This window comes from Roseivivax sp. THAF197b (genome assembly GCF_009363255.1).
GTDB lineage: Bacteria > Pseudomonadota > Alphaproteobacteria > Rhodobacterales > Rhodobacteraceae > Roseivivax.
This window is the reverse complement of sequence record NZ_CP045318.1, coordinates 713317-767029: the sequence shown is the minus strand read 5'-3', so window position 1 is coordinate 767029 and position 53713 is coordinate 713317. Positions and strand designations below refer to the sequence as shown.

Genomic DNA, 53713 nt, shown 5'->3' with positions numbered 1-53713 from the left:
GATCACCAATGTCGCCGTCAAGACCGTCGAAGGCACGAATGACGACATTTCCGCGCCCGGCCAGTGCATTGCCGCGCTCGATCTTCTGACCGGCCTGCCCGACAGCATGAAGGCCAGCCACCTCGAGCCCGGCGCCGGCCATTACGGCATCTTCGCGGGCCGCTCCTGGCGCAACAACATTCGCCCGCTGGTGCTGGATTTCATCGACGCCAATTCCGGCGCCCGCCAGAAAGCCTCCGCCAAGGCCGCCGCGAAGAAGGCACCGCCGCGCGATACGACCGCCGCGGCCTGATCCGCGCGTAAGGTACATCGATTTAGATGACGCCCGGGCCAACGCCCGGGCGTTTTTTCATCGGGCCTTCGCGTAGACCATGTCGATCATGGCCTGCGTGCCGCGGGAGAATTCCAGCGGACAGGGATAGGCCGCCCCCTCCAGCACCGACCGATTGAACGCCTCGTTCTGCAAAACGTAGTGATTGGCCGCCGGGAATCGCTCCTGCCGCCGCACCCCACCGCCCAGTTCCAGCTCGATCACCGCCTCGCCGAAGACCTGCGCATTGAACGGCGTTTGCAGCGTCATCACGCCGGTCTCGCCATGGAAGGTCACGCGCTGATAGGGCGCCATCCGGGTCGAGACGTAGCCCGAATAGTGAAAAGTCGGGAATCGCGCCGTGACATGCGCGCGGGTATCGACCTCGTGCGCCCAGTCGATATCCGAGGACAAGATGACCTCCGGCTCCTCGCCCGTCACGAATCGCGCCCCGCCGAAGATATAGACACCGATATCGGGCAGCGCGCCGCCGCCCATCTCCGACTGGTTGCGGATGTTGTGCGTATCATCGTTGAAGAAGGAAAATTGTGCGGTGACCTCCTGCAATGGCCCGATGGCGCCCTCCTTCAGAAGCGCCTTTGCCCGCTGCCATTGCGGGTGGTGCACGATCATGTAGGCCTCCGCGGCCAGAAGCCCGGTCGTGTCGCGCTTGGCGATCACGGCATCGAAATCCTCCGCGCGCAGCGCGAGCGGTTTTTCACAGAACACGTGCTTGCCTGCATCGAGCGCCTTAAACGTCCAATCCACATGCAACGCGTTCGGTAGCGGAATATAGACCGCGTCGATCTCGGGATCGGCCAGAAGGGCGTCATAGCTGTCATGTACGCGCAGGCCCGGCGCAAACGCGGCGAAGGGCGCCGCCTTTTCTGCCGATGAGGTCGCCAGAGCCGCCAGCTCGCCGCCGCGCGCGGCATGAAGCGCGGGCCCCATATGTTCGCGCGCGAATTTCGCGGCCCCCAGAATACCCCATCGGACATGACGGCTCATAGCGATCTCCTTCACAATTCGCGGCCAACCTGCGGGGAGTTGCCCGGCTTGGCAATCGCGAACAGCCCTTTGACATAGGACAATGCCACCGGCGCGCAGCCCTCATAGCGTGTTCCTGATCTCGATCCTGCGCGCTTGCGCGCAGCCTTCCCAAAGACAAGGAGACCCAAAATGTTCAATCATATCATGGCCCCCGTCGATCTGGCGCATACCGATCAATTGAAGCGCGCCCTTGAGGTGACCGCCGATCAGGCCAAGCATCACGGCGCCAAGGTCACCTTTGTCTCGGCCACGTCGACCCAACCCAGCGCCCTTGCCCACAGCCCCGAGGAGTTCCGCGGAAAGCTGGCCAATTTTGCGGAAAGCCAAGGGCGTCAGAATGATTACGAGGCCGCGTCGCATGCACTTGTGTTGCACGATCAGGCCGTCGATCTGGATCATGCGCTGCTCAAGGCCGTGGACGAACTCGGGGCCGATCTGGTGATCATGGCGTCGCACAAGCCCAGCATCGCGAATTATTTCTGGTCGTCCAACGGGGGCGCGATCGCAGGGCATTCGGGCGCATCGGTGATGATCGTCCGCGAGCCCTGAGATGCGTAGCCGCGACACGAAAAAGCCGCCGGGACGTCCGGCGGCTTTCCACTTCTGTAGGCGAAGGCCGCGTCAGGCGTTGGACAGTAGCCCTTGCTCCTTCGCCAATTCCGTCATCCGTTTCTGCAGCTTCTCGAAAGCGCGGACCTCGATCTGCCGGATCCGTTCGCGGCTGACATCGTATTCGCCGCTCAGATCCTCCAAGGTCATCGGCTTTTCTGCCAGACGACGCTTCACGAGGATGTCCTTTTCCCGGTCGTTCAGCACATCCATTGCTTCGGTCAGAAGTGCGCGGCGCGTATCCAGCTCGTCCTTGGCCTCGTAGTCGCTGGCCTGGTCGGCGTCCTCGTCCTCCAGCCAGTCCTGCCACTGCATCGCGCCGTCGTCTTCCTGACCGACCTGAGCATTGAGGGACGCATCCCCCCCCGACATGCGCCGGTTCATCGAGATGACCTCGTCCTCGGTCACGCCGAGATCGGTCGCGATCCGCTGCACGTGCTCGGGCCGCAGATCGCCGTCTTCAAGCGCGCCGATCCGGCTTTTCGCCTTGCGCAGGTTGAAGAACAGCTTTTTCTGGGCCGACGTGGTGCCAAGCTTCACAAGGCTCCAGGACCGCAGGATGTATTCCTGGATGGCGGCGCGGATCCACCACATCGCGTAGGTGGCAAGGCGGAAGCCCTTTTCCGGATCGAAGCGCTTCACGGCCTGCATCAGGCCCACATTCGCCTCGGAGATGACCTCGGCCTGCGGCAGGCCGTAGCCGCGATAGCCCATGGCGATCTTGGCGGCGAGACGCAGATGCGACGTGACCATCTTGTGCGCGGCCTCGGTATCCTCATCCTCGACCCAGCGCTTGGCCAGCATGTATTCCTCTTCCGGCTCCAGGAGCGGGAATTTCCGGATTTCCTGCAGGTACCGGCTCAGCCCCGCTTCGGGTGATGGCGCCGGAAGGTTTCCATAATTACTCATTCCCATCCCTCCAATGTTTACCGACTTAACATCCCATATGGGAGGCAGTCTTGGGGGTTTCAAGCGTATAGACGTCCAAGTCTTGTCATCACCTTAACGCATCCGCTTCGGCTACGGGTCCCTGTTTCACCCGTCTCAAGCGCATGTGCTTCGTGTTTCAGCGCACAGACAGAGCCTTGAGCAGCGCATCCATGTCCCCGGGCAAGGGCGCCTCGAAGGACAGGTGTTCGCCACTGACCGGGTGATCGAAGCCCAGCGTCGCGGCATGGAGCGCCTGACGCGGAAAAGTCTTCACGGCGGCCAGTGCGGCCTCCGACACGGCTTTCGGACTGATCTTGCGGCGTCCGCCATAGACCGGATCGCCCACAAGGCCGAATCCTGCATGCGCCATATGCACGCGAATCTGGTGCGTGCGCCCGGTTTCGAGCCTGCATTCCAACAATCCGAGCGACGGCGGGCTGCCGAAGTGTTCCAAAAGATGCGCGCGGGTGATCGCGTGCCGCCCCTGCCCGTCGAAATAGACCGCCTGACGCTGACGGTCGGTCTTGTGGCGCGCAAGACCGGTGGTGATCTTCATCACGGCACCCGGCTCGAACGAGACGCCGCGCACGCCGCGCAGACGCGGATCGCCCGTATCGGGCACGCCGTAACACAGCGCGAGGTAGCGCCGCTCGACACTATGGGCCTCGAATTGCCGGGCCAGGCCGTGATGCGCCCGGTCGGACTTGGCCACGACCAGAAGCCCGCTCGTATCCTTGTCGATCCGGTGCACGATGCCCGGCCGCTTTTCGCCGCCGATGCCCGACAGATCGTCCCCGAAATGATGCAGGAGCGCGTTGACGAGCGTGCCCCCCGGCGTGCCGGGTGCGGGGTGCACAACCATGCCTGCGGGTTTGTGCACGACGATCAGGTCCGGATCCTCGAACAGGATGTCGAGCGGGATGGCCTCGGGCCGGATATCGACCTCTGCGGCTTCGGCCACGTCGATCTCGACCTCGGCGCCCTCGGCGATCTTGGCCTTGGGATCGGATGCGACGCTTCCGTTGATGCGCACAGCGCCCTCGCCCAGAAGGGCGGCGAGCCGGGTCCGCGACAATGCGGCGCTCTCTGGCACATCGCGCGCCAAGGCCTTATCAAGCCGCGAAGGCGGGTTCGGCCCGATCGCAAAACGATAGGTGGTGACGCGCATGGATGGCCCCTCTCAACCCGATCCGGTGCCGGGCGGCGATATCCGGTTTCTCAAGATATTGGTCACGACACTGACCGCGACGATGATCGCGGGCCTTCTAGTCATCATTGCGCTCTTTGTCATCCGCTTCCGCGAACCGGCCCCCATGGCCCTGCCCGACGCGCTGGACTTGCCCGCAGGCGCCACGGCACTGTCCGTCACGGCGATGACCGACCGGATCATCGTGGTCACCGATCAGGATACGGTTCTCGTCTTCGCGCCGGACGGGACCTTGCGCCAAAGCGCGATTCTGACGCCCGCGGAGTGACGCTTGGGACAAATCGAACAGGTTGCGCGCCGCGACCTTGCGAAAGGCTGTTTAAAGGCAGTCCCGGCAGGCCTCAGACAGCCGGAAACCCCGCGAGCAGCCACAGACCGATCAGGATGAACAGCGCAAGAAACATCGTCTGCGCCACAAGGAACACCGCCGCCGATGTGCCCACGTTCAGGATGTCCTTGGGCAAGGTCTTCATGCCCACCGATCCGATCGCCATCAGCAACAGCCAGCGCGACGCCTCGGACGCAACCGTGATCACGAAGCCAGGCAGCAGCCCGAACGATCCCAGCGTCGCAAGCGCAATGAAGCCCAGCACGAACCCGGGCACCAGCGGCGGCCGCGTCCCGCCTGTCTCCTCCGCGCCGATGACGGACCGGATCACGAGCGTCGCCACGAGTACGACCGGCGCCAGCATGAGAACCCGCAGGAGTTTCACCAGGGTGGCGACGTCCCCCGTTTCCTGACTGACCGAGAAGCCCGCACCCACGACCTGCGCCACATCATGCACCGTCGCCCCGATGAAGATGCCCGTGGTCTTGGTGTCGAGACCGAGGCTTTCGGCGAGGATCGGGTAGAGGATCATCGCCACGGTCGACAGCAGCGTGACCCCGACCACCGTGAAGATCAGCCGTTCCTCCGACCGCTCGTCGCGGGGCAGGATGGCCGCGATGGCCATGGCCGCCGATGCGCCGCAGATCGCAACAGCGCCTGCAGACAGAAAGGCAAAGCGGTGACGAAAGCCGAAAAGCGGCGCGGTCAGCATCCCGAAGGAAATGGTCACGACGGTCCCGGCCATCACCAACAGGATGATCTCCCAGCCGAGGACGTTCAGCATCTCGGCGCTGATGCGCACGCCCAGAAGCACCACGCCCAGCCGCAGAACCTCGCGGGAGCCGAAATCGATGCCCGGGCGGCTTTTGGCTTCGGAGCCCAGGAAATTCAGCGCCACACCGAACAGGAGGGCCAGAAGCATCGCGGGTGCGCCGTAATGCTCGGCCACGAACTGGCTGGCGAGCGCGATGATAGCCGCGACCAAGAGGCCTGGGAAGACCACGCGCGCCTTGGCGCGCAGTCCGGCTTCCCCGCCGATCTCCGCCGTGATGTCGTCAGGTTCCGTCATACCGCGCTACCATCCACCGAACCCGCACGGATAGGAGCGGCGGCACCGGGAAGCGATATGATCTCAGCAAGGTCTGTCATCTGCGTGACTGCGGGAGACACAGAAGTCGCCCGCCTCCGATCTTATGCGCGGCGACAGCGCTTCATCATCGAGCGTTCCCGCGGATCCAGCACCTGCGCCGCAATATTCCGGCCATTCACGCTCTGACAAATCATCTCAATGCGGGAAACGCCAGCCTATCGATGGTCAACGCTCCGAATGACACGCCGCTTGCGACGCACATGACATGGCGCGACTCGCCCCGCGTTGCGCTTGTCTCGCAGGACCGACCGGCTGCGCCCATCGTCCAGGATGCCGCGACCGTCTTGGAATATCGGGAAAATGGTACCGCCTCCCCGGCTCGAACGGGGGACCTCTAGATCCACAATCTAGCGCTCTAACCTACTGAGCTAAGGCGGCACTGGCGCGGGAAATATCGCCCCATCCCCGGCATTGCAAGCCCCGATTGGCCGCTCAAAGAGGCCTTTCCCAATGCTGCTCCACAAGCGGCTGGCCGAAACTCACGACATCCTTCGACCCCAGCAACGACCAGCCCGAGCGCGCATAAAGCGCACATGCCGCCCGGTGGCTTTCATGGGTCCAGAGCGTCATCCTGCGATAGCCGCAATCGCGCGCGTAATCGGTGCAGGCCTCCAGAAGCTGCCGCCCGATACCTCGGCCACGCGCCTCGGGCACCAGCAGGAACAAGCGCAGTTTCGCGGTCTCGGCATCGTGGCGCACGCAGAAGATCGATCCCAGCCGCCTGCCCTCGCCATCCACGGCAATGAAGCCGCGTTCGAAGTCCGCGTCGTGTTCGGCCACGAAATCCGTGAGGATCTGCCGCACCAGCGCGCCGAAGCTGTCATCGAACCCTTCCGCCTGCGCGTAGAGCGTGCCGTGACAGTCGCATACCCATTCGAGATCGGCGCTCGTGAAAGCGCGCAACGTGATAACCATGCCCCAAGGATGGCGCGCCACCGCCTTGATTTTCAATCCCTCTCCTCGTAACTCCCGGCGGATCACCGGGGCATCCGAGGCGCCGACGCAAGGACGAGGACCGCAGCATGGGTATCAACGACGAACGCGACATCGAGGCCAATCTTCAGATCGGCCCCACCGATCAGGGGATGGTGCGCCTGTTCGTGACCGCCGACGGGTTGGAAATTCCGATGGATTTCTCGCCCGACGAGGCCGAGGACATCGCAGAGGAAATCCGCGCCGCCGTGCAGGCCGCGCAGAAACTCAGTTCCAAGACAAAGCGCTGAGCCCCGCATCGGGATCGCGCGCCGCCTGCAGCCTCAAGGCAGCGTGGCGCGCGTATTTGCGGATCAGGACGTTGCGCCGTGCCCCTGCAAGCTTGTGCTCGGGCGCCATGCGCACGATTTCCGCATCATAGGCATCCGCGATGATGAGGCCGGTCTCCTCGGGTAGGAGGTCCGTCGGGAAATCCTGATCGACCGCCCAGAAATAGCGGTCGCACCAGTCGAGATATCCCTGCCACTTGCCGTCCGACATGAAATCGGCGCGCGAGGATTTGCATTCGACGACCCAGATTTCGCCCTTCGCGCCCAGCGCCATGACATCGACCCGGCGCCCCCGCTCCGGCACGAATTCCTCGATGCAGGAAAAGCCATGCGCATGGGTCAGATGGCGCGACACGCCGCGCGCCAGAAGCTGGCCGGGCATCAGGTTGGGCAAATCGACGAGACTCATGCCCGCAATTTACGAACAATTCGTGAACATGCCAAGGGTCACTTTTTCGGCAAGCCCTTCCGGTGGGCGCGCGCACCCTATACCTTCGCGCCGTTGCCCCAGCGCGAAGGACCTCCCCAATGGCCAACGAGACCCAGCAAGAGACGGCCCGGCCCGTCACCTCGGATCAGCGGGGGATCACCCATGCGCGCGAGTTGCAGGGCCATGTGCACTGGCTTGAAAGCTTCTCGGGCAGTGCGCTCGGTGTGCTGGCCGTGGCGTCCGGCATCTACACCTATCTCGGCGTGTCCTCGCTTCTCGACGACAATGGCGCGATGTCCGTCTTTGCCGCGATCGCCTATTCGGTCGCCGTGTCCGTCGGCATCTTCGTCTTCTGGTCGTATCTTCTGCGGCTGTTCCCGGTCATGCGCTCGGCACGCTCCCGCGCGGGTCTTCTGGGCGCAATGGGGCTCGGCTCGCTCGCCATCGTGGCGATGTCGTCGTGGCTGAATGCCGCGGCGCTCGCCGGTTCCGCCGCGGTGGAGCAGCACCTCGCCAAGACCGTGCAGGATTACCAGTCGAGCCTGGAGCGCGCGCATGAGATCGCGCTCTCGGCGCAATCGCTCGAACGCGACGTGGCCCGCGTGCGCCAAAGCTTCGAGGATTTGTCGGAGCAGGAGGCGCAGGGCACGCTGTCGGGCCTTGCGGGCCGCGGCGCCGTGTTCCGCGTTCTCCGCCAGAAAGCTGCCGAGTTGCAGGCTCTGGAGACCCAGATCGCCGAGCAGACCCCGCGCGTCGAGCAGGCCTTCGCCGAGGGCAACGGCATCCTGAGCCGGATGCGCGCCCTGACGGTGGAGCCGGGCCCCGTCGAGGCGCGCTCGGTCGAATTCTCGGAGGCCGCGGTGAACCTGCAGGGCCTCATCACGCAGCTCCGGCAATTGTCCGTGGCCACGCTGGTAGAGCGCGCCGCACAGGATCTCGCCGCCTCCGTCGTGCTGCCAGAACTCGACGGCCGGACCGAGCAAAGCCGTGGCGATCAGGCGGCCACGATCACATCCGTCCTCGAAGTGCTTGCCAGCCGGGCCGAAACGCTGGAACGCGCGGCACAAAGCGTCATCGCTCTCACGCCTGCCTCCGAGGTCACGTATACGCCCATCTCCTCCGCCGATGCGGTCATCCTCTATGCGCGCAATTTCGTGCCCTCCTGGGCGGGCGCCATCGCCATCGACCTTCTGCCCGCGGTGCTGGTCCTGATCCTCGCCGTCACGCAGGGCGCGATCCGCGACGGGCGCGAAGGCGCGGATTTGGCCGATACGATGACACTGGCGGAGCTGCGCGCGGCAATGGCCGCCTTCCGCGCGGTCGAGGCGGATGCGGATGCTGCAACCTCCCATGAGGCCGCAGCCCTGCCGCAGGAGGCCGAGGACAACCGCCCCGTCTCCCCCATCCGGCGGGGGGCCTCGTGAGCGGCATCAACATCTCCCGCGCGCTCAAGGGCGTGCTGGCCTTCCAGCTTGTGATCGGCGGTGCGCTCGTCGCGGGCGACATGGCCGACGGGGGCTTTCGGCTGCCGAGCTTCGGCCCCGGCGCGCCTGCCCTGACGGAACCCGTGCGCCCAGGCGATCAGCGGCGCACCTTCGATCCGGACCGCGTCACGCCCGACCTCAACCCGGTGCGCGATCCGGGCGCCCTGCCCGAGCGGCTTACCCTGACCGAGGTCGAAGGCGCGGAATGGCGACTCGAAGGAGGCATTGCCCCGGGCGATGCCGAACGCATCGCCGAACGGCTTTCCGAGGTGCAACCGGCGCCGGAGACGCTCGTGCTGCAATCGCCCGGAGGTTCGGTGGCCGATGCGCTTCGCCTTGGGCGGCATCTGCGCAACCAGGGCATCGGGACGAAGATGCTGTCGGGCGAATATTGCTACTCCGCCTGCCCCTATCTTTTTGCAGGTGGCACGACGCGGCAGCTCGAAGAGGGCGCGTCGCTGGGCGTGCACCAGCATTATTTCGGCAAATCCACGATCCTGCCCGCCTTTGTCGCGGTCGAGGATATCCAGCGCGGGCAAGGCGAGGTCATGACCTATCTCGACGAGATGGGCATCGACCCGCTGGTCATGCAACACGCCCTCGGCACGCCGCCCGATGAGATCTACGTGCTGCTTCCTGAAGAAATCCGGCGCTACGGCTTCGAGACGGAGTAAGCGCGGATGCTACGGGCCATAGATCATATCGTGCTGACCACCCGCGATGCGGAGGCCTGCATCGCCTTCTACACGACGCTGGGCTGCAGGCTTGAGCAGTTCGGCGACGGCCGCCGCGCGCTGCATTTCGGGAGCCAGAAGATCAATATCCATATTGCAGGTCAGGAAATCGTGCCCCATGCCGCGACGCCCGCGCCCGGTGCGCTCGACCTCTGCTTTCTTGCCGACAGCCCGCTCAACGACGTCATGGCGCGCTTGAAGCAAGCCGGGCTCACCTGGTTCGAAGGGCCTGTTCCGCGCACGGGCGCCACGGGACCGATCCGGTCGATCTATCTGCGCGACCCCGATGGCAACCTCATCGAGATCTCCGAACCTGCGACATAACGGAATTTCCGCGCGCGCCCCTTGTCGCGGAGCCGTCAGCGGCTTAGCTCGGGGTCAGGCGGGTACTGCCCTTCTCGTGAACGGTTGCATTCCGGTGGCCTTAAGCAATTCCGAGGGAGCTGGCTCTGTTCAGGCCCTGGTCTGATTACCTGGCGCCCACCTGTATATACAGGTCCTCGGGAATGAGATAACCCCACGGTTGTGGTGGTCCCGCCGCCTAGAAAAAGCCCCGTGCGCAGCGATGCGGACGGGGCTTTTTGATGTCTGGTCGGATCGCTGGCTCAGAGGTGACGGCGGCGCGAGGACGCCTCCACCGGCACATGCACCGGGATACGCTGACCGCCCTGCGGATCATCGTCATCGTCGTCGCGATCCTTGTCCTCATGCATCAGGAACAGCGCGATTCCGGTCTGGGCGCCGCCGAAAATGGTCCCGAGGAAGAACCACAACAGACCTGCGGCCAAGACGCCTTCGACGTTCCGCGTCATCAGATGGCCAAGGCCCATGACGTTCTGCCAGATCAGCGCTGCGACGAAGACCGCCGAGATCGCAAAACCGATAAGAGCGTGGCGAATGAAGAATTTGACGAGGCTGGGCATGACGCCCTCCTTCCAAAACGCGGTGGGTTTCATGAGGAAGATAGCGCGAAGCCGCCGCCCGGCAAAGCCGTCTTGGCCGGGATCCGCCTAGAACGCGTCTGGCTTGGCCTCGCGGGCGATGTGATCGAGCACGGCATTGACGAATTTCGGCTCTTTGCCCTCGGGGTAGAAATCGCGCGCGATCTCCACGTATTCGACGATCACGATCTTGGGCGGCACGTCCGAGGCCACCAGTTCGGAGCCCGCGGCGCGAAAGAGTGCTCTCAGCGTGGGATCGATCCGCGTGATCGGCCATTTCGCCACAAGCGCGCGGTCGGTCATCTGGTCGATCCGCGCCTGCCAGTTCACCGCATCGTCGAGGATCTTGCGAAAGAGATCGACATCGCCGTCGATCATCTCCTCGCCCTCTTCAATCTCGGCGCCGAAGCGGAAATTCAGGAATTCCTGACGGACCCGGTCCGCGGAATGCTCCGAGTGTTCCATCTGGAACAGGGCCTGCACGGCATAGAGCCGGGCGGCCGAGCGGGCCATCTTGCGGGCCTGCCGCGCGTCGCGTTTCGGGTCTGAGCTTTGTTCGGGTGCGGTCATGCTTTGGGCGTGCCCTTGGTGTCGCCTGCAACTTGGTATTCGTCGCGCTGGGGCACGAAGCCCACGCCCTTGCGCGAAGCGCCCCACTTACGAGCGAGGCCCAGAAGATGCAAGGCCGCCGCGGCAGCCCCCCCGCCCTTGTTCTGCCCCTCGGCGTCGGCCCGCGCATCCGCCTGCGCCTTGTTCTCGACGGTCAGGATGCCGTTGCCGATGCACAGCCCCTGCAGGCCCAGAAGCGTGATCCCGCGCGAGCTGTCGTTGCACACGGTCTCGTAATGCGTGGTCTCGCCCCGGATGACACAACCGAGCGCCACATAGGCGTCGAAGTTGGACATGCGTTCGGCCATGCCGATCGCGGTCGGCACTTCCAGCGCGCCCGGCACCTCGATCAGGTCGTGCTCCGCCCCCCAGGCTTCGATCTCGGCGCGCGCGCCTGCGATCAACTGGTCGGCCACGTCCCGGTAATAGGGCGCCACGACGATCAGCACCTTGGTGGGCTTGTCGACCTGTCCGCGCGGGATGGTGTAATGCGTCTCGTTCATGGCCATCAGCCCAGCTCCGATATCTTGCGGGTGCCGACGATCTCGAGCCCGTAGGCATCAAGGCCCACGACCTTGGGCGTCGGCGAATTGGTCAGAAGGATCAGTTTCGACAGACCGAGCGAGGACAGGATCTGTGCGCCAAGCCCGTATTGCCGCAACGTGGAGGGGCTCACATCCTGCGTATTGCCCATCTTCATCGAGGTGTCGCGCAACAGGATCACCGCGCCGCGCCCCTCTTCGGCGACGATGCGCATCGCATCGCGAAATTCGTCCGCGCGCTTCGCGGGGCCCGTGCCCACCACGTCGAGCATCGGATCGAGCGCGTGCATCCGCACGAGAACCGGCGCGTCCGTGGTGATGTCGCCTTTGACCAGCGCGATGTGCTCATCGCCATGGGTGCTGTCCGAGAAGACCCGCATCTGCCACTCACCGCCGAATTCCGAGGTGACGCTCTGCTCCTTCTCCATCCGCACGAGGTTATCGTTACGCCGCCGGTAGGCGATCAGGTCGGAGATGGTGCCGATCTTGATGTTGTGGCGCTGGCCGAAAGCCACGAGCTCGGGCAGACGCGACATGGTGCCGTCTTCATTCATGATCTCGCAGATCACGCCCGATGGGTTCAGCCCCGCCAGCCGCGAGATATCGACCGCGGCCTCGGTATGGCCTGCCCGCACCAATACGCCGCCATCCTTCGCGCGTAGCGGAAAGACGTGACCCGGCGTCGCGATATCCTGCGGCCCCTTGGCGCTGTCGATGGCCACTGCCACTGTGCGCGCACGGTCGGCGGCCGAGATGCCCGTGGTCACGCCTTCGCGCGCCTCGATCGAGATGGTGAAGGCCGTCTCGTGGCGCGAGGAATTGTTCGACGACATCAGCTCAAGGCCCAGCTCCTCGATCCGGTCGCGCGTCAGCGACAGGCAGATCAGGCCGCGCCCATGGGTCGCCATGAAGTTGATCGCATCGGGCGTCGCCATCTGCGCCGGGATCACAAGATCGCCTTCATTCTCGCGATCTTCGTGATCGACAAGGATGAACATCCGGCCATTGCGCGCCTCCTCGATGATCTCCTCCACGGACGAGATCGCGTCGCGCCAGTTTTCTTCGACGGGGCCTGGGGCTTCGTAATCGGTCATCGGGTCTCCTGATCTGGCGCGCCATAGGGCGTGACGGGCGCATCGCGCAGATAGAGCAGATATGCCGCGAAGGCCAGTGCATCCGCACCGCGCGGGCCACATGCATGCCGCGCCGTAGTGCCGCGCTGGGACGGGGTCTCCGCTGTGGATTTCGGACTTATCCACAGCCCCCATCTTGGGCGCTGCCGCAAGCCATCCACAACTTATTGTCGGTCACCCGAAAATATCGCTTTACAGGGGGGCGTCGGCGCAGGCACCATATCTCGTAGGAGTTGGCGAGAACCTTCGCCCTTCTAGAGCAGGCACCAAGCGCTAGGGGGCGCTGCCAGCCCCCTCCGCTACAACACATGAGGTGGCCCATGGCAGTGTCCGAGACGTTTATGTCCGAAGAACTTCATCCGATCGACATCGTCGAACATCTGGCCGAGCATCACGACTGGGATTTCGACCGGATCGGTGAAGACCAGATTGCCATGGCCGTCGAGGGACAATGGCGCACCTATTCCGTCACGTTGGCCTGGTCCGGCTACGACGAGACGTTGCGCCTGATCTGCACGTTCGAGATGGAGCCGCCGGAGGATCGGGTGCCTGCGCTTTACGAAGGGCTCAATCGCGCCAACGATCAATGCTGGGCCGGCAGCTTCTCCTATTGGGGCGATCAGAAGCTGATGGTCTACAAGTACGGTCTGGTGCTGTCGGGCGGCCAGGTGGCCGTGCCCGAGCAGATCGACACGATGATCGGCGCCGCAGTCATGGCGTCCGAACGGCTCTATCCGGCCTTTCAGCTGATGGTCTGGGGCAACCAAACACCCGCCGAGGCGATGCAGATCGCCATCTCCGAGGCGTACGGCACGGCCTGACCGGGCGTCTCTCCCCGCCCGGTTCGACCGCCAGCGCGGCCGCGACGTTCACCGCGGCCGCGTTTCTTGCGGGATGCGGCCCGGGCACGCTCAGGAGCCGCCCGCAAGCTCCGGCCAATTGGCATCGGCGCGCGTGATATTGCCCGGCACGTCGCGTTCCCACCTTTTCTGGATGCGCTGCGAATAGTTGAGATAGAGCTTGCCATCCTCGATGCGCCACGCCTCGGGCACGGTCGCCGCCGTGTACCCTTCGGCAACCGCCCAGGCACAATACCCGCCATATTGCGGCGCATAGGCTTCGGGATCGGCGGCGAAGGCGTCACGGTTCTCAACGCCGGCAAAGCGCCAGGTCGCCCCGCGCCAGTCATGGGTGATATCCGCTGCGCCCGCCACCGGGCGGCCTTCGGTGAAATAGGCCACCGGATCGGTGCCATCGATGGCGATGCCGCCTTCCGTATAGACGCTCTGAGCGTCCTGCGCCCAACCCGTGCTTGCCAGCGTGCCGGCAAGGGCCGCGAGGGGCAGCGCGGCCCCGATGGTCAGAATGTGCCTGCGGTTCATCTGCATGTCGTCTCCTCCGTTGAATGATGCGGGAAACATGGCGACGCGATAGCGCGCCCACCAGAGACCTGCCGCAAACCTGACCGTCTTGTGAGACGCTGTCACAATCGGCCGTTCGGCGTCCCGCGCCGCTCGCCGAGGAACCGCTTGCACCCCTCGGACCGGCCCGCCATCGTGCGGAGCGTTGAACCAGAGACGGACCCAAGGAGCAGAGCCATGAAAGACACCCAAATCGCGCAACGCGGCCTTGTCCTTCTGGGCTGCGGCAAGATGGGCTCCGCGATGCTGGAGGGCTGGCTCAATCGCGGCCTGCCGCCCGGCAGCGTCACCGTGCAGGACCCCGCGCCGTCGGACTGGCTGCAGGGCACGGGCGTTCACCTGAACACCGACCTGCCCGACAGCCCCGCCATCGTCCTGGTCGCGGTAAAGCCGCAGATGATGAACGACGCGCTTCCGGGCCTTCAGGCGCTCGGCAACGGCACGACCATGTTCCTGTCGGTGGCCGCGGGCGTGCCCATCGCGAAATACGAGGCGCTGATGGGCGCAGAGACCCCGATCATCCGCGCCATGCCCAACACGCCCGCCGCCGTCGGAAAGGGCATCACCGCGATCATCGGCAATGCCAGAACGACCGAGGATCACTATGCCCAGGCGGACTTGCTGCTCTCGGCCGTGGGCGAGGTCGTGACACTCGAGGACGAGGCGCAGATGGATGCGGTCACCGGCGTGTCGGGCTCCGGCCCGGCCTATGTCTTTCACATGATCGAATGCCTGGCGGCCGCCGGCGAGGCCGAGGGTCTGGCCCCCGATCTCGCCTTGTCATTGGCCCGCGCGACCGTGGCAGGCGCCGGTGCCTTGGCGCAGGAAACCGGCACCGATCCCGGCACATTGCGCAAGAATGTCACGTCTCCCAATGGCACCACGCAGGCCGGGCTCGACGTCCTGATGGACGCGGAGGCAGGCCTGCCGCCCCTGATGCGCGCGACCGTCAAGGCCGCCGCCGCCCGCTCGCGCGAGTTGGGGCAATGAGCGACCCCATCACCTTCGACGACTTCCTGCGCGTCGACATCCGCGCAGGCACCATCACCCGCGCGGAGCCCTTCCCGGAGGCGCGCAAACCCGCGCTCAAGCTCTGGATCGATTTCGGCCCCGAGATCGGCGAGAAGAAGACCTCCGCCCAGATCACCGATCACTATACCCCCGATGCGCTGACGGGTCGGCAGGTCATGGCGGTCGTCAATTTCCCGCCCCGCCAGATCGGGCCGTTCATGTCGGAAGTGCTGACGCTGGGCTGTTCCGACCCGGCGGGGGGCATCGTCCTGCTCAGCCCCGATCATCCGGTGCCCAACGGCGCAAGGATGCATTAACGCGGCGTCCCGCTTGCGGGGCTGACCCCAAGTCAATAAGTCCAGCGCCACGCAAATGGAGGCCAGCATGTACCAACCTGCGATCACCGGCACCGGGGTTTTCACCCCCGACGAGGTCGTCACCAATGACGATCTGGTCGCCGCCTTCAACGCCCATGCAGACCGCTTCAATGCCGCCCATGCCGAAGCGATCGCGACGGGCGAGATCGCGGCCAAGCCGCATTCCTCCTCGGAATTCATCTTCAATGCGTCCGGCATCGAACAGCGCTATGTGATCGACCGCGAAGGCGTGCTCGATCCCGACCGGATGTTCCCACGTCTGCGCGAACGCAGCGATGACGAGCTGTCCCTGATGGCCGAGATCGGCCTCGATGCGGCGCGCACGGCGCTTGAACAGGCCCAATGCGACGGTGCCGATGTGGATCTCGTGATCTGCGCGGCCTCGAATCACGAACGCGCCTATCCCGCCATCGCCATCGAGATCCAGCAGGCGCTCGGCGCGGGCGGTTTTGCCTTCGACATGAACGTCGCCTGCTCCTCGGCCACCTTCGGCATCCAGGCCGCCGCCGACATGATCCGCTCGGGCTCGGTGCGCCGCGCTCTGGTGATCTCGCCCGAGGTCACCTCGGGTCACCTCGAATGGCGCGATCGCGACTGCCACTTCATTTTCGGCGACGTGGCCACCGCTGTTCTGCTGGAGCGCGCCGAAGACGCCAAGGGCGCGCATTTCATCGTGCACTCCACCCGCTGCGCCACCGAGTTCTCGAACAATATCCGCAACAACAACGGCTTCCTGCGCCGCACCCGCGACGCGATGGAGGATCGCCGCGACATGCAGTTCATGCAGAACGGCCGGAAGGTCTTCAAGGAAGTGCTGCCCATGGTCTCCGCGCATATCGCGGAGCACATGCAGGATGCGGGCTGGCAATCAGACGAGCTGAAGCGGGTCTGGCTGCACCAGGCCAACAAGACCATGAACGATTTCATCGGCAAGAAGGTGATGGGCCGCACGCCCGCACCCGACGAGCAGCCGAATATCCTGCAGGACTACGCCAATACCTCCTCCGCAGGCTCGATCATCGCCTTTGCCAAGCATTCCGGCGATCTCGCCCCCGGCGCGCGCGGCGTGATCTGCTCTTTCGGGGCGGGCTATTCGGTGGGCTCGGTCCTCGTCGAACGGGCGTAACGCCCCGACCCCAACACCCGCGTGCCCCACGCCCGCGGGGCCGCGCCGCGCCCTGTCACGTTCGGACCAAAAATACCTCCGGGGAGCGCGAGGGGCAGAGCCCCTCGCCGGATCGGCGGCCTGTGGCCGTCGATCCGCCAACACCGGGCAACGCTAGCCCTGAACGCTCACTCCGCGCCGACCGCGTCCCGCCAATGCCTGCGGCAGAGGCTCACATAGGTCTCGTTGCCACCGATCTGAACCTGGGCGCCTTCGCGCAGAACCCGCCCATCCGCATCCTGGCGCACCACCATGGTGGCCTTTCGTCCGCAATGACAGATCGTACGCACCTCGCGCAGATCATCCGCCAGCGCGAGCAGCGTCGCAGAGCCGGGGAAAAGTCGGCCCTGGAAATCCACCCGCAGCCCGTAGCACATCACCGGCAGGCCAAGATCGTCCGCCGCGCGGGCCAGTTGCCAGACCTGCGCCTCGGTCAGGAATTGCGCCTCGTCCACGAAGACGCAAGCCAGCGCACCCGCGGCCACCCGCGCCTCCAGCCGCGCGAACAGATCGTCTTCCGGCGCGAAGGTCTCGGCGTCGCGGCCAAGCCCGATCCGGCTGCCGATCCGTCCCCCGCCCGCGCGGCCATCCACATGCGCCGTCAGCAGCAGGACCGACATGCCCCGCTCCTCGTAGTTATGCGCCGCCTGCAGCAGAAGCGTCGACTTGCCCGCGTTCATCGTCGAATACATGAAATACAACTTGGCCATGCCTTCTCCTGCCGCCGGGCTGCGGCGTTGACAAGAGGGCCGGATAGCGAAAAGGCGCCCCCTATGCGGAGGCGCCATTTAGATGCTCAAATGAAATCTGTTAAAAGCGGCGCGTGCGGGACATCGAAACGTGCGGCCAAGCTTTTCGAGGCAGCGAACCCAGAGGTCCAAAGGCCGTTCCGCTCCGGTGCGCGCTTCCCGACTTGCGCCCGGTCACCGATGGAAACACCAAAGAGTTAACACAGAAACCGATTCGCTCCGAATCGAAATAAACGAAGCGAATCAGACGCGCTGACCCCAGAGGTCGTATTCCCCCGCCTCGTCGACGCGGACCCGCACGATATCGCCGGGGCTGAGGTCCTCATGACCTGCATCGATGAAGAGATTGCCATCGATCTCGGGCGCATCGGCGCTCGTGCGGCAGGTGGCGGCGTCCTCTTCCACCAGATCGACGATCACATCCATCTCGCGGCCGACTTTGGCGGCGAGCTTCGCCTCCGAGATGGCCTGCGCGCGCTCCATGAACCGCGCCCAGCGCTCTTCCTTGACCTCGGGGGCCACGTGATCCGGAAGCGCGTTCGAGCGCGCGCCCGCGACATTCTCGTATTGAAAACAGCCCACGCGGTCGAGCTGCGCCTCATCGAGCCAGTCGAGCAGATATTCGAACTCCGCCTCCGTCTCGCCGGGGTAGCCCACGATGAAGGTGGAGCGCAGGGTGATGCCGGGGCAGGCCGCGCGCCAGGCGTGGATTTCATCCAGCGTCCGGGCCGAGGCTGCGGGCCGCGCCATGCGTTTCAGAACGTCCGGATGGGCATGCTGGAACGGGATGTCGAGATAAGGCAGCACGCCGCCCTCGGCCATCATCGGGATCATCTCGCGCACATGGGGGTACGGGTAGACGTAATGCATCCGCACCCAGGCCCCGAGGCTTCCCAGATCGCGCGCCAGATCGAGGATCGGGGCCTTCGTCTCGCGATCTTTCCAATCGGTGCCATAGGCCGACGTATCCTGACTGATGACCAGCAGCTCGCGTACGCCCGCCTCGACGAGCTTTTCCGCCTCGCGCATGACAGCCTTGTGCGGACGCGACACCAGCCGCCCGCGCATGTCGGGAATGATGCAGAACTTGCACTTGTGGTTACAGCCCTCGGCGATCTTGAGATAGCTGTAATGCCGGGGCGTGAGCGACACGCCTGTCGCGGGCAACAGGTCCACGAAGGGATCGGGCGCGGGCGGCACAACGCCATGGACGGCATCCAGAACCTGCTCGTATTGATGCGGACCGGTGACCGCACGCACGGTCGGATGCGCGCCGGTGATGACCTCGGGCTCGGCACCCAGGCAGCCCGTCACGATGACCTGACCGTTTTCGCGCAACGCCTCGCCGATGGCCTCGAGGCTTTCCATCTTCGCCGAATCGAGAAACCCGCAAGTGTTCACGATGACCGCATCGGCGCCCTGGTAGTCGGGCGAGATACCATAGCCCTCCGCACGTAGCCGCGTCAGGATCCGTTCGCTGTCCACCAGCGCCTTGGGACAGCCGAGCGAGACCATGCCGATGGTCGGCTGGCCGGGTCGGGACGAGCCCTGCACGCTGGCGCGGGCAAGGTCGGGACGCAGATCGGGAGGGTTCTGGCTCATGCCCGCGCTATAACGGAGCTGTGCTTCGGGGGGAAGTGGACAGAGCGCGCGGGCGCTCAGCCGATCATCTGGGCGCCAAGCACCAGGATCGCGGCCCCCGCCATGAGTTCGAGCGCCGGTGCGATCACCCGGGCCGCGCGGGTATCGCCGACGGAGATCAGGGTGCTTTCCCGTGCGGTCACGCTGAGAATGGCCACGAGGATCGTCAGGCCCGCCGTGCCGGCAGACATGGCCAGGGTGCCCATGATCCCGGCGGCGAGATTGCCCATGTACCATGTCAGGACCAGCAGCAGGATCGCCCCGGAACAGGGCCGCAGCGCGATGCTGAAGATCAGCGCGAGCGCCTCGCGCGGGCTGCTTGCGGTCTGCACCTCCTCGATGGTCGGGCCGTGCTTGTGACCGCAGCACGCGTCATGTGTGTGGTTATGACCGGGCCGGTGCCCGAGCCCGTGCGCGTAGGCATGCGCAAGCCCGTGCTTGCCGTCAGCATGATCGCCAGAGCGTTGATCCGCCGAAACGCGCCAGCTGCGCCAGGCCCGCCGCGCGCCGCGCAGGATGAGCCAGAGGCCAACCAGCCCGATCGCAGCCCCGCTCACAGGGAGCATCATGTCGGTGGCCGTGTCGACCATTTGCGTGCGGCTCCAGTCCAGTACCAGAAGGCCCGCGAGCACCAGCACGATCGCGCTGATCGCCTGCCCCAGTGCCGAGAGGCTGGCAATGACCGACAGGCGCAGGATCGGCACCTTCCGCGCCACGCCGTAGCTGCCGACGACGATCTTGCCGTGTCCCGGCCCAAGCGCATGGAAGAAGCCGTATCCGAAACAGAGTGCGATGAACGCCGCGAAGGCCCCTGTCCCCCCGGCCTGTTGCGCGCGCAGATTGCCCGCGAGCGCGTTCTGGAAATCGCGCTGCATCTCCGCGCCCCAACGCGCCAGCGCCGCGTCCTGACCGGTCGCAAAGGCCCAGATCAGCCCCGCGCCCAGCGCAATCGGGATGATCAGGAGGACGCGTTGCATGACAGGATGAACGTATCCGCAAACATGACCCCGATATCCGGCAGGTCGATTTCCTCGAACGGGTCTTCGCCCGCATCGATGGCGGCAAGCTTGTCGCCGTATTCCGCCTGAGCCTCCGCGTGATCCGCAGGCTCACGCGCGAAGGAGCAGCCAGGCATGCCCGATACTTGCGGGGCGGCTGGCACGTCATAGGCCACGAAATAGCTCGGATCGTAGGATTGCGCCGTCACGCGATGCGCAGAGACGTCGATCGGCGTGATCAAGGGGCGCGTATGCGAAGTTACGATGCGCCCGTCCTCGAACCGGGCGGCGTGATCCACGGGGCGCGCCAAATCGACGGCCGCGCCATCCGCAGCGATCACGAAATCGCCCGGAAAGCCCGCCTCCCAGTCGACATCCTGACCCGCATAATCCGCGAGCCGTTCCGGCTCGGGCACTCCGTCGCGATCCCGGTCGAGGCCGTTTTCCTCGATCAGCAGGAGCGAATAGAACGCGTCATAGGCCCATGCGATCCGCACCGCCCGGGCCTGACCCTCCGCGTCGAGGATCAGCTCGAAATCGGTATCGATGAAGATATGCGGATGCGCCGGAAGAGGCGCAGGTGCTGTGGCGAACATGGTCGCGACAAGGGCTGGAAGCAGGATGCGCGCGGTCATGGTCTCAATATGGCATGGGTCAGTCCGCGTTCAACGCAGACCCGCCCGGGCGATGGCGGATCCGCGGGAAACCGCTTCAGCGACGGCGGTCGCGCCGCGACGACATCGGCTGGAACGCCACGCCGACATGCGCTTCGCAATAGGGCTTGCCCTGCTGGACCGGCAGGCCGCAGAACCAGAAATCGTCAGTGGCAGGATCACCCACGGGCCATTTGCAGGTCCGCTCGGTCAATTCCATCAGGGTGATCTTCTTGGCCTTCTTCTCGACCGCGTTGACCTTGGCCAACGCCTCGGGGCTGATTTCGTTGGCCGAAGGCTGCGGCGGCAGAGGCTGGCCCGCCGGGATGATCTTCGGACGCGCGGGCACCGCTGCGGGTGTTGCGGATTTCGTCTCGAGCACAGGCTCTTCGGGTTCGGCTTGCGGCTCGGGCGCAGGCGCGGGCTTGGGCGCTTTCGGCTCCGCCTTGGGCTTCGGCGCTTCGGCCTTGGGCGCGGCCGCTTCGGCGGGCTCGGCGCCTGCGCGGTTAGACAGGCCGAGGCGGTGCACCTTGCCGATCACGGCATTGCGCGTGACGCCGCCCAGTTCCTTGGCGATCTGGCTCGCGGATTGGCCGTCGGCCCACATTTTCTTCAGAGTTTCGACGCGTTCGTCGGTCCAGGACATGGCCACCTCAATGAATAAAGCGGCTCTGGGACAGAGCCGCCTGACATCTCGTCTTCGTCCCCTATTCTAAGTATCAACGCCCGACTTAACAACCCGGAGAGCTTATGTCTGACGCGATATCGCCCGCCCACGGAACCCGCCGCTTCGGTCGCGTGAACTGGATGGGGCTCTACACCCTTGCCGAACGCGAGGTGCTGCGCTTCCTCAATGTCTGGACGCAGACGCTGATGGCCCCGCTCGTCACGGCGGGTTTGTTCATGCTGATTTTCTCCATCGCGATCGGACCGCGCCGGGGCGACGTGATGGGCGTGCCCTTCACCACCTTCATCGCGCCGGGCATCCTGATGATGACGGTGATCCAGAACGCCTTCGCCAATACCTCGTCCTCCATCGTGGTCGCCAAGGTGCAGGGCAATATCGTCGACACGCTGATGCCCCCCCTGTCGGGCGCCGAGATGGTGCTGGGCTATCTCGCGGGCGGCATCGCGCGCGGGCTGATCGTGGCTGTGGTGATCGCGCTGGCCCTGGGGCTGATCCTCGGGATCTGGCCTGCCCATCCGCTGACCGCCTTCGTCTTCATCTTCGTCGGTGCGGCCTTTCTGTCCGGCATCGGCATCGTCGCTGCGATCTTCGCGGAGAAGTTCGACCAGATGGCCGCGGTGACGAATTTCGTGGTCACCCCGCTGGCCTTCCTGTCAGGCACCTTCTACTCGGTCGAGGCGTTGCCGACGGGCCTGCGGGAGATCACCCATTTCAACCCGATCTTCTACCTCATCGACGGGGCGCGCTACGGCATGATCGGGGTGTCCGATGCCAACCCCGCGCTGGGGCTGGTCATCGGGATAGTGGCGACGGTCGCGATCAACCTCGTTGCCTGGCGGATGTTCCGGGTGGGATATCGCCTTAAGGCGTGAACGGGGCACCCCAATTGCCGGTCCTTGCGCGGAATAGCGACTGGAGGCCGCCCGCGCATCGCCGGGCCGCCCCCCGGCACGGCGATTGGGTTACGCTCGGCGCGTCGCCCACATGTCGCGCGGTGCGGGATGATAAAGCGCGCATTTCAGTTGTCGGAATCGCCGTACCGCGGCCCGACACTGCACGGGCTCAGGACAGGTGGGGCACGAGAGATCCCACCGCACGCTCACTCTTTGGCGGGGAAAACCTGCTGCGCGATGCCTGCGCCCAGAAGATAGACCGAGCTCGCCACAAGGCCCCAAATCGCCCAGCTATCGGGATAGAAGTCAAACCAGGCCGCCCAGCCCGCGCAGCCTGTCCAGAACAGCGCCACAGGCAGCGTCACCTTGCGCCAGCGCGCCGTGCGCACGGGATGGACGAATTTCAGCGGCAGGAACATCGCCACCGCAAGCACCGCCACCAGCACCACGATCACCCAGAAGGCGGGCTTCACCGCGAAAAGCACGATGATCAGCATGTTCCAGCAGCCCGGAAACCCCTCGAAGGAATAATCGTCCGTCTTCATGCGCGTATCGGCGAAATACATCGCCGAGGCATAGGTGATGACGATGATCGCGAACCACCCCGTCCAGCCCGGCAGCAAGCCCGATTGGAACAGCGCGAAGGCCGGGATGAACACATAAGTCAGGTAATCGATGATCAGATCCAGCAGCACGCCATCGAAGCGCGCCGCGTTGACCGAGACCTGGTAGCGGCGCGCAAGCGGCCCGTCGATCCCGTCGACCGCGAAGGCCACGACGAGCCAGAGGAACATGATCGACCATTCCTCCTGCGCCGCAGCCAAGAGCGCGGACATGGCGAATACTGCTCCGGTGGCGGTCAGCAGATGGACGAACAGGGCTTGGGTGGCGAGTTTCATCCCCCCGTGATGCCGGATGCGCCCGCGCGCTGCAATGGCTCAGGCGATGAGTTGCTGCCCGTCATGGCCGTGGATCGCGGCTGTGACAATTTCGCCTTCGCGCTGCGGGGTCTTGAACCGCACCTCGGTGAACTGCTCCGTCCGGCCCATATCGGGCGCTTCCATCAGCACGTTGTGAACGCGCCCGGACTGGGCATCGAGATGGCGTGACACCGCCCGCTGCCCGGCCTCACGCAGACGGCGGGCCCGGTCCTTGATCGCGCGGCCATCGACCTGCGGCATGCGCGCGGCGGGCGTGCCGGGGCGTGGGGAATAGGGGAAGACATGCAGCCAGGTCAGGCCGCATTCCTCGACCAGACGCAGGGAATTGTCGAAATGCGCCTCGGTCTCGGTGGGGAAGCCCGCGATGATATCCGCTCCGAAGGTCATCTCCGGGCGCAGCTTCCGCGCCTCTTCCGAAAAGCGGATCGCGTCATCGCGCAGATGCCGCCGCTTCATGCGCTTCAGTATCAGGTCGTCGCCATGCTGCAGCGACAAGTGCAGATGCGGCATGAGACGCGCCTCGGTCGCGATGGCCTGCATCAGGTTCTCGTCCACCTCGATCGAATCGATGGAGGAGATCCGCAGGCGCGGCAGGTCCGGCACCAGCTTCAGGATGCGCATCACCAGATCGCCGAGCTTGGGCCCGGCGGGCAGATCCGCGCCCCAGGAGGTCAGATCGACGCCCGTGAGCACGACCTCGTTGAAGCCCTCCTGCACCAGCCGCTTGATCTGATCCACGACCACGCCCGCGGGCACGGAGCGCGAATTGCCCCGCCCGTACGGGATGATGCAGAAGGTGCAGCGGTGATCGCAGCCGTTCTGGACCTGCACGTAAGCGCGACTGCGCGTGCCGAACCCGTCGATCAGATGCGTCGCGGTCTCGGTCACCGACATTATGTCGTTGACGCGCACGCGCTCCGTCTCGCCCACGAAATCGGCGGCCATGTCCTGCCAGACGGCGGGGGTCATCTTCTCGGAATTGCCGATGACCTGATCGACCTCGTCCATGGCGGCGAAGGTCTCGGGCTCGGTCTGTGCCGCACAGCCCGTCACGATGATCCGCGCATCCGGGTTCTCGCGGCGCAGGCGGCGGATTTCCTGCCGCGCCTTGCGCACCGCCTCGGAGGTCACCGCGCAGGTATTGACCACATGCGCGCCGGACAAGCCCGCCTCCTCGGCCATGCGCTTCATCGCCTCGGTCTCGTAGGCGTTGAGGCGGCAGCCCATCGTGGTGAAGCTTGGAGGGGCGGCGCTCATGTGTTCCGCCCCAGCCATGCCGGTGTCAGCACACCATCGAAGACATACGCGGTGCCACCGGTCATCCAGACCCCATCATCGCGCCAGTCGATCCGGAGCGTGCCGCCATCGAGATCGATGGTCACATTGCGCCCGGTCAGGCCGCGCCGCGCGGCGGCCACGGCTGTCGCGCAGGACGAGGAGCCCGACGCGAGCGTGACGCCCACGCCCCGCTCCCAGACCCGCATGCGGATGCGGTCCGGCCCCGTGACCTCAGCGATCTGCACATTGGTGCGCTCGGGGTAAAGCGGATGATGCTCGTAGCGCGGGCCGAATGTCTCGAGCGGAACGGCCTCGGCATCCTCCACGAAGAAGGTGCAATGGGGATTGCCCATGCCCGTCGCCGTGGGCGCGCCCTCGATGGGCAGTTCGAGCGTATCCATCGCCTCGGCCAGCGGCACGCCGGCCCAATCCGTCTGCGGCGGGCCCATATTCACCGACACGTCACCGCCCGCGACGCGCTCCGCCGCGAGGCTTCCGCGATCGGTCGTGAGGGTCAGCGATGTGGTCTCGGCCTCCCGCATCAGGAAATCGGCGATGCAGCGTGTGGCATTGCCGCAGGCCGCCGAGGTCGAGCCATCGGTGTTGTAGAATGTCAGATGCGCGTCGCCCGGGCCCCGCGCCTCGATCAGGGCCAGCTGATCGAAGCCGACACCCCGGTGCCGGTCGCCCAGCGCCCGCGCCATCGCCGGCGTGACCTCGATCGCGCGCGCACGCCCGTCCAGCACGACAAAATCATTGCCGAGCCCGTGCATCTTCATGAAAGCCAGTCCGTCGCGCGCCTGTGTCATGGCGGCGCATATACGCCCCCACCCGCCCGCTTTCCAGAGCCTGCGACGCAACCCTACGGATTTTCGGATTTTTCGGGTTGACCCTGTCAGGCGCTCTTTCTAAGTACGCCGCCAGTGGGCCGTTAGCTCAGTTGGTAGAGCAACTGACTTTTAATCAGTGGGTCGCAGGTTCGAATCCTGCACGGCTCACCACTGACACCGACATTTTTAAGCTGTTGCCGGGGGTCCGATAGGGACATCGGGCGCATGTCAGAGTACTGCAGGAAGCCAAAGCGATTGCACCGCCTGCCATAGTCTCAAGATCAGGCCAGTTCACTCACGACCACAGGCGCGCATCCCCGAAATAGCGCCATTTCCGATTGACATGGCCACCGCTGCACGGCGCTTCTAATCGCTGTACTGTCCGGGCCGGAAATCAGGTATGAGGATCGGATGCCGTCGAGGGAAAAGCAGAAGAATCGCGCTGAACTGATTTGCGCCGCACTCCGTTCCGCGATTCTGGAGCGTGCGCTTCTGCCTGGAATGAAGCTGCCGGAGGATTCGCTGGGCGAACGCTTCGGGGCGAGCCGCACCATCATCCGGCAGGCGCTCGAACGGCTGTCCGTCGAGGGGCTCGTGGAACTCAGGCACAATCGCGGCGCCGCGGTCGCACAACCGAGCCTCGAGGAGGCACGCGATCTCTTCGAACTGCGCGCCCAGGTCGAAGATCTTGTCATCGCAAGACTGGGCGCCGGGCTGACAAAAGCGCAGGAACGCGCGCTTCTGGACCATATCGAGAGCGAGGAGGCGGCCAGCGACGGCCCGCCCGCAATCTCGATCCGGCTCGCCACGGAGTTTCACATCCTTCTGGCCGAACTGACCGAAAGCCCGGTGCTGATCCGCTACGTGAGCGAGATCGGCTATCGCTGCGGGTTCACGCTATCGCAGTTTTCACGGCCGCATTCGACCCATTGCGGCATCCAGGAGCATCGCGACATCGTCGCCGCATTGAAATCGGGCGACGCGGCCACCGCGCAACGCGTCGCGCGGCAGCATCTCGATCAGGTTGCCGCGCGGGCGCAGTTCAACGGGGCCGATTTCAACGGGTTTTCCCATCTCGATGCGCTGGAGCCCTATGCCAGCACGGTGCGCGCAAAGGGCTAGGCCTCGGCTTCGCCCGTTATGCGTCGATCCCGCGCGCCGTCAGGATCCGCTCCGCACTGTCGTTCCAGACATCCATCTTCACGATCTTGCCGTTCTCGACCACGAACCGGTCGATATAACGGTTGCCCTCGAACGGCGTGCCGTCAGGCCATTCGCCGTAAAGATAGCCCGTGGAATAGACCACGACGCCCTCCGCCCCTTGGGCAACATCGAACTGGCGCATGTCCTTTTTGACCCAGGCATAGCGCTTGGCGTTCACGCCCGCGGGCCCCGAGGGATGATCGAAGACGCGCCCGCCGGTGAAGGTGATGACAACGCCTTGGGCCATGTAGGTCGCCGCGCGTTCGGGGTCCGGCACCATCGAGGCTTCGAGGTAATCGTGCACGATCCGCGCCTCTTCGGGCAGTGCATCCGTGTCGATCTTGAGCGGCTGGGACATGAGGACCTCCTGTATCTGGGATGATTCGAGATCTGCCACAAATCAGTCGGGGAATGCGCTGCGCGCAATCTGCATGCGACGATTTAATACAAAAATTGCATGCAATCTGCCTCATCTCTGAGCACTTGCGAGGACGATGGCCGGTCCTGGCCCGGAATTTGCACCCTGCCCTTTGACAGAAAAGGCGGCGTCGCGGCCTCTGAAAGGCATCCTCTCACCTTGCACTTGGAGACATATGATGCCGATCCGCCTCCCCATGACCCGCCGACTGATGCTTGCGGGCGCCGCCGCCCTCTCCCTTGGCGCGGCCCTGCCCGCCCAGGCTCAAGAAGACCCTATCAAGATCGGTCTCGTCGCAGCACTCAGCGGGCAATCCGCAAAGTCGGGCGAGGCCATCACCCGCGGCATCACCCTTGCGCTGAACAAGATCAACGCCGATGGCGGCGTGATGGGCCGGCCGCTGGAGCTGGTCAGCCGCGATGACGAAAGCAATCCCGGCAAGGGTCTCATCGCCGCGCGGGAACTGGTTCAACGCGAGGGCGTGGCGGCCATGATCGGCGGGCTCGACACGCCTGTGTCGCTGGCCATCGTGCCCTTCGTGAACGACGCGCAAGTGCCGTTCATCGGCCCTTGGGCCGCCGGCACGCCCATCACCAAGAATGGCGCCGAGGAGAATTACGTCTTCCGGGTCTCGGCGGTGGATGAGTTCGTCGACGAGGCGATCACCGAATACCTCGTGTCGGAATACGGCAGCCAGAAGCCGGGCATGATCCTCATCAACAACCCCTGGGGCGAATCGAATGAGAAGGGCCTGATGAAGGCCCTCGAGAAGCGCGGCATGGAACATGCGGGCATCGAGAAGTTCGAATCGAACGACGTGGACGTTGTCCCGCAACTGACGCGCCTGCGCGAAAACGGCGCTGACGGGCTGTTCCTCGTGGCCAACGTCGCACCCTCGGCCCAGGTAGTGAAATCGCTCGACCGGATGGGATGGGATGTGCCCATCGCCTCGCATTGGGGCCCCGCCGGTGGCCGCTTCACCGAGTTGGCAGGCCCGTCGGGCGAGAAGGTCCACTTCATCCAGACCTTCCTCTTCACCGATCCCGAGCACCCGCTCTTCCAAGAGCTTCAAGCCGAATTTCCCGAGATCGAAAGCCTCGCCGACGTGACGCCCGCGACAGGCATCGCCAATGCCTATGACGCGACGCTGCTGCTCGCCGCGGCCATCGAGAAGGCAGGCTCCACCGACGGTCCGGCCATTCGTCAAGCCATGTACGAAATCTCCGGCGTCGAAGGGGTCATCAAGACCTATGACACCCCGTTCACGCCCGACGATCAGGATGCGCTCGGGCCCGACGACTACATCTTCGCCAACTTCGTCGAAGGCGAAATCGTCCCCCTCGCGGACTGAGCCAGGCGCGCGGCGGCCCTTGTTTCCCGGGGCTGCCGCAACCTTGGATCCCGGCCCCAAGGCCGGGACACCCCCCTTCCTCTTTCTCGGCCATTTCCCACCGGAGCCCACCATGACCCTTTTCCTGACCGCCCTTGTGACCGGCATCGGCCTTGGTGCCATGTACGGGCTGATCGCGCTCGGTTTCCAGATCACCTACTCAGTCTGTTCCCGGGTGAATTTCGCGCAAGGCTCGATGGTCATGTTGGGGGCGGTCATGGGCTTCGTGCTGACCGAACGGGCGGGCCTGCCGGTGATCGTCGCCTATCCGCTGGCGTTATTGTTCTGCGCCTTCATGGGCGTGGTCGTGGAGTTCTGCCTCGTGCGCCCCTTTGCCAAGCGCGGCTCCGAGGCGTGGCTGATGGCCACCGTCGCGGGGGGCATCCTTCTCGACAACACCGTGCTTTTCACCTTCGGCAACGAGCCGCGCAGCCTGCCCTCCCCACTGGTCGAGACGAGCTGGCAGATCCTCGGCACCGGGGTCTATCCACAGCAGCTTCTCATTCCGCTGGTGGCGATCGGCTTCGCCGTGGCGTTGCAGCTTCTGTTCCGCCGCACGCGGCAGGGACGGGCACTCTTGGCGGTGGTGCAGAATCCCGAAGCCGCGCGCCTCATGGGCATCAACACCCAGCTTATGATCTCGGGCTCCTTCGCGCTGTCGGCGCTTCTGGCGGGTGCGGCAGGTCTTCTGATCGCGCCGCTCTTCTCGGTGCACTCGGACATGGGCACGCTTTTCGGGATCAAGGCCTTCGCGGTCGCGATCCTCGGCGGGATGACATCCGCGTCGGGCGTGATGCTCGCGGGCTTCATCTACGGGCTGGTGGAGGCGTTCGTGACGACCTTCCTCGGCTCTTCGCACACCTACATCCTGACCTTCGGCCTTCTGATCGCGGTGCTGGCCGTCAAACCGAACGGGCTCTTCGGCAAAGCTGCCCTGCGGAAGGTCTGAGCCGATGAATGTCCTTCTTGCAAAACGCGGCCTCGACCTGACCATTCTCGGCCTGACCGCCGCGGCGATCCTGTCGCTGGGCCTGATCGGCGGCTATACGCAATTCGTCATCGGCCTTGTGGCGATCTGGACGATCCTCTGCGTGGGGCTCAACGTGCTCTATGGTTTGACGGGTCTCGTCTCGCTCGGTCAGGTCGGCTTTTTCGCCATCGGCGCTTATGGCCATGCGATCCTGATGCAGGCAGGGCTCAGCTTCTGGCTCGCATTGCCGATGGCCACGGGGATCACCGCAGGCGTTGGCGCGCTTCTCGCGATCCCAGCCGTACGCATGGCGGGGCCCTTCCTTGCCATGGTCACGATCGCCTTTGCCTTCATCGTGGAGCATCTGGCCATCGAGTGGCGCAGCTTCACCGGCGGGCAGAACGGGCTGATGGGCTTCGACATGCCCGGCCTCTTCGGGCTGAGCTTCGGCGAGCGGGAACTCGTATTCCTGACCATCGTGATCGCGGGCGCTGCACTTCTGGCCTATCGCCACTTGGCCGATAGCGGCTGGGGCATGGCCATGGCCGCCCTGCGCGATCAGGAAGTCGCCGCAGGCTCGCTGGGCTTTGACCCCTTCGTGACGAAACTGACCGCGTTTGCCATCGCGGCGGGGGCTGCGGGCCTTGCAGGCGGGCTCTTTGCCACGCTGATGCAATTCATCGCGCCGTCGAACTTCCTGCTGTCGCAATCGATCCTCTTTCTGTTCGCGGTGATCCTGGGCGGGGCGGGCACGGTGCTCGGCCCGCTTGTGGGCGCGGCCATCGTGGTCTTCCTGCCCGAGATGCTGTCGGGCCTCGCCGAGTATCGCCTGCTGTTCTTCGGCGCGCTTCTGGTGGCTGTGCTGCTGGTCGCACCGCGCGGGATGGTGGGCACGATCGCCGCCTTTCTGCCGCGGCGTTCGGATGCGACGCCGCCCGCACCCCGCGAGGACGTGATGGCCTTCATCCGGCCCGAAACGCCGGGCGGCCTGAAGGTCGAGGGGTTGGGTATCACGTTCGGCGGGCTCAAGGCCGTGGATGGCGCGACCTTCGACGCGCAGCCAGGCGATGTCACCGCCATTATCGGCCCGAACGGGGCCGGCAAGACCACGCTTCTGAACATGGTGTCGGGCTTCTACGTGCCCGGCTCCGGCCGGATCGAGACCGCAGGGCAGAACATTGCGGGATGGTCGATGCACAAGACCGCGCGCCTGGGCGTTGCGCGCACCTACCAGGCGACGCGACTGTTCGGCGGCCTTTCGGCAGAAGACAACGTCATGGCAGGTCTGCCGCGCGGAAAGGGCGGCGCACCGTTCCGCGCGCTGGCCTCGACCGAGCGGCGGGCAATGGCCCGCGGGCTTCTGGCGCTTGTCGGCTATGAGGGCGATCCGGGCACGCCCGCCGCCGACTTGCCCCATGTGGACCGCCGCCTTGTGGAGATCGCGCGGGCGCTCGCGATGCGTCCCCATGTGCTGCTTCTGGACGAGCCTGCCGCGGGTCTCATGGCGGGTGACAAGCGCACGCTGGCGCAATTGCTGCGCAAACTGGCCGATTGCGGAATCGCGGTGGTGCTGGTGGAGCACGACATGGAAATGGTCATGGGCATCTCCGACCGGATCTTCGCGCTCGATGCGGGCCAGCCCATCGCCTTCGACACGCCCGAGAAGGTGCGGACCGACCCCAAGGTCATCGCGGCCTATCTCGGCGAAGGCACGCTCGATGCCCCGGCGCGGATCCTCGAATACACTCCCGGTGCAATGGACCGCCTGATCACGCGGAAGCTCTGCGCGGGCTATGGGGCCGCGGATGTCTTGCAGGATGTCGAGCTGCGCGTCGGCCAGGGCGAACTGGTGGCGCTTCTGGGCGCGAATGGCGCGGGCAAGTCCACCTTCCTCAAGACGGTGTCGGGCCTGATGGCGCCTTCCAGCGGCGAGATCATCCTCGAGGACGAATACGTCCACGGCAAACCGGCCCACCAGATCGTCGCGCGCGGCCTTGTCCTCGTGCCCGAGGGGCGTCAGGTCTTCCCGGATCTGACCGTGGCGCAGAATATCGAGTTGGGGGCCTACAAGCGCAAGACCCAGCCCGATGCGACCGAGCTTGAGGCGATCCTGACCCGCTTTCCCCGTCTGCGCGACCGCATGGACAGCCCCGCAGGCCTCCTGTCGGGCGGCGAACAGCAGATGATGGCCATCGCGCGCGGCCTCATGGCCAAACCCCGGCTTCTGCTTCTCGATGAGCCGTCGCTGGGCCTCGCCCCCGCCATGATCGAGGAGCTGTACGCCATCCTCGCCGAGTTGCGCGACGACGGCATCACCATCCTGCTCGTGGACCAGATGGCGACGCTCGCACTCGCCGTGGCCGACCGCGCCTATGTGCTCGAACAGGGGCGCATCGTGGCGGAAGGGTCGGCCGACGCGCTGCAGGGCGATGAGGCCCTGATCGCGGCCTATCTCGGTGGCGGCACAGAGGGCGGCGACGCGGCCCCGAAGACGGAGGTCGTCGCATGACGCTCGACCTCGTGGTCCGGAACGCCCGGCTCGAAGATGCCGGACAGCCCATGGACCTGGGCATTCTCAACGGACGGATCGAAACGATCGCCCGGCAGATCGACACGGATGCGCGCGCGCTCGATGCCGGGGGCGGTCTGGTCATCGCGGGATTTGCCGACAGCCACCTGCATCTCGACAAGGCCTGTCTTCTCGACCGGGCGGCCAACCCTTCCGGCACGCTTCAGGGCGCCATCAATGCGGTCAGCGCCGCCAAGCGCGACTTCACGAGCCAGGACGTTTATGATCGTGGGGCCCGCGTGCTGGACAAGGCCATCGGTCAGGGCACGACCCTCATCCGCACCCAGGTCGAGATCGATCCCGGCGTCGGCCTTGCGGGCTTCGAAGCGGTCCGGCAGCTCAAGGAGGATTATGCCTGGGGCGTCGAGCTGCAGATCTGCGTCTTCCCGCAGGAAGGCTTGCGGAACTATCCCGGCACCGAGGAATTGCTGCGCGCAGCGCTGGAACAGGGCGCCGATCTTCTGGGCGGATGCCCCTATACCGACACCGATCCCGAGGGGCAGATCAAGCGGCTGTTCGCGATGGCGCGAGACTACGATGTGGAGCTCGATTTCCACCTCGATTTCGATCTCGATACAAGCTGGCGACACCTCGATTGGGTCGCCCGCGAGGCCATCGCGCATGGCATGCAGGGCCGCGTCGCCATCGGCCATGTAACGAAACTCTCCATGCTGCCGCACGAGAGGCTGGCCGAGACCATTGCGCTGATGCGCGATGCAGGCATCACCCTGACCGTCCTGCCCGCGACCGACCTCTTCATGACGGGCCGCGATCACGACCATGCCGTGCCGCGCGGCGTCGCACCGGCCCACAAGTTCCACGCGGCGGGGGTTTGCTGCACGGTAGCCACCAACAACGTGCTGAACCCGTTCACACCTTACGGCGATTGCTCGTTGCCGCGCATGGCGAACCTCTTTGCCAATGTCGCCCAGCTTGGCAGTCCCGAGGCGCTGCGCGACACCTTCGCGATGGTCACAGAGGCGCCGTTCCGCCTGATGGGGCGCGATCCTGTCATCCGCGAAGGCGCGCCCGCCGATCTTGTCGCCCTGCCCTGCACCAGCCGCGCCGACGCCGTGGCCGAGATCGGACGGCCCATCTGGGGCGTGAAGGCTGGAAAGCCGAGTTTCGAAGCGCCGCAACCCCGCCTTCTTCGACCCGGCCTGCCGCAGGCCACGGCGCTCGCGGGATGAGAATGCCCGCCCTCTCGTCTTGCGCAGACAAGGAGCATCTTCGGTGACGCAACCCTGTGATCCCTTCATCCGGCACTTCGATCCGCCCCTCAGGGTCCGGGCGGACGGGCCTTTGGCCGGGCTCTCCGTGGCCGTGAAGGACAATTTCGACATCGCGGGATATGTCACCGGCAACGGCAATCCCGAATGGCGCGACACCCATACGCCCGCAGAGAGGACCGGCTCGCTGGTGTCGCGTTTTCTCGACGCGGGCGTGACGGTGCCGGGCAAGTCCCAGCTCGACGAGTTGGCCTATTCGATCATCGGCAGGAATGCGCGCTACGGCACGCCGGTGAATCCGGCCGCCCCCGACCGCGTGCCCGGCGGCTCATCCTCTGGCTCGGCCGTGCTGACCGCGTCGGGCGCGGTCGATATCGGGATCGGCACCGATACCGGCGGATCGGTCCGGGTGCCCGCGGCCTTCACAGGAACATACGGGCTGCGTCCGACCCATGGCAGCCTGCCCGCCGACGGGCTTGTACCACTCGCGCCCAGCTACGACACGCCCGGCTTTTTCACGCGGGATCTGTCGCTGATGGCGCGGGTCCTCGACGTGGGACGCGGAGAGACGGCTTCGGCCACGTGCCTGACGACCCTGCGCGCGCCGCGTGATCTTTGGGGTCTGGCCGAGCCTGGCACGGCCTCGGCCTTGCAGGCCGCTCTGCCCGACGCGCCGATTGACCCCGCGCCCCTCGCGGCGGATGGCGCGCTGGCCGAGTGGTTCGAATGCTTCCGCATCCATCAGGCCTTTGAGATTTGGCAGACGCTTGGCGCCTGGGTCTCGAAGACGAAACCCGCCTTCGGTCCCGGTATCGCGGAGCGTTTTCAGGCGGCATCGCGCCTGGCGGATGCGCAATTCGACCGGGCGCGGAGCCTGCGTGCGCGGATCGTGGAGATGTTGGAGGCCGCTATCCCGCCCGGCACCTGCCTGCTTCTCCCGACGACGCCCGGCCCCGCACCGCGTCTGACGGCGACGGAGGCGGAACTCGATCGCTTCCGGACCCGCGCAATCACCCTGCTTTGCATCGCCGGGCACGGCGGATTGCCACAACTGACGATGCCGGTCAGGGGCCCGGATGGCCTTCCGCTTGGCCTGTCGCTGGTCGGCGCGCGCGGCCGCGATGCCGACCTGATTGCCACCGCGCAGGAGATGTTCCGAAGATGACAGACGATCCGCAAACCGCGCCCGGCCTTCCGCAAACAGAGGTCAACCGCCCCGAGATACTGGCCGAGGTGCAGGCCGTGTTCGACACGTACGAAGAAGCCCTTGTGAGCAACGATATCCCGGTTCTCCAGCGGCTCTTCTGGGACAGCGCGCACACGATCCGCCTTGGCGCGACCGAGAACCTCTACGGCACCGAGGAGATCGAAGCTTTTCGCAAGGCCCGCCCCGGCAAAGGGCTGATGCGCACCCTGACCCGCGTGGAAATCCGCACCTACGGGCGGGATTTCGCGACGACCCATGCCGAGTTCACGCGGGACGGCGAGCCTAAGATCGGTCGGCAAACGCAGACACTGGTCCGATTCCCGGAGATCGGCTGGCGCATCGTATCGGCGCATGTCTCCAAGATGAGCTGAGCGCGCCAATGTAAATGGACGGACCGAAGCACAGGGCTTTCGTCGGAACATGCTCACGAACGCTGTCATGCGCACGCCCGGGTTCGCCTGACCTGCTAGCGCGTTAAGCCCCCGACGTGACCGATCTCAGGCGAAGCCCCGGCGCGTGCGGTTCACGAACGCCACGAGGGACAGCATGACCGGCACTTCCACCAGCACCCCGACAACCGTGGCGAGCGCGGCACCGGAGTTCAGGCCGAAAAGGCTGATGGCAACCGCGACCGCTAGCTCGAAGAAATTCGACGTGCCGATCAGGGCGCAGGGTGCGGCGATCCTGTGCGGGACGCGCAACACCCAGGCCGCCGCGTAGGCCAGCGCGAAGATGCCGTAGGACTGGATCAGGATCGGCACCGCGATGAGGGCGATGACCAGCGGGCGGTCGAGGATCACCTGACCCTGCAGGCCGAACAGGATCACCACGGTCGCAATCAGACCGACGATGGACCAGGGCTTGATCCGGTCGCGAAAGGCGTCGATCCGCGCCGCGCTGCCCAGCAATTTGCGCGTCCAGATGCCCGCCGCCAAAGGCAGGGCGACGAACATCACCACGGAGAGCACGAGCGTCTCCCACGGCACGGCGATTTCCGTCACGCCCAGCAGGACCGCCACGATGGGCGCAAAGGCGAACACCATCACCAGATCGTTGATCGACACCTGAAACAGCGTGTAGCTCTCATCGCCGCGCGTGAGCTGCGACCAGACGAAGACCATCGCCGTGCAGGGCGCGGCCCCGAGCAGGATCAACCCGGCGATATATTGCTGCGCATCCTCCGGTGCCACGAGATCCGCAAAGACCACCTCGAAGAAAAGCACACCCAGCGCCGCCATCGTGAACGGCTTGATAAGCCAGTTCACGATCAAGGTGATCGCAAGGCCCTTGGGCTGTTTGGCCACGTCTTTCAGACTGCTCGGATCGACGCCCACCATCATCGGATAGACCATCGCCCAGATGAGGACCGCGACCACGAGGTTGACGCTGGCCACCTCGGCGGCCGCGACCGCATCCACCAAGCCCGGCGCCGTGCTGCCGAGGAGAATGCCGCCCGCCATGGCAAGCGCGATCCAAAGACTGAGATAGCGTTCGAAAATACCCATGAATCGGCGCTTACAGGTCCGCGTGAACCAAGTCGAGAAGCGACTTGCGCGGCAAGGTCGAAAGCCGCGCGGCCCGGTGATCGCGTCGTGCGCCGGAGATCTCGACAAGAGCGTGCCGCTCCCGCGCGCGCTGCCTTTGACGTGGATCAACGCCGGGCCTCACCCCGCGCCGCTATGCTCGATCCCGTTCCACATACCCTTCAACGGAGACATCCCATGACACAGACCGGCCAGAGCGACTGGGGCCCGCAAATTGCCCGCCTGAAGACCTGGCGCGAAGAACTGCTCGCCCGCACCACGGAAATCGACCGCGAGCTTGATCGGGTGCTCGACCGCGACATCGAGGATCAGGCGATCCAGACCGAACATCGCGATGTGTCGGAGAAACTGGGCGCTGTGGGTTTGCGGGAAATCCGCGCCATCGATGCCGCCCTCGCGCGCATCGCAGACGGGGATTACGGGCTCTGCCGCATCTGTGGCGGCGATATTTCGCCCGAGCGTCTGATGGCGGTGCCGACGACGACCGAATGCCGCGACTGCGCGCAGGGCCATGCCGCGAACGTGGCCAGCAGGGCGCATTGAACGGCGCGTCCGCCGTCAGGCTTCACGGCTTTTTCCGGTATCACCTGCGCGACATGGTCTACGGCGCCTTTGACGGCGCGGTGACCACCTTCGCCGTCGTGGCGGGCGTTCAGGGCGCGGGCCTGCCCGCATCCATCATCCTGATCCTCGGCACGGCGAACCTCATCGCCGACGGAATCTCCATGGCGCTTGGCAACTTTTCCGGCACCCAGGCCGAGAACGAAGCCCAAGCGCTTGCCCCCGAAACGGCACCGGACGGGCCGGGCCGGCTTGGTCGCAATCCGGCCTCTGCCGCCGCCATGACCTTCGCGGCCTTCGTCGTGGCGGGCATCGTGCCGCTCTTGCCCTTCATCGCGGCGCTGGAGGACGCCTGGACCGTCGCCATCCTCGCCACGGGATGCGCGTTTTTCGCCATCGGCGCGCTGAAAAGCATCTTCACCGCGCAGCATTGGTACTGGGCGGGCGCCCAGACGCTGGCGATTGGCGCGATTGCAGCCGGGGCGGCATGGCTCGCCGGGCGCCTGGTCGGGCATATCGTCTGAGCAAAGAAAAAGGCCGCACCCCCGATGTCCAGGGGCGCGGCCTGCAAAACGTCAGGGGCGGTGATCAGCCCTGCTTGTTCTCCATCGCGTCGAGACGGGCCTTCAGGGCCTCGTTCTCCTCGCGGGCTTTCTGAGCCATGGCACGCACCGCATCGAACTCTTCGCGCGTCACGAAGTCGCGATCGGCAAGCCAGCGGTCCATCATGGATTTCATGGCGGTCTCGGCCTCGGACTTCGCGCCCTGGGCCACACCCATTGCGTTCGTCATGAGCTGGCTGAGATCGTCGAATACCTTGTTGCGGGTCTGCATGGATATCTCCTTGAAGGTTACCCTCTATATGGCCCTGAAGTCGCCATCTCTCAAGGTTGACTCTGCGCGCAGGCCATGGCCTCTCCGCAGGCATGATGACAGGCGCGCTTCCCTTCCCAGACATCTCGCCCGAGATCTTCTCGATCACGCTTGGCGGGTTCGAGTTTGCCCTGCGCTGGTACGCGCTGGCCTATATCGTGGGCATCCTTCTTGGCTGGCGCATCGCGTTGGCGGCTGTGGCGCGCCCCGCGCTCTGGCGCGCAGAGACGCCGCCCATATCCAGAATGCAGGTCGAGGACTTCCTGACCTGGATCATTCTGGGCGTGATCCTCGGCGGACGGCTGGGCTTCGTTCTGTTCTACCAGCCCGCCTATTACCTCGCCAATCCGTCGGAGATCCTCTTCGTGTGGCAGGGCGGGATGTCCTTCCATGGCGGTCTTGCCGGCGTTGCGGCCGCGATGCTGCTTTATTGCCGGAAGATCGGCGCGCCGATCCTGTCCACCGCCGACATGCTGGCCATCGCCACGCCCCCCGGCCTTCTGCTGGGACGGGTTGCGAATTTCATCAATGCCGAGCTCTGGGGCCGTCCGACGGACCTGCCCTGGGGCGTCGTCTTTCCGGGCGATCTGGCGCAATCCTGCGGGCAGCCCTTGGGCGAGATCTGCGCGCGCCATCCGTCGCAACTCTATGAGGCGGCCCTCGAAGGGCTCCTGCTGGGCGCGGTGCTGCTCTGGCTTGCCTTCCGGCGCGGCGGGCTGCGCGCGCCGGGGCTTGTCACGGGCGTATTCGTCGCGGGCTACGGGCTTGCGCGTTTCATCGTGGAGTTCTTCCGCCAGCCCGATGCGCAATTCGTGAGCTTCGACAATCCCCTAGGCCTTGCCTTTCATGTTGGCGGCTACGGTCTGACCATGGGCCAGATCCTGTCCTTGCCGATGATCGCGCTGGGGCTGTGGCTTGTGCTGCGGGCACGCAAGATCCGACAGGCCGCCCGGGCATGAGCCTAGAAGATCTTCTGCGCGTCCGGATCGCCGCCGAGGGGCCGATGTCGATCGCCGAATACATGAACCATTGCCTGCACCATCCCCGGTTTGGCTATTACGCCACGCGCGATCCCCTTGGCGCAGGCGGCGATTTCACCACCGCGCCCGAGATCAGCCAGATGTTCGGCGAATTGATCGGCCTTGCCCTGGCACAATGCTGGCAGGATCACGGCGCGCCCGCGCAGTTCACGCTGGCGGAGCTTGGCCCCGGTCGCGGCACGCTCATGGCGGATCTCTTGCGCGCGACATCCGCAGTGCCAGGCTTTCACGACGCGGCGCGAGTCACGCTGGTCGAGGCCTCGCCGACGCTCCGCGCCCGTCAGCGCGAGACCCTCGGCGATCATCCCGCGCATTGGGTCGATGCCATCGACGCCCTGCCCGAGGCGCCGCTTTACGTCGTGGCGAACGAGTTTTTCGATGCCCTGCCGGTGCGGCAATTCCTGCGCGACGGTCCGGGCTGGCGCGAACGGGTGATCGGGCTCGCGGACGAGACGCTGACCTTCGGGCTGGGCGAACGCGCCGCCCGGCCCGATCTCGATACGCGCATGGCCGACACGCAGGACGGTGACCTCGTGGAGATCAGCCACGCGGCCCAGGGCGCCATGGCAGAGCTTGGCCACCGCATCGCACAACAGGGCGGCGCGGGTCTGGTGATCGATTACGGCGGCGGACCCAGCCTCGGAGATACGTTCCAGGCCCTCCGCGCGCACAAGAAGGTCTCAGCCCTCGACCGGCCCGGTAGTGCCGATCTGACCGCCCATGTCGATTTCGCGGCACTGGGCCAGGCCGCCTCCCCCGCGCAGGTCAGCGCCATTGTGCCGCAGGGGATCTTTCTGGAGCGGTTGGGCATCACGTCCCGTGCACAGATATTGGCACGCAAGCTTTCCGGCGCCGCGCTCGAGAGCCATATCGCCGCGCATCGCCGGTTGACCCACCCCGATGAAATGGGCTCACTCTTCAAGGTGATGGGAATCGTAGAACGCGGAACCGCCCTTCCGCCCGGACTGGACACATGACGCTCGACATCATCACGGCCGACACATTGGCACCCCTGCGCCACGGGTTCTTTTCGCGGCGCGGCGGGGCGTCGTCGGGCGTGTTCCAAGGGCTGAATTGCGGGACGGGCTCGTCCGACCAATCCGAAATGGTGCGCATCAACCGTGAACGGGTCGCCGCGGCGATGGAGCTTGACGGCACCGGCGTGACCACCGTGCATCAATGCCATTCCGCCGAGGTGGTGACGGTCTCCGGCCCGCTCACGCCCCCCTTGCCCCGTGCCGACGGGATGGTGACCGCGCAGCCCGGCGTGGCGCTTGGCGTGCTGACGGCCGATTGCCAGCCGATCCTCTTTGCCGATGCGGAAGCGGGTGTGATCGGCGCGGCCCATGCGGGCTGGCGCGGCGCCCTCGCCGGGGTGCTGGAGGCGACCGTGGACGCGATGATCGCACTGGGCGCGCGGCGCGAGGCGATCAACGCCGTGATCGGCCCGACGATCAGCCAGCGCAATTACGAGGTCGGTCAGGATTTCCTGGAGGCCTTCGTTGCGGAAGATCCCGAATATGTGCGCTTCTTTGCGGGCGGTGCGGGCGACCGGATGCATTTCGACCTGCCCGCCTTTGGTCTGCACCGGCTGCGCGAGGCGGGCGTGCGCGCGGAATGGACGCGGCATTGCACCTATGCCGACCCGGACCGGTTCTTCTCCTACCGCCGCGCCACCCATGTGAAAGAGGCCGATTACGGGCGCCTGATCTCTGTCATTCGCCTCTGAGCTGCCCATTTTCCGTCGCATTTCGGCTGAGCTGCCGGAAACAGCCACGCGGATTGTCCTTGTTTTGCGAACAATTCCGCCCTGCCCCGGCACGGGCGTGAAAAAAGACAGCTTTCGTCAAATTGTCCCGAACCGGTCCAACCGCCGCCCCAATGCCCGGCGAGATTAGGGTTAACGGATCGCAGGATACCGACCAGACAACAAACGCCCAAAGGAACAGAGCCATGACCCCGACAGCAAAGCCCCAGCGCCGCTTCATCAAGTCCGTCCTCAAGGCCGCCGAGGAATGCGACACCCAGATGCCCTGGCAGCGCGGATCGCGCCGTGCGGCGATGATCGCCCGCCGCGACGCCAAGCCCGCGATGATGAAGCGCGCCTGAGCCCGCCGATTCGCGATCACCGCCAAGCAGAATGTGGCAGGACTGATCGCAACCTGAGGACAAAGTTCCCTCGACCAACGGATTGGACGGCGCGCGGCCTCCAATCCGTTTCTTTTTTTGACCCAGCCGGTCGAATAAGGCGATATCGTCTCGAACGTAGTCGCAACGTCCGTTCGTCGTTGTTGGTGGGGGCCAGCACGGATGTGACCAACCTTTAAAAGGTGATCACATGGCCAGTCTCCACACGACGCTTCCGGGTGTCGACGCACCACGCTCGCTCAGGGTCCGTCAGGATCATTTTGCTCGTCCGGCTGGGCGGCCTCGGCGCTCTCTCTCACTCATGCGCAAATACGAGGCCGCCGCGCTTTCGCCGGACCTTTCGGTCCAGACCGTATCCCGCACCGCCCCGGCCGATCCCGTCTTCGAGGAAGCGGCTGCCGCCTTCGCGCGCGGCACGCTGTTGCAGACCGTAGGCGGCCCCGTTGCCGTCGAGGATCTTCTGCCCGGCGATTACATCCAGACCGCAGGCGGGTCCGAGCCCATCCATTGGATCGGCTCCACGACATACGTCCCCCGCGTCGAGGACAGCGACAGTATCCTGACCACGCTTTACCGCGTCACGGCCGGCGCGTTCGGCCCCGAAGCGCCCGCAAGCGACATGATCTTCGGCCCGTCAGCCCGCATTCTCGTGCGCCGCGACGCCTTCCGTGCGGTGATCGGCCATGACGCCGTCTTCGTGCCGCTCGCGGATTTCGCCGATGGCGAGCGGGTCATCCCGATCCAGCCCGGCGGCTCGGTTCAGATGTTCCATATCGGCCTGCGCAATCACGGTGTTCTGAACATCGGCGGCATCGAGATGGAAAGCTACCATCCCGGCCCCGGCCTGCGCCGCAGCCTCGGCCCGGATCGCATGGAGACATTCCTGTCGCTCTTTCCGAATGTGCAGGAGCTGTCGGATATGGGCGATCTCGGCTATCCGCGCACGTCGCGCGAAGCGGCGATGCGTCTCGCGGTCTAGCTTTCGAAGCTTATCACTGCCGCTTTGCGCCCTGGTCCGGCCTGCTCCAACCGAGGCTGCGTCGGCTCAGGCGCTCCGCGACAGCCGCTCTTCCAGCACATCGAACGGCACGCCAGGCTCGTCCTTGGCCCCGCGAATGACCAGCGATGTCTTCACGCTGCCGACATTGGGCGCGGTCAGAAGCTGTCCGGTCAGGAAGCTTTGGAAGGTCGAGAGGTCGGGCGAGACGCATTTCAGCACGAAGTCGACCTCGCCATTGAGCATGTGACATTCTCGCACGAGCGGCCAGTCGCGGCACCGCGCCTCGAAGGCGGACAGATCCGCCTCCGCCTGGCTTTGCAGCCCGACCATCGCGAAGACCTGCACCTCGAAGCCCAGTGAGCGCGGATCGACATCGGCATGGTAGCCACGAATGAAGCCCTGTTCCTCCAGCGCGCGCACGCGCCGCAGGCAGGGCGGGGCCGAAATCCCGACGCGTTTGGCCAGCTCGACATTGGTCATGCGCCCATCCGCCTGCAACTCGGCCAGAATTTTTCGGTCGATCGGATCGAGCCTGTGGCTGGGCATTGCTGTGCTCCATGCTGAATTTGGGATTGTTATAGCACCGTCGGCGCCGAGCGCAATATTATGTCGCAGACGAGAAATTATCTTCTAAAATTGGAATGTATCGGACCGAATGCGCGATCACGGGCATGGGGTTTGCACCGCGACCACGGGATGCGTATATGCCCTTTCAACAAGGATACAACTCGCGCGCCGGAGGCTGCTTCAATGTCCGAGACCAAGCACACGAAGGTTCTCATTATCGGGTCGGGGCCTGCGGGCTATACCGCGGGCGTCTATGCAAGCCGCGCCATGCTGGAGCCGATCCTCGTTCAGGGCATCGAGCCGGGCGGCCAGCTGACCACCACCACCGAGGTCGAGAACTGGCCCGGCGATACCGAGGTACAGGGCCCCGACCTGATGGTGCGCATGGAAGCCCATGCCCGCGCCATGGGCACGGAGATCATTGGCGACATCATCACCAAGGTCGATTTCGACCAGCGCCCCTTCGTGGCCCATTCCGACAGCGGCACGACCTACACGGCCGACTCGCTGATCCTGGCCACTGGCGCGCGCGCGAAATGGCTGGGCCTGCCGTCGGAGGAGAAGTTCAAGGGCTTCGGCGTCTCTGCCTGTGCCACATGTGACGGCTTCTTCTATCGCGGGCAGGAAATCGTCGTGATCGGCGGTGGCAACACGGCCGTGGAAGAGGCGCTGTTCCTGACGAACTTTGCCTCCAAGGTCACGCTGATCCACCGCCGGGACGAGCTGCGCGCGGAGAAGATCCTGCAGGACCGCCTGTTCAAGAACCCCAAGATCGAGACGCTCTGGCATCACCAACTCGACGAGGTTGTGGGCACGGAGAGCCCGCTTGGCGTCGAAGGTGTGCGCGTCAAGCATGTCGAGACCGGCGAGATCACGGAGATCCCCGCCAAGGGCGTCTTCGTCGCCATCGGCCACGCGCCGGCAAACGAGCTCGTAAAGGACGTGCTTGAGACGCATATGGGCGGCTACGTGGTCACGAAGCCCGATTCGACCGAGACCTCGATCCCCGGTGTCTTCGCCGCGGGCGACCTGACCGATCACAAGTACCGGCAAGCCGTGACTTCGGCGGGCATGGGCTGCATGGCCGCGCTTGAAGCGGAGCGCTGGCTAGCGGAGCAGGACCTCGACGAGGGCAAGGACGAAACCATGCCCTTGGGCTATGGCGCCCCGGTGGACAGCGCGGCCGAATAAGGCCGCAGCTGCACCCGCCTTTCAGCCTGATCAGGATCGAACGCCCCGCAATCGTGGGGCGTTTTTTGTGGCGGGATCCCATCCCCGCCGCCATGCGCACGCCGCAAAGCAGCAATTCGGCAACAAATGGCGCGTCGGCCAGAAATGGGGTTCCCAGACGCGGCATCCTGTGAAATGTGTTCAGCGCTGAACACACTTTTGAGCCGGGTCCATTCATGACCGCTTTGCCCGCAACACCGAGCCTTCCGGAAGAGGACCAGCTCTTCCGTCTGCTCCGCCAGCTCGACCGCGCGCCCGAGGCGTCGCAGCGGGCCACGGCGGAGGCGCTCGGTATTTCCCTCGGGCGGCTCAATACCTATCTGCGCGCGGCCTCCGAGGCCGGGCTTGTCAGCATTTCCCACCGCGACGGGCCAGATCGGCGGCAGCGCTTCGCCTATTCCCTGACCCTCCGCGGCGCGTCCGAAAAGGCGCGCCTCGCAGATCGCTTCCTCGCGCGCAAATTCGCCGAATTCGACGCGCTCCACGCCGAACTCACCGGCACGCACAGCCAATTTGTTCCCATCGTTACCAGGACCTCTCTGATGCAAAACAATCTCGCCCCTCTTCCCGAACTCTATGTGTCTTATGACAGCGCCCAGAAACTGAAGGTCGAGGCGGGTGATCTGACCAGCTGGGACCTGTCCCCGCGCCAGATCTGCGACCTGGAACTGCTGATGAATGGCGGCTTCTACCCGCTCAAGGGCTTCCTGACCGAGGCCGATTACGACAGCGTGGTCGAGACGATGCGCCTTGCGGACGGATCGCTCTGGCCGATGCCGATCACGCTCGACGTCTCCGAGGAATTCGCCGACAAGATCGAGCTGAACCAGGACATCGCCCTGCGTGACCAGGAAGGCGTGATCCTCGCCACGATGACCATCACCGACAAATGGGTGCCCAACAAGGCGCGCGAGGCCGAGAAGGTCTTCGGGGCCGACGACGATGCGCATCCGGCGGTCAACTACCTGCACAACCAGGCGGGCAAGGTCTATCTCGGCGGGCCGGTCACCGGCATCCAGCCGCCCACTCATTACGATTTCCGCGCCACCCGCGACACGCCCAACGAGCTGCGCGCACGCTTCCGCAAGCTTGGCTGGCGCAAGGTCGTGGCCTTCCAGACCCGCAACCCGCTGCACCGCGCGCACCAGGAGCTGACCTTCCGTGCCGCCCGCGAGGCGCAGGCCAACCTGCTGATCCACCCGATCGTCGGCATGACGAAGCCCGGCGACGTGGATCACTTCACCCGCGTGCGCTGCTACGAGGCGGTGCTCGACAAGTACCCGAACGCTACCACGACGATGAGCCTGCTGAACCTCGCCATGCGCATGGCGGGCCCGCGCGAGGCGGTCTGGCACGGTCTCATTCGCGCCAATCACGGCTGCACCCATTTCATCGTGGGCCGCGACCACGCGGGCCCGGGCAAGAATTCCCAGGGCGAGGATTTCTACGGGCCTTACGACGCGCAGGACCTCTTCACCCAGTACAAGGACGAGATCGGCATCGAGATGGTGCCCTTCAAGCACATGGTCTATGTGCAGGAACGCGCCCAGTACGAGGCCATCGACGAGATCGAGGACAAGGATGACGTCACCATCCTGAACATCTCGGGCACCGAGCTGCGCCGCCGCCTGCGCGAAGGCCTGGAGATCCCCGATTGGTTCTCCTTCCCCGAAGTGGTGGCACAGCTGCGCCGCACCTCGCCGCCGCGCTCCGAGCAGGGTTTCACCGTGTTCTTCACCGGCTTCTCCGGCTCCGGCAAATCGACCATCGCCAACGCGCTCATGGTCAAGCTGATGGAGATGGGCGGCCGCCCGGTCACGCTTCTGGACGGCGATATCGTGCGGAAGAACCTCAGCTCCGAGCTGGGCTTCTCGAAAGAGCACCGCGACCTGAACATCCGGCGCATCGGCTATGTCGCCTCCGAGATCACCAAGAATGGCGGTATCGCCATCTGTGCACCCATCGCGCCATATGCCGCCACCCGCCGCGCCGTGCGCGAGGAGATCGAGCAATACGGCGCCTTTGTCGAGGTGCACGTCGCCACCTCGCTGGAGGAATGCGAACGCCGCGACCGCAAGGGCCTCTACAAGCTGGCGCGGGAAGGCAAGATCAAGGAATTCACCGGCATCTCCGACCCGTATGACGTGCCCGAGAACCCCGAACTGCGCGTCGAGACCGAAGGCACCTTCGTCGACAATTGCGCCCACCAGGTTCTGCTGAAGCTCGAATCCATGGGCCTGATTGCAGGCGAGTGATCCCGAAAGTCAGATACGGCAAAGGCCCCCTCGTCATTGACGGGGGCCTTTTTTCTCGGATAAAGGGCAACCAGAAACAGAAAAGCCGCCCCGAAGGGCGGCTTCGTCACGTTCGGCTCATGCCCTGGCTCAGTGCACCGTCACCGGGCTCATATCGTTCTGCCGTGCCAGGATGAACGCGAGGTTCCGCTCCTTGACCAGCGCCAGACGCTCGCCGTCGGTCGCGTGCACGGCGTAAAGTTCATCGCTGCCGTCTGCGTGCTCGCGCACATCCTCGGGCAGATCGGCCACTTTGACGGGCCGGATATAGACCATGCGGTCCTGTTCGAATTTCGAGAAGTCGAAAGCTGTATTCATCTGCTCATCCCCGCTTTATCTGAATGTTCTGCACCACCGGTTCGGGCCGCGCGACGGTCAGGTCCACATGGAGCAAACCGTTCTCGAGGATGGCTTCACCAACCTCGACCCCGTCTGCCAGCACGAAGCTGCGCTGGAACTGGCGGGCCGCGATGCCCCGATGCAGGTAGACGCGATCCGGCTCGTCCTCGGACTGGCGGCCGCGCACAACGAGTTGCCGGTCCTCGACGGTGATCGACAGGTCCTTCTCGGCGAACCCTGCAACGGCCAGCGTGATGCGGTAGGCATCTTCCGCCGTGCGCTCGATATTGTATGGCGGGTAGCCCTCCGAGGACTTCGCGGTCCGTTCAAGAAGGCGCTCGAGCTGCTCGAAACCCAGCATGTGGGGATGGGACCCCAGAGTCATTTTCGTCATCGACGCATCCTTTTCGCAAGCGATCGTCATCTTCGGACCCCGTTCTGGCGATCCTTATCCAAAATATGGGAGCACATTTCGCAGCTTGCAAGGTCTGAGCCCTGCTTTGGGGCTAGGCCTAAGACCGCAAATTCGTTATTTTCGGGGCTCCTGCACCATCGGCTTCAAGGACAGTCAATGAACGCGTTCAACGATATCTCGATGAAATCGGACGAGGTGCTCCGCATCGAATTGCAGGTTCTGAAAAGCGAACATCGCGACCTCGACGAGGCCATCCGCGCCCTGCAGGAGCGCGGCACGTCGGATGCCTTGACGATCCAGCGGCTGAAGAAGCGCAAGCTCCAGCTCAAGGACATGATCGCGTATATCGAAGACCGCCTCTTTCCCGATATCATTGCGTAATTTCGCGGGGCGGGCTAACCCGACGCTGAACGTTGCAGGGGACAGCCAATGGACGCGATCGCGGTGAAAGTGGGTCTGATCATGGGCAGCCAGTCGGACTGGCCCACCATGAAGGAAGCTGCCGACATGCTGGAGGCGCTGGGTATTCCCTATGAGGCGCGGATCGTGTCCGCGCATCGCACGCCGGACCGTCTGTGGGATTACGGCAAGACGGCGGTGGACCGCGGCCTCAAGGTGATCATCGCGGGTGCCGGCGGGGCCGCGCATCTGCCGGGCATGATGGCGTCGAAGACACGCGTGCCGGTGATCGGCGTGCCCGTCCAGACCCGTGCGCTGTCGGGCGTCGACAGCCTCTATTCGATCCTGCAGATGCCGCGCGGCTTTCCTGTGGCCACCATGGCCATCGGGGCCGCAGGGGCCGCCAATGCCGGTCTGATGGCCGCCGCGATCCTCGCCAACGAGGACGAGGCACTGGCCGCCCGGCTGGACAAATGGCGCGCCGATCTCGCCGCCTCGATCCCCGAAGAGCCGCAGCGCGACTGAGCACGGCCTTAAACTCTTTGATCCATCCGCACGCCCTTTCCCTCAAAACGCGCAAGGCCTGACATGAGCGACACGCCCCTCCCCCAAGGCGCAACCATCGGTATCCTGGGCGGCGGCCAGCTGGGCCGGATGCTGTCCGTTGCCGCCGCGCGCCTGGGCTTCAAGACGCATATCTTCGAGCCGGGTGCCGAGCCGCCCGCAGGCCAGGTCGCGCATCGCGTCACCACCGCCGCCTATGAGGACGAGGCCGCACTGACCGCCTTCGCGGAGGCCGTCGACGTCATCAGCTACGAGTTCGAGAACATCCCGACCGCAGCACTCGACACGCTGTCGGCGCTGCGCCCGATCCGTCCCGGCCGCGAGGCGTTGCGCGTCAGCCAGGACCGCCTGACAGAGAAAGACTTCCTGTCGGGGCTCGGCCTCAAGGTCGCGCCCTATGCCGATATCCCCGATGCCGCTGCCCTGTCGCAAGCGCTTGAGACCATCGGCACGCCCGCCATCCTGAAGACCCGCCGCTTCGGCTATGACGGCAAGGGGCAGGCACGGATCATGGATGCGTCGCAGGCGGATGCCGCGCTCGCCGATATGTCCGGCGCGCCTGCGATCCTCGAAGGGTTTGTCGAGTTCACCCACGAAGTGTCGGTTATTGCCGCGCGCGGCCCCTCGGGCGAGGTCGCCTGCTTCGATCCGGGCGAGAATGTCCATGAAGGCGGCATCCTGCGCACGACCACCGTTCCGGCCAACCTGACCGCCGCCCATCGTCAGGACGCCGTGCTGCTCGCGGGTCGTATCCTGACGGAGCTCGATTACGTAGGCGTCATGGGCGTGGAGCTCTTCGTAACGCAGTCAGGCCTCATCGTGAACGAGATCGCGCCGCGCGTGCACAATTCCGGCCATTGGACACAGAATGGCTGCGCCATCGACCAGTTCGAACAGCATATTCGCGCCGTGGCGGGATGGCCTTTGGGCGATGGCAGTCGCCATACGGATGTGGTGATGGAGAACCTGATCGGCACCGATATGGACCGCGTGCCCGCCCTCTCGCAGGAGCGCGACGTGGCGCTGCATCTCTACGGCAAGGCCGAGGTGAAACCGGGCCGCAAGATGGGCCATATCAACCGGATCATCCGGGGCTGAGAAAGCGCTCCGCCACGGGGCCGGTCATGTAGGCGACCTTTCCGCCTGCGATGGTTGCGGCGACTCGGTCCTGCGCGTCCAGCACGATCAGATCCGCACGCTGTCCCGGCGCAAGGGTTCCGCGATCCGTCAGGCCCAGAAGGCGCGCGGGCCCGCTGGAGACCAGCGCCCAGGCCTGCGGCCAATCACAGATACCAAGCTCCACCAGCCTCAGCACCGCCGCGAGCGGCGCGGGGTAATGGTAATCCGAGGCCAGCGCATCGCAGAGCCCGTCCGCCACGAGATCGGCGGCCGACGCATTGCCCTTGTGGCTGGCCCCGCGCACCACGTTGGGCGCACCGAGGATCACGCCCTCGCCCGCCTCTTGCGCGGCCCGCGCCGCCTCTTCGGTCTCTGGAAACTCCGACAGGGCCACGCCGCGTGCCCGCCACGCAGCGCGCGTTTCGGCGGTCGCATCATCGTGGCTTCCCAATCTGACACCCGCCGCGGAAAGCCGCGCGCAAAGCGCATCGAGCGCCTCCGTGACCTCAGGCCCCTTGGCGTGCAGCTCCAGCAGCAGCGCGAAATGCGCATCGGGATTGCGGCCGGATTTCAACGCCTGTCCGGTCAGCCGCGGCGGACGGCGTCCCTGCGCCAGTCTTTCATGCGGCAGGTGATCGTTGAACACGACGTAGTCGATGCCGTAGCGCGCCACCGCCGCCTCCGCGCGGGCGAAGCTTTCGAGGTAATGCGTCTCAAGCCGCAGCTGCAGGCGCAGGTCGATCTGCAGACTGCCCCTGGTGCGCGCGACGCTGTCGAAGACATGCTCGGCAAAATCCGGTCCGCGCATACCGCCTTCCCAGGACCAGAACTGCGCCATGACGCCGGTAGTTATGCCATTCGCCGCGAGCTCTGCCGCGGTGGCGACCACACCGCCTTCCGCTGCACGCAAGGCCCCCCGGCGCGGGGCCATGTGCCGCTCGAACCCGTCGCCATGGGCGTCGATGATGCCGGGCAGGACGCGGTAGCCCTCAAGGTCCACGGCGCGCGCATCCACCGGGCCGATCGTGCCGTCCGACCACGCGAGATCGCGGCGCGTCCAGCCTTCGGGATCGAGGATGTCGGCCCCCGTCAGTCGCAACTCAGTCATCGCAGAACCCGATGAGACAGGGCAATTCGTCAAGCGGCAGGATACTGCCCCATTGGCCGATCCGGGTGAATTCACCTTCGCGCAGGAAGACCAGAACCTGGGCCATCACCTCGGGGCTTTGCATGATGAAGGTATGCGTCACAGGCAGGATCAGATGCGCCTTCATGCCCTCGACACGGGTCGAAGCGATGGAGACCTTGCCGTCATCGGTGCCGGGGATCAGCGCCGAGTAGATCGGATTGAGCGACCGCGATCCTGCGATCACGCCCAGCTCGAAATCGACGGGCGGCAGACGCGCAGGCAGGTCCTCGGAGCCGGTGCCGAGCTGCGCCCCGGCAGGACCGTTGATCCAGGCGAAAAGCTCCAGCCCGCCCAGCTCGTCCACCAATTCGCTGCCATGGTTGGGCGGGGCCAGCATCACCACGCGACCCAGCTTCTCGGGCCGGTTCTCGGCCAGCCAGACCCGCGCGAGGATGCCACCCATGGAATGGCTGACGATATGCACTTTCTGATCGCCACATTCCGCGAAGGCTTGCGGCAACGTCTCCTCGACCAGCGTGTCGATCCGCTTTTCGGTCGAGGGATAACCCGGCACGACGGTCCTGTAGCCCTCAAGCTCGAGGATTTCGGCCATCGGCAGGAAGGACGCCTCGCTCCGCGCGAGCCCGTGCAGGAGCACGACGCAATCGGCCCGGGCAGGCACGGCCAGCAGCATGAGACAGGACAGGAGGATAAACCGCATGCGCCTCACATAAGCGTTCAGCGGCGCTTCGAAAACGGCAAAACCGACACGGCGACACCGCCCAGGACAAGAATGCTCGCGAGCGCGAAGGTCAGGGTCAGCGCCTCGCCCAGAAAGATCATCCCGCCCGCAAGAGCAATGATCGGCACGGTCAGCTGCGCCACCGCCGCGACGCTCGCGGGCAGTTGCGGCAGGACGCTGTACCATAGGATATACCCCAAGGCGGAGGTCACCGCGCCGGACAGGACCGCCAGTGCCATGCCGCTTGCAGGCAGGTCCGGAAGGGGGGCGACAGCGAGGCTCAGCGCCAGACCGATGGGGGCTGCGAGGATGAAGTTCGCCGCCGTGCCCATCGCCGGATCCCCCGCCCCGCGGCCTGCGAGCGAATAGATTCCCCAGCCGATCCCCGCCGCGGCCATCAACAGACCGTGCGGCAGGCTGATATCCGCGCCGACCCCCGGCGCCAGCAGCCAGACCAACCCGGCAAAGGCCATCGCGGCCCCGATCCAGCGGCGCGCGGGCGGTCGCTCTCCGCCCCAGAGGCTCCCCGCGAACATGCTGATCTGAACGAAGCCGAACAGAACCAGCGCGCCCAGACCCGCATCGAGCACGACATAGGCCAGCGAGAACCCGTAGACATAGACCAGCAAAGCGCCGACCCCGACCCACCTGCGCGGTGCGCGCAAGTGCAATTGCCCCGACCGGATCAGGCAGATCGCGGCGAGCATGAGGGCCCCGGCGGCCAGCCGGATCGTGCCGAACCAGCTTGCATCCATCTCCCCTCCGACCAGAGCGAGGCGGTTGAGAACGGAATTGGCCGCGAAGGCGACCATGGTCAGCGCCGTCAGGAGGAACAGCCGCATCACTCGGTTCCGAATGCCGTGGGATAGACCAGCGCAGTGCCGGGCTTGGCCTTGGCCGGACCCGCCACAAGCGTATGATCGAGGGGAAAGGGCGAGGTCACACCCTCTGCCATGCGAAACCCGCAGCGGCTGTAGAAGGCGGGATCGCCCAGTACGACGAGCGTCTGCCCTGCAGCCTCGGCCCAGCCCGCAACAAAGCGCACCATGCGCCGCCCGATGCCCTGACGCTGCCGATCCGGTGCGACGGCGACCGGCGCCAGGCACAGCCAACCCTTGGGCGCGCGCATGGCCGACAAGGCCAGATAGCCGATCACTGCGCCGTCTTCGGCCACGACCTGTTCGCCCGCGATCTCGCCCGCCTTGCGCAGGCGACGGACGATCTCGGCCTCCTCCGCGCTGTCGAACGCAGCCCTCAGGAGGGCGTCGACCGCCGCCTCTTCACCGGCGCGCATTTCGCGCATGAAATCCGCCATTCTGCCTCCAATGCTTCAGGGCCGACAAAGACCCCTTGGCGGGCCGAGGTCAATGCCGGATCAGCCGAGCGGCGGCTGGCCGTTCGAGGCAGACAGCCCGCCATCTACGGGCAGGATCACCCCGTTCACGAAGCGTGCGTCATGCGAGGCGAGAAAGGCAATCACGTCGCCCACCTCCTCCGGGTCGGCGGCACGACCAAGCGGGATACGCTCCTTGAACTTGCCGTAAAGCGTGTCGTTCTCCACCAATCCCGAAGCCATGTCGGTCACGGTCGCAGACGGCGCCACCGCGTTGACGCGCACGCCGCTCTGATCCGCCTCGAGCGCCAGCGCCTTGACGAAATTGCTCACCCCGCCCTTGGACGCGTTATAGGCCAGCATTCCCCAATCGCCGCCCATGCCGGAGACGGACGAGGTCATCACGACATTGCCGCCGCTCTTTTTCAGATGCGGCCAGGCGGCCTGCGTCATCAGGTAGACGCCGGTGAGGTTGATGCGCAGCGTCTTGTCCCATGCGTCGCGTTCCGTGTCCTCCATTCGGGCGGGTTCGGCCACGCCTGCATTATTGACGAGAACGTCGATCCCGCCAAAGGCCTCGATCGTGCCGTCGACGATGGCGCGCACTCCGTCCTCGGTGCCGACATCCGCGGCGATCACCTGTGCGCCGGGAATGTCATCCGCCACCTTGTCGAGTTTTTCCCGCGTGCGGCCCACGAGCACGACGCGCGCGCCCTCCTGCCCGAAGCGACGCGCAGCAGCGGCGCCGATGCCCGAGCCTGCGCCGGTGATGATGATCGTCTTGCCCGAAAAGCGGTCCATGTCTGGTCTCCTGATCTGATGTCATGAACCAAACGGGCCGCGTCGCCCGGTGTTCCGTCCGGGATGCATGGCCGCGCCAAACGCCGCGCAAAAGAAAAGGGCCCGCGCGTGGCGAGCCCTTTCCCAATTCGGTCGGTGACCGGCAGATTACATCATGCCGCCCATGCCGCCCATGTCGGGCATGCCGCCACCGGCGCCTGCGCCACCGTCCTTGGACGGCTTGTCGGCGACCATGGCCTCGGTGGTGATCAGCAGACCCGCGATGGAGGCTGCATCCTCAAGAGCCGTACGCACGACCTTCGCGGGGTCGATGACGCCGAACTTGAACATGTCGCCATATTCGTCGGTCTGGGCGTTGTAGCCGAACTTCAGATCGTCGCTTTCGCGGATCTTGCCTGCCACGACGGAGCCGTCGACGCCTGCGTTCTCGGCGATCTGGCGCAGCGGCGCTTCCAGCGCGCGGCGCACGATGGCGATACCCGCGTTCTGGTCGGAGTTTGCACCGGTCAGACCTTCGAGCGACTTGGCACCCTGCACGAGGCTCACGCCACCGCCGACGACGATGCCTTCCTGAACGGCCGCGCGGGTTGCGTTCAGCGCGTCATCGACGCGGTCCTTACGCTCCTTCACTTCGACTTCGGTCATGCCGCCGACGCGGATGACAGCGACGCCGCCTGCGAGCTTGGCAACACGCTCCTGCAGCTTCTCACGGTCGTAATCCGACGTGGTCTCTTCGATCTGGGTGCGGATCTGGCCGACACGCGCTTCGATCTCTGCCTTGTCGCCATTGCCGTCGACGATGGTGGTCTCGTCCTTGGTGATGTCGACCTTCTTGGCGGAGCCGAGCATGTCCATGGTGACGTTCTCGAGCTTCATGCCGAGATCTTCCGAGATCACCTGGCCGCCCGTAAGGATCGCGATGTCCTGCAGCATGGCCTTGCGGCGATCGCCGAAGCCCGGTGCCTTCACGGCTGCGATCTTCAGACCGCCGCGCAGCTTGTTCACGACGAGCGTGGCAAGTGCTTCGCCTTCCACGTCTTCCGCGATGATCAGAAGCGGCTTCTGGGACTGGATGACCTGCTCGAGGAGCGGGACCAGCGGCTGCAGCGAGGAGAGCTTCTTCTCGTGCAGGAGGATCATGCAATCCTCAAGCTCTGCGACCATCTTCTCGGAATTGGTCACGAAGTAGGGGCTGAGGTAGCCGCGGTCGAACTGCATGCCTTCGACGACTTCGACCTCGGTCTCCATGCCCTTGTTCTCTTCGA

62 protein-coding genes and 2 tRNA genes (2 of these 64 running past the window's edge) are annotated in these 53713 nt (G+C 65.3%); 32 read left to right on the top strand and 32 right to left on the bottom strand.

Features of this window, described 5'->3' with window-relative positions; genetic code table 11:
• A protein-coding gene (phaZ, locus tag FIV09_RS03885) for a polyhydroxyalkanoate depolymerase (RefSeq protein WP_152448761.1) crosses the window boundary here: on the top strand, positions 1–292 show its 3' end. The gene continues 1010 nt to the left of window position 1, outside the view; only the last 292 of its 1302 coding nucleotides appear in the window; the start codon falls outside the window, past its left edge; its stop codon occupies positions 290–292.
• 57 nt (positions 293–349) lie between these two features.
• Here the strand turns inward: phaZ and FIV09_RS03880 are convergent, their stop codons facing one another.
• Positions 350–1318, bottom strand: coding sequence for a Gfo/Idh/MocA family protein (locus tag FIV09_RS03880; protein ID WP_152448760.1), 969 nt, complete (start codon positions 1316–1318; stop codon positions 350–352).
• A 171-nt stretch (positions 1319–1489) separates the two neighbouring features.
• Between FIV09_RS03880 and FIV09_RS03875 the strand changes: the two genes are divergently transcribed.
• Complete coding sequence (locus FIV09_RS03875; RefSeq protein ID WP_152448759.1) at positions 1490–1909, top strand: universal stress protein; 420 nt, start codon at positions 1490–1492, stop codon at positions 1907–1909.
• A gap of 72 nt (positions 1910–1981) precedes the next feature.
• Here the strand turns inward: FIV09_RS03875 and rpoH are convergent, their stop codons facing one another.
• A complete protein-coding gene (rpoH, locus tag FIV09_RS03870) occupies positions 1982–2878 on the bottom strand; it encodes an RNA polymerase sigma factor RpoH (protein WP_152448758.1) in 897 nt (298 codons plus the stop codon).
• Positions 2879–3035: 157 nt separating this feature from the next.
• Positions 3036–4067 (bottom strand): RluA family pseudouridine synthase, encoded by a 1032-nt coding sequence (locus FIV09_RS03865; RefSeq protein WP_152448757.1) that lies wholly within the window; start codon positions 4065–4067, stop codon positions 3036–3038.
• On the opposite strand from FIV09_RS03865, the gene FIV09_RS03860 reads away from it, so the two are divergent.
• Positions 4066–4374 carry a DUF6476 family protein gene (locus FIV09_RS03860; protein ID WP_152448756.1) on the top strand — a complete coding sequence of 103 codons (309 nt, stop codon included), beginning with the start codon at positions 4066–4068 and terminating at the stop codon, positions 4372–4374. The genes FIV09_RS03865 and FIV09_RS03860 overlap by 2 nt on opposite strands.
• A gap of 73 nt (positions 4375–4447) precedes the next feature.
• On the opposite strand, the gene FIV09_RS03855 is transcribed toward FIV09_RS03860, so the two are convergent.
• The 3 genes from FIV09_RS03855 to FIV09_RS03845 form a co-directional block, all read right to left on the bottom strand.
• Positions 4448–5503, bottom strand: coding sequence for a YeiH family protein (locus tag FIV09_RS03855; RefSeq protein WP_152448755.1), 1056 nt, complete (start codon positions 5501–5503; stop codon positions 4448–4450).
• Between the two features lie 382 nt (positions 5504–5885).
• Positions 5886–5962: transfer RNA gene (locus tag FIV09_RS03850), tRNA-His, on the bottom strand.
• 54 nt (positions 5963–6016) lie between these two features.
• Positions 6017–6499, bottom strand: coding sequence for a GNAT family N-acetyltransferase (locus FIV09_RS03845; protein ID WP_152448754.1), 483 nt, complete (start codon positions 6497–6499; stop codon positions 6017–6019).
• Between the two features lie 107 nt (positions 6500–6606).
• Here FIV09_RS03845 and FIV09_RS03840 point away from each other — a divergent pair, with 107 nt between their 5' ends.
• Positions 6607–6807 (top strand): DUF6324 family protein, encoded by a 201-nt coding sequence (locus FIV09_RS03840; protein WP_152448753.1) that lies wholly within the window; start codon positions 6607–6609, stop codon positions 6805–6807.
• On the opposite strand, the gene FIV09_RS03835 is transcribed toward FIV09_RS03840, so the two are convergent.
• Positions 6785–7255: an MmcB family DNA repair protein gene (locus tag FIV09_RS03835; protein ID WP_172975618.1), complete on the bottom strand. Its 471-nt coding sequence runs from the start codon at positions 7253–7255 to the stop codon at positions 6785–6787. The genes FIV09_RS03840 and FIV09_RS03835 overlap by 23 nt on opposite strands.
• 119 nt (positions 7256–7374) lie before the next feature.
• Between FIV09_RS03835 and FIV09_RS03830 the strand changes: the two genes are divergently transcribed.
• From FIV09_RS03830 to FIV09_RS03820, 3 genes are read left to right on the top strand one after another with little or no spacing between them, the layout of a single operon-like run.
• Positions 7375–8700, top strand: a complete 1326-nt coding sequence (locus FIV09_RS03830) for a hypothetical protein (RefSeq protein ID WP_152448752.1) — start codon at positions 7375–7377, stop codon at positions 8698–8700.
• Entirely contained in the window at positions 8697–9434 is a 738-nt protein-coding gene (locus FIV09_RS03825) for a hypothetical protein (protein ID WP_152448751.1), read from the top strand. The genes FIV09_RS03830 and FIV09_RS03825 overlap by 4 nt, the downstream gene beginning before the upstream one ends.
• A 6-nt stretch (positions 9435–9440) precedes the next feature.
• The gene (locus FIV09_RS03820) at positions 9441–9818 is read left to right on the top strand and encodes a VOC family protein (RefSeq protein WP_152448750.1); all 378 of its coding nucleotides are present in this window, start codon (positions 9441–9443) and stop codon (positions 9816–9818) included.
• Positions 9819–10099: 281 nt separating this feature from the next.
• On the opposite strand, the gene FIV09_RS03815 is transcribed toward FIV09_RS03820, so the two are convergent.
• The 4 genes from FIV09_RS03815 to ribB form a co-directional block, all read right to left on the bottom strand.
• Positions 10100–10417 (bottom strand): hypothetical protein, encoded by a 318-nt coding sequence (locus FIV09_RS03815; RefSeq protein WP_152448749.1) that lies wholly within the window; start codon positions 10415–10417, stop codon positions 10100–10102.
• 87 nt (positions 10418–10504) lie between these two features.
• Positions 10505–10948, bottom strand: a complete 444-nt coding sequence (gene nusB / locus FIV09_RS03810; protein ID WP_371417767.1) for a transcription antitermination factor NusB — start codon at positions 10946–10948, stop codon at positions 10505–10507.
• A gap of 53 nt (positions 10949–11001) precedes the next feature.
• On the bottom strand, positions 11002–11553 hold the full coding sequence (locus FIV09_RS03805; RefSeq protein WP_152448747.1) for a 6,7-dimethyl-8-ribityllumazine synthase: 552 nt from the start codon (positions 11551–11553) through the stop codon (positions 11002–11004).
• Positions 11553–12680 (bottom strand): 3,4-dihydroxy-2-butanone-4-phosphate synthase, encoded by a 1128-nt coding sequence (gene ribB / locus FIV09_RS03800; RefSeq protein ID WP_152448746.1) that lies wholly within the window; start codon positions 12678–12680, stop codon positions 11553–11555. The genes FIV09_RS03805 and ribB overlap by 1 nt, the downstream gene beginning before the upstream one ends.
• Positions 12681–13039: 359 nt before the next feature.
• Here ribB and FIV09_RS03795 point away from each other — a divergent pair, with 359 nt between their 5' ends.
• The gene (locus FIV09_RS03795; protein ID WP_152448745.1) at positions 13040–13540 is read left to right on the top strand and encodes a YbjN domain-containing protein; all 501 of its coding nucleotides are present in this window, start codon (positions 13040–13042) and stop codon (positions 13538–13540) included.
• Positions 13541–13630: 90 nt separating this feature from the next.
• On the opposite strand, the gene FIV09_RS03790 is transcribed toward FIV09_RS03795, so the two are convergent.
• The gene (locus FIV09_RS03790; protein ID WP_152448744.1) at positions 13631–14107 is read right to left on the bottom strand and encodes a YHS domain-containing (seleno)protein; all 477 of its coding nucleotides are present in this window, start codon (positions 14105–14107) and stop codon (positions 13631–13633) included.
• 210 nt (positions 14108–14317) lie between these two features.
• Here FIV09_RS03790 and proC point away from each other — a divergent pair, with 210 nt between their 5' ends.
• The 3 genes from proC (at position 14318) to FIV09_RS03775 (ending at position 16654) form a co-directional block, all read left to right on the top strand.
• Positions 14318–15130 (top strand): pyrroline-5-carboxylate reductase, encoded by an 813-nt coding sequence (gene proC, locus FIV09_RS03785; RefSeq protein ID WP_152448743.1) that lies wholly within the window; start codon positions 14318–14320, stop codon positions 15128–15130.
• Complete coding sequence (locus FIV09_RS03780) at positions 15127–15468, top strand: tRNA-binding protein (protein WP_152448742.1); 342 nt, start codon at positions 15127–15129, stop codon at positions 15466–15468. Before proC ends, FIV09_RS03780 begins: the two co-directional genes overlap by 4 nt.
• Positions 15469–15535: 67 nt before the next feature.
• Complete coding sequence (locus FIV09_RS03775) at positions 15536–16654, top strand: beta-ketoacyl-ACP synthase III (RefSeq protein ID WP_152448741.1); 1119 nt, start codon at positions 15536–15538, stop codon at positions 16652–16654.
• Positions 16655–16821: 167 nt separating this feature from the next.
• Here FIV09_RS03775 and FIV09_RS03770 read toward each other — a convergent pair whose 3' ends face one another.
• The 5 genes from FIV09_RS03770 to FIV09_RS03750 all read right to left on the bottom strand — a co-directional run bounded on the left by FIV09_RS03770 (position 16822) and on the right by FIV09_RS03750 (position 21380).
• Positions 16822–17403 (bottom strand): thymidine kinase, encoded by a 582-nt coding sequence (locus FIV09_RS03770; RefSeq protein ID WP_152448740.1) that lies wholly within the window; start codon positions 17401–17403, stop codon positions 16822–16824.
• Between the two features lie 282 nt (positions 17404–17685).
• Positions 17686–19044: a 30S ribosomal protein S12 methylthiotransferase RimO gene (gene rimO, locus FIV09_RS03765; protein WP_152448739.1), complete on the bottom strand. Its 1359-nt coding sequence runs from the start codon at positions 19042–19044 to the stop codon at positions 17686–17688.
• Between the two features lie 56 nt (positions 19045–19100).
• Positions 19101–20060: a nickel/cobalt transporter gene (locus FIV09_RS03760; protein ID WP_152448738.1), complete on the bottom strand. Its 960-nt coding sequence runs from the start codon at positions 20058–20060 to the stop codon at positions 19101–19103.
• Entirely contained in the window at positions 20042–20716 is a 675-nt protein-coding gene (locus FIV09_RS03755) for a DUF1007 family protein (protein ID WP_152448737.1), read from the bottom strand. Before FIV09_RS03755 ends, FIV09_RS03760 begins: the two co-directional genes overlap by 19 nt.
• A gap of 76 nt (positions 20717–20792) precedes the next feature.
• A complete protein-coding gene (locus FIV09_RS03750; RefSeq protein WP_152448736.1) occupies positions 20793–21380 on the bottom strand; it encodes a GcrA family cell cycle regulator in 588 nt (195 codons plus the stop codon).
• Between the two features lie 104 nt (positions 21381–21484).
• Between FIV09_RS03750 and FIV09_RS03745 the strand changes: the two genes are divergently transcribed.
• Positions 21485–22294: an ABC transporter permease gene (locus FIV09_RS03745; protein WP_152448735.1), complete on the top strand. Its 810-nt coding sequence runs from the start codon at positions 21485–21487 to the stop codon at positions 22292–22294.
• A gap of 227 nt (positions 22295–22521) precedes the next feature.
• Here FIV09_RS03745 and FIV09_RS03740 read toward each other — a convergent pair whose 3' ends face one another.
• Genes FIV09_RS03740 through dapF form a run of 3 tightly spaced genes read right to left on the bottom strand, consistent with a single transcriptional unit; the run spans position 22522 to position 25343 of the window.
• The gene (locus FIV09_RS03740) at positions 22522–23214 is read right to left on the bottom strand and encodes a phosphatidylcholine/phosphatidylserine synthase (protein ID WP_152448734.1); all 693 of its coding nucleotides are present in this window, start codon (positions 23212–23214) and stop codon (positions 22522–22524) included.
• 39 nt (positions 23215–23253) lie between these two features.
• Entirely contained in the window at positions 23254–24513 is a 1260-nt protein-coding gene (gene mtaB / locus FIV09_RS03735) for a tRNA (N(6)-L-threonylcarbamoyladenosine(37)-C(2))-methylthiotransferase MtaB (RefSeq protein WP_152448733.1), read from the bottom strand.
• Positions 24510–25343: a diaminopimelate epimerase gene (gene dapF, locus FIV09_RS03730; RefSeq protein WP_152448732.1), complete on the bottom strand. Its 834-nt coding sequence runs from the start codon at positions 25341–25343 to the stop codon at positions 24510–24512. Before dapF ends, mtaB begins: the two co-directional genes overlap by 4 nt.
• A gap of 116 nt (positions 25344–25459) precedes the next feature.
• Here dapF and FIV09_RS03725 point away from each other — a divergent pair.
• Both FIV09_RS03725 and FIV09_RS03720 read left to right on the top strand, forming a co-directional pair.
• Positions 25460–25535, top strand: a tRNA-Lys gene (locus FIV09_RS03725).
• Between the two features lie 240 nt (positions 25536–25775).
• Positions 25776–26486, top strand: coding sequence for a GntR family transcriptional regulator (locus FIV09_RS03720; protein ID WP_152448731.1), 711 nt, complete (start codon positions 25776–25778; stop codon positions 26484–26486).
• A gap of 16 nt (positions 26487–26502) precedes the next feature.
• Here the strand turns inward: FIV09_RS03720 and FIV09_RS03715 are convergent, their stop codons facing one another.
• Complete coding sequence (locus tag FIV09_RS03715) at positions 26503–26925, bottom strand: nuclear transport factor 2 family protein (RefSeq protein WP_152448730.1); 423 nt, start codon at positions 26923–26925, stop codon at positions 26503–26505.
• Positions 26926–27163: 238 nt separating this feature from the next.
• Between FIV09_RS03715 and FIV09_RS03710 the strand changes: the two genes are divergently transcribed.
• The 6 genes from FIV09_RS03710 to hpxZ all read left to right on the top strand — a co-directional run bounded on the left by FIV09_RS03710 (position 27164) and on the right by hpxZ (position 34721).
• Positions 27164–28336: an ABC transporter substrate-binding protein gene (locus tag FIV09_RS03710; protein WP_152448729.1), complete on the top strand. Its 1173-nt coding sequence runs from the start codon at positions 27164–27166 to the stop codon at positions 28334–28336.
• Positions 28337–28448: 112 nt separating this feature from the next.
• Positions 28449–29324 carry a branched-chain amino acid ABC transporter permease gene (locus FIV09_RS03705; protein ID WP_076444826.1) on the top strand — a complete coding sequence of 292 codons (876 nt, stop codon included), beginning with the start codon at positions 28449–28451 and terminating at the stop codon, positions 29322–29324.
• A gap of 4 nt (positions 29325–29328) precedes the next feature.
• Positions 29329–31854, top strand: a complete 2526-nt coding sequence (locus tag FIV09_RS03700; protein ID WP_152448728.1) for a branched-chain amino acid ABC transporter ATP-binding protein/permease — start codon at positions 29329–29331, stop codon at positions 31852–31854.
• Positions 31851–33104 (top strand): amidohydrolase family protein, encoded by a 1254-nt coding sequence (locus FIV09_RS03695; RefSeq protein ID WP_152448727.1) that lies wholly within the window; start codon positions 31851–31853, stop codon positions 33102–33104. Before FIV09_RS03700 ends, FIV09_RS03695 begins: the two co-directional genes overlap by 4 nt.
• A gap of 43 nt (positions 33105–33147) precedes the next feature.
• Positions 33148–34308 carry an amidase gene (locus FIV09_RS03690; RefSeq protein WP_152448726.1) on the top strand — a complete coding sequence of 387 codons (1161 nt, stop codon included), beginning with the start codon at positions 33148–33150 and terminating at the stop codon, positions 34306–34308.
• Positions 34305–34721, top strand: a complete 417-nt coding sequence (hpxZ, locus tag FIV09_RS03685) for an oxalurate catabolism protein HpxZ (protein WP_152448725.1) — start codon at positions 34305–34307, stop codon at positions 34719–34721. Before FIV09_RS03690 ends, hpxZ begins: the two co-directional genes overlap by 4 nt.
• A 126-nt stretch (positions 34722–34847) precedes the next feature.
• On the opposite strand, the gene arsB is transcribed toward hpxZ, so the two are convergent.
• On the bottom strand, positions 34848–35855 hold the full coding sequence (gene arsB, locus FIV09_RS03680; protein ID WP_152448724.1) for an ACR3 family arsenite efflux transporter: 1008 nt from the start codon (positions 35853–35855) through the stop codon (positions 34848–34850).
• A gap of 216 nt (positions 35856–36071) precedes the next feature.
• Between arsB and FIV09_RS03675 the strand changes: the two genes are divergently transcribed.
• Positions 36072–36437 carry a TraR/DksA C4-type zinc finger protein gene (locus tag FIV09_RS03675; protein WP_152448723.1) on the top strand — a complete coding sequence of 122 codons (366 nt, stop codon included), beginning with the start codon at positions 36072–36074 and terminating at the stop codon, positions 36435–36437.
• The gene (locus FIV09_RS03670) at positions 36434–36979 is read left to right on the top strand and encodes a VIT1/CCC1 transporter family protein (RefSeq protein ID WP_254702301.1); all 546 of its coding nucleotides are present in this window, start codon (positions 36434–36436) and stop codon (positions 36977–36979) included. The genes FIV09_RS03675 and FIV09_RS03670 overlap by 4 nt, the downstream gene beginning before the upstream one ends.
• A 64-nt stretch (positions 36980–37043) precedes the next feature.
• Here FIV09_RS03670 and FIV09_RS03665 read toward each other — a convergent pair whose 3' ends face one another.
• A complete protein-coding gene (locus FIV09_RS03665; protein ID WP_152448721.1) occupies positions 37044–37289 on the bottom strand; it encodes an accessory factor UbiK family protein in 246 nt (81 codons plus the stop codon).
• Positions 37290–37384: 95 nt separating this feature from the next.
• Between FIV09_RS03665 and lgt the strand changes: the two genes are divergently transcribed.
• The 5 genes from lgt to FIV09_RS03645 all read left to right on the top strand — a co-directional run bounded on the left by lgt (position 37385) and on the right by FIV09_RS03645 (position 41495).
• Entirely contained in the window at positions 37385–38287 is a 903-nt protein-coding gene (gene lgt / locus FIV09_RS03660) for a prolipoprotein diacylglyceryl transferase (RefSeq protein ID WP_152452331.1), read from the top strand.
• A complete protein-coding gene (locus tag FIV09_RS03655) occupies positions 38284–39345 on the top strand; it encodes a class I SAM-dependent methyltransferase (RefSeq protein WP_152448720.1) in 1062 nt (353 codons plus the stop codon). The genes lgt and FIV09_RS03655 overlap by 4 nt, the downstream gene beginning before the upstream one ends.
• Positions 39342–40097, top strand: coding sequence for a peptidoglycan editing factor PgeF (gene pgeF / locus FIV09_RS03650; protein ID WP_152448719.1), 756 nt, complete (start codon positions 39342–39344; stop codon positions 40095–40097). Before FIV09_RS03655 ends, pgeF begins: the two co-directional genes overlap by 4 nt.
• 224 nt (positions 40098–40321) lie before the next feature.
• A complete protein-coding gene (locus tag FIV09_RS20315; RefSeq protein WP_172975617.1) occupies positions 40322–40477 on the top strand; it encodes a hypothetical protein in 156 nt (51 codons plus the stop codon).
• 340 nt (positions 40478–40817) lie between these two features.
• Positions 40818–41495, top strand: a complete 678-nt coding sequence (locus FIV09_RS03645; RefSeq protein ID WP_152448718.1) for a Hint domain-containing protein — start codon at positions 40818–40820, stop codon at positions 41493–41495.
• Positions 41496–41561: 66 nt separating this feature from the next.
• Here FIV09_RS03645 and FIV09_RS03640 read toward each other — a convergent pair whose 3' ends face one another.
• Positions 41562–42062, bottom strand: coding sequence for an Lrp/AsnC family transcriptional regulator (locus tag FIV09_RS03640; protein WP_152448717.1), 501 nt, complete (start codon positions 42060–42062; stop codon positions 41562–41564).
• Positions 42063–42266: 204 nt separating this feature from the next.
• On the opposite strand from FIV09_RS03640, the gene trxB reads away from it, so the two are divergent.
• The gene (gene trxB, locus FIV09_RS03635) at positions 42267–43274 is read left to right on the top strand and encodes a thioredoxin-disulfide reductase (RefSeq protein ID WP_152448716.1); all 1008 of its coding nucleotides are present in this window, start codon (positions 42267–42269) and stop codon (positions 43272–43274) included.
• 215 nt (positions 43275–43489) lie between these two features.
• Positions 43490–45568, top strand: a complete 2079-nt coding sequence (locus FIV09_RS03630; RefSeq protein ID WP_152448715.1) for a bifunctional sulfate adenylyltransferase/adenylylsulfate kinase — start codon at positions 43490–43492, stop codon at positions 45566–45568.
• Between the two features lie 129 nt (positions 45569–45697).
• On the opposite strand, the gene FIV09_RS03625 is transcribed toward FIV09_RS03630, so the two are convergent.
• Entirely contained in the window at positions 45698–45925 is a 228-nt protein-coding gene (locus tag FIV09_RS03625; protein ID WP_152448714.1) for a DUF1150 family protein, read from the bottom strand.
• A gap of 4 nt (positions 45926–45929) precedes the next feature.
• Positions 45930–46340, bottom strand: coding sequence for an Hsp20 family protein (locus FIV09_RS03620; protein ID WP_152448713.1), 411 nt, complete (start codon positions 46338–46340; stop codon positions 45930–45932).
• A 177-nt stretch (positions 46341–46517) separates the two neighbouring features.
• Between FIV09_RS03620 and FIV09_RS03615 the strand changes: the two genes are divergently transcribed.
• From FIV09_RS03615 to FIV09_RS03605, 3 genes are all read left to right on the top strand, one after another.
• A complete protein-coding gene (locus FIV09_RS03615) occupies positions 46518–46742 on the top strand; it encodes a YdcH family protein (RefSeq protein WP_152448712.1) in 225 nt (74 codons plus the stop codon).
• Positions 46743–46790: 48 nt separating this feature from the next.
• Positions 46791–47285, top strand: a complete 495-nt coding sequence (gene purE, locus FIV09_RS03610; RefSeq protein ID WP_152448711.1) for a 5-(carboxyamino)imidazole ribonucleotide mutase — start codon at positions 46791–46793, stop codon at positions 47283–47285.
• A gap of 63 nt (positions 47286–47348) precedes the next feature.
• A complete protein-coding gene (locus tag FIV09_RS03605; protein WP_152448710.1) occupies positions 47349–48422 on the top strand; it encodes a 5-(carboxyamino)imidazole ribonucleotide synthase in 1074 nt (357 codons plus the stop codon).
• On the opposite strand, the gene FIV09_RS03600 is transcribed toward FIV09_RS03605, so the two are convergent.
• From FIV09_RS03600 to groL, 6 genes are all read right to left on the bottom strand, one after another.
• A complete protein-coding gene (locus FIV09_RS03600; RefSeq protein WP_152448709.1) occupies positions 48409–49551 on the bottom strand; it encodes an alpha-D-ribose 1-methylphosphonate 5-triphosphate diphosphatase in 1143 nt (380 codons plus the stop codon). The two genes, FIV09_RS03605 and FIV09_RS03600, sit on opposite strands and share 14 nt — an antisense overlap.
• On the bottom strand, positions 49544–50293 hold the full coding sequence (locus tag FIV09_RS03595) for an alpha/beta fold hydrolase (RefSeq protein ID WP_152448708.1): 750 nt from the start codon (positions 50291–50293) through the stop codon (positions 49544–49546). The genes FIV09_RS03600 and FIV09_RS03595 overlap by 8 nt, the downstream gene beginning before the upstream one ends.
• A 17-nt stretch (positions 50294–50310) precedes the next feature.
• Positions 50311–51156, bottom strand: coding sequence for a DMT family transporter (locus tag FIV09_RS03590; RefSeq protein ID WP_152448707.1), 846 nt, complete (start codon positions 51154–51156; stop codon positions 50311–50313).
• Positions 51156–51629: a GNAT family N-acetyltransferase gene (locus tag FIV09_RS03585; protein ID WP_152448706.1), complete on the bottom strand. Its 474-nt coding sequence runs from the start codon at positions 51627–51629 to the stop codon at positions 51156–51158. Before FIV09_RS03585 ends, FIV09_RS03590 begins: the two co-directional genes overlap by 1 nt.
• Positions 51630–51689: 60 nt before the next feature.
• A complete protein-coding gene (locus FIV09_RS03580; protein ID WP_152448705.1) occupies positions 51690–52448 on the bottom strand; it encodes an SDR family NAD(P)-dependent oxidoreductase in 759 nt (252 codons plus the stop codon).
• Between the two features lie 147 nt (positions 52449–52595).
• Positions 52596–53713, bottom strand: the 3' portion of a protein-coding gene (gene groL, locus FIV09_RS03575) for a chaperonin GroEL (protein ID WP_152448704.1). It continues 529 nt past the right edge of the window; 1118 of the gene's 1647 nt are visible here — the last part of the coding sequence; its start codon lies off the right edge, out of view; its stop codon occupies positions 52596–52598.

Bases quoted from the DNA above. Each gene is read 5' to 3' on its own strand.
- FIV09_RS03880 (WP_152448760.1), bottom strand. From the start codon at position 1,318: ATGAGCCGTCATGTCCGATGGGGTATTCTGGGGGCCGCGAAATTCGCG.
- FIV09_RS03875 (WP_152448759.1), top strand. From the start codon at position 1,490: ATGTTCAATCATATCATGGCCCCCGTCGATCTGGCGCATACCGATCAA.
- rpoH (WP_152448758.1), bottom strand. From the start codon at position 2,878: ATGAGTAATTATGGAAACCTTCCGGCGCCATCACCCGAAGCGGGGCTG.
- FIV09_RS03860 (WP_152448756.1), top strand. From the start codon at position 4,066: ATGGATGGCCCCTCTCAACCCGATCCGGTGCCGGGCGGCGATATCCGG.
- FIV09_RS03865 (WP_152448757.1), bottom strand. From the start codon at position 4,067: ATGCGCGTCACCACCTATCGTTTTGCGATCGGGCCGAACCCGCCTTCG.
- FIV09_RS03855 (WP_152448755.1), bottom strand. From the start codon at position 5,503: ATGACGGAACCTGACGACATCACGGCGGAGATCGGCGGGGAAGCCGGA.
- FIV09_RS03845 (WP_152448754.1), bottom strand. From the start codon at position 6,499: ATGGTTATCACGTTGCGCGCTTTCACGAGCGCCGATCTCGAATGGGTA.
- FIV09_RS03840 (WP_152448753.1), top strand. From the start codon at position 6,607: ATGGGTATCAACGACGAACGCGACATCGAGGCCAATCTTCAGATCGGC.
- FIV09_RS03835 (WP_172975618.1), bottom strand. From the start codon at position 7,255: ATGAGTCTCGTCGATTTGCCCAACCTGATGCCCGGCCAGCTTCTGGCG.
- FIV09_RS03830 (WP_152448752.1), top strand. From the start codon at position 7,375: ATGGCCAACGAGACCCAGCAAGAGACGGCCCGGCCCGTCACCTCGGAT.
- FIV09_RS03820 (WP_152448750.1), top strand. From the start codon at position 9,441: ATGCTACGGGCCATAGATCATATCGTGCTGACCACCCGCGATGCGGAG.
- FIV09_RS03815 (WP_152448749.1), bottom strand. From the start codon at position 10,417: ATGCCCAGCCTCGTCAAATTCTTCATTCGCCACGCTCTTATCGGTTTT.
- nusB (WP_371417767.1), bottom strand. From the start codon at position 10,948: ATGGCCCGCTCGGCCGCCCGGCTCTATGCCGTGCAGGCCCTGTTCCAG.
- FIV09_RS03805 (WP_152448747.1), bottom strand. From the start codon at position 11,553: ATGGCCATGAACGAGACGCATTACACCATCCCGCGCGGACAGGTCGAC.
- ribB (WP_152448746.1), bottom strand. From the start codon at position 12,680: ATGACCGATTACGAAGCCCCAGGCCCCGTCGAAGAAAACTGGCGCGAC.
- FIV09_RS03795 (WP_152448745.1), top strand. From the start codon at position 13,040: ATGGCAGTGTCCGAGACGTTTATGTCCGAAGAACTTCATCCGATCGAC.
- FIV09_RS03790 (WP_152448744.1), bottom strand. From the start codon at position 14,107: ATGCAGATGAACCGCAGGCACATTCTGACCATCGGGGCCGCGCTGCCC.
- proC (WP_152448743.1), top strand. From the start codon at position 14,318: ATGAAAGACACCCAAATCGCGCAACGCGGCCTTGTCCTTCTGGGCTGC.
- FIV09_RS03780 (WP_152448742.1), top strand. From the start codon at position 15,127: ATGAGCGACCCCATCACCTTCGACGACTTCCTGCGCGTCGACATCCGC.
- FIV09_RS03775 (WP_152448741.1), top strand. From the start codon at position 15,536: ATGTACCAACCTGCGATCACCGGCACCGGGGTTTTCACCCCCGACGAG.
- FIV09_RS03770 (WP_152448740.1), bottom strand. From the start codon at position 17,403: ATGGCCAAGTTGTATTTCATGTATTCGACGATGAACGCGGGCAAGTCG.
- rimO (WP_152448739.1), bottom strand. From the start codon at position 19,044: ATGAGCCAGAACCCTCCCGATCTGCGTCCCGACCTTGCCCGCGCCAGC.
- FIV09_RS03760 (WP_152448738.1), bottom strand. From the start codon at position 20,060: ATGCAACGCGTCCTCCTGATCATCCCGATTGCGCTGGGCGCGGGGCTG.
- FIV09_RS03755 (WP_152448737.1), bottom strand. From the start codon at position 20,716: ATGACCGCGCGCATCCTGCTTCCAGCCCTTGTCGCGACCATGTTCGCC.
- FIV09_RS03750 (WP_152448736.1), bottom strand. From the start codon at position 21,380: ATGTCCTGGACCGACGAACGCGTCGAAACTCTGAAGAAAATGTGGGCC.
- FIV09_RS03745 (WP_152448735.1), top strand. From the start codon at position 21,485: ATGTCTGACGCGATATCGCCCGCCCACGGAACCCGCCGCTTCGGTCGC.
- FIV09_RS03740 (WP_152448734.1), bottom strand. From the start codon at position 23,214: ATGAAACTCGCCACCCAAGCCCTGTTCGTCCATCTGCTGACCGCCACC.
- mtaB (WP_152448733.1), bottom strand. From the start codon at position 24,513: ATGAGCGCCGCCCCTCCAAGCTTCACCACGATGGGCTGCCGCCTCAAC.
- dapF (WP_152448732.1), bottom strand. From the start codon at position 25,343: ATGACACAGGCGCGCGACGGACTGGCTTTCATGAAGATGCACGGGCTC.
- FIV09_RS03720 (WP_152448731.1), top strand. From the start codon at position 25,776: ATGCCGTCGAGGGAAAAGCAGAAGAATCGCGCTGAACTGATTTGCGCC.
- FIV09_RS03715 (WP_152448730.1), bottom strand. From the start codon at position 26,925: ATGTCCCAGCCGCTCAAGATCGACACGGATGCACTGCCCGAAGAGGCG.
- FIV09_RS03710 (WP_152448729.1), top strand. From the start codon at position 27,164: ATGCCGATCCGCCTCCCCATGACCCGCCGACTGATGCTTGCGGGCGCC.
- FIV09_RS03705 (WP_076444826.1), top strand. From the start codon at position 28,449: ATGACCCTTTTCCTGACCGCCCTTGTGACCGGCATCGGCCTTGGTGCC.
- FIV09_RS03700 (WP_152448728.1), top strand. From the start codon at position 29,329: ATGAATGTCCTTCTTGCAAAACGCGGCCTCGACCTGACCATTCTCGGC.
- FIV09_RS03695 (WP_152448727.1), top strand. From the start codon at position 31,851: ATGACGCTCGACCTCGTGGTCCGGAACGCCCGGCTCGAAGATGCCGGA.
- hpxZ (WP_152448725.1), top strand. From the start codon at position 34,305: ATGACAGACGATCCGCAAACCGCGCCCGGCCTTCCGCAAACAGAGGTC.
- arsB (WP_152448724.1), bottom strand. From the start codon at position 35,855: ATGGGTATTTTCGAACGCTATCTCAGTCTTTGGATCGCGCTTGCCATG.
- FIV09_RS03675 (WP_152448723.1), top strand. From the start codon at position 36,072: ATGACACAGACCGGCCAGAGCGACTGGGGCCCGCAAATTGCCCGCCTG.
- FIV09_RS03665 (WP_152448721.1), bottom strand. From the start codon at position 37,289: ATGCAGACCCGCAACAAGGTATTCGACGATCTCAGCCAGCTCATGACG.
- lgt (WP_152452331.1), top strand. From the start codon at position 37,385: ATGACAGGCGCGCTTCCCTTCCCAGACATCTCGCCCGAGATCTTCTCG.
- FIV09_RS03655 (WP_152448720.1), top strand. From the start codon at position 38,284: ATGAGCCTAGAAGATCTTCTGCGCGTCCGGATCGCCGCCGAGGGGCCG.
- pgeF (WP_152448719.1), top strand. From the start codon at position 39,342: ATGACGCTCGACATCATCACGGCCGACACATTGGCACCCCTGCGCCAC.
- FIV09_RS20315 (WP_172975617.1), top strand. From the start codon at position 40,322: ATGACCCCGACAGCAAAGCCCCAGCGCCGCTTCATCAAGTCCGTCCTC.
- FIV09_RS03645 (WP_152448718.1), top strand. From the start codon at position 40,818: ATGCGCAAATACGAGGCCGCCGCGCTTTCGCCGGACCTTTCGGTCCAG.
- FIV09_RS03640 (WP_152448717.1), bottom strand. From the start codon at position 42,062: ATGCCCAGCCACAGGCTCGATCCGATCGACCGAAAAATTCTGGCCGAG.
- trxB (WP_152448716.1), top strand. From the start codon at position 42,267: ATGTCCGAGACCAAGCACACGAAGGTTCTCATTATCGGGTCGGGGCCT.
- FIV09_RS03630 (WP_152448715.1), top strand. From the start codon at position 43,490: ATGACCGCTTTGCCCGCAACACCGAGCCTTCCGGAAGAGGACCAGCTC.
- FIV09_RS03625 (WP_152448714.1), bottom strand. From the start codon at position 45,925: ATGAATACAGCTTTCGACTTCTCGAAATTCGAACAGGACCGCATGGTC.
- FIV09_RS03620 (WP_152448713.1), bottom strand. From the start codon at position 46,340: ATGACGAAAATGACTCTGGGGTCCCATCCCCACATGCTGGGTTTCGAG.
- FIV09_RS03615 (WP_152448712.1), top strand. From the start codon at position 46,518: ATGAACGCGTTCAACGATATCTCGATGAAATCGGACGAGGTGCTCCGC.
- purE (WP_152448711.1), top strand. From the start codon at position 46,791: ATGGACGCGATCGCGGTGAAAGTGGGTCTGATCATGGGCAGCCAGTCG.
- FIV09_RS03605 (WP_152448710.1), top strand. From the start codon at position 47,349: ATGAGCGACACGCCCCTCCCCCAAGGCGCAACCATCGGTATCCTGGGC.
- FIV09_RS03600 (WP_152448709.1), bottom strand. From the start codon at position 49,551: ATGACTGAGTTGCGACTGACGGGGGCCGACATCCTCGATCCCGAAGGC.
- FIV09_RS03595 (WP_152448708.1), bottom strand. From the start codon at position 50,293: ATGCGGTTTATCCTCCTGTCCTGTCTCATGCTGCTGGCCGTGCCTGCC.
- FIV09_RS03590 (WP_152448707.1), bottom strand. From the start codon at position 51,156: ATGCGGCTGTTCCTCCTGACGGCGCTGACCATGGTCGCCTTCGCGGCC.
- FIV09_RS03585 (WP_152448706.1), bottom strand. From the start codon at position 51,629: ATGGCGGATTTCATGCGCGAAATGCGCGCCGGTGAAGAGGCGGCGGTC.
- FIV09_RS03580 (WP_152448705.1), bottom strand. From the start codon at position 52,448: ATGGACCGCTTTTCGGGCAAGACGATCATCATCACCGGCGCAGGCTCG.